Source organism: Stenomitos frigidus ULC18 (assembly GCF_003003795.1).
Taxonomy (GTDB): Bacteria; Cyanobacteriota; Cyanobacteriia; order Leptolyngbyales; family Leptolyngbyaceae; genus Stenomitos; species Stenomitos frigidus_A.
In genome coordinates, this window is sequence record NZ_PVWK01000051.1 from 1 (window position 1) to 41,726 (window position 41,726).

The following is a 41,726-nucleotide window of genomic DNA, read 5'->3' on the forward strand; positions in this document are numbered from 1 at the left end:
ACCCATGTAAACGGTGGATCTTAGCGCCTTTCCTCGCAGGGGCATGTCGCTTTACGTACCTTTGCGTCAAGGAACCCAGTTGTCTCAAGGCATCGTGACAACTCCGCTTGGGGCGGAAGCCATAGGAGGTTTCGATAAACACTGGCTCGTAGATTGCTTCCAGTATCTGACGTGTCATCGCCTGGATGATTTTGTCCTCCAGGCAACTGATCCCAAGGGGACGGCACGTGCCATCTTCTTTGGGTATCTCCACTCGTCGTACGGCTTTAGGGCGGTACGACATCTGAAGCAGTTTCCGGTGCAATGCCTGTAGGTTTTCCTCGAGGTTTTGACCGTATGCTGCTTTTGTCACTCCATCGACTCCGGGCGCTTTCCTGCCGTCCAGCATCTCGAAGCAGGCTCGCAGGTTTTCCACTGTATAGTGGTGCATCAGCGTTGTGAATGCCGATGCCGGTTGGCTGCTTGCCCGTCTCGCTATCCGCTCGATTCCAGTGACCGCCATTGTTCCACCTCTGAGTATGGTTGACGTTTCCATCGAGTGTTCGACCCAATGTGTCCCCCTTCGCTCCATGGGCGTTACCCCACTTCGTCACTACTATGAGGACATCCGACTTCCCATGGCTTATTGGGCTTCCTCCTGGTTGACCAGTTGTGCCGCCCTACCCCGCCAAGCGGGGAGTCCATGGGATCTCCCGAGTTCCCGGCTCTGCCATAGTGACGTGCCACGGTCTACAACCCCGGTGGATTCTCGGCAGTCGTGGCGATTGACTGCCTTGATATTGCCTTCCGCGCTGCACAAGGCGTCGGCATCCACAGTTTCACGTTCATATCGGGGCTGAATCCCTTCACGCTTTCGCATTGTGGCCCATCACCTCCTTGTGTACGCTTCGCCGTCCTCGTTGCCGAGACCGACGCAACACTCAGTACCTGGTGCTTTGCCAGAGCTTCCAGAATGGGGACTTGCACCCCATAGACAAAGCCGAGCTTTGCTCGGCGCACGTGCAGTGGAACGGAAAACTGGGTTAAGAGGACAATTGGCGCTGCGGTTGCGGCTTCGCTTGTGGCTTTTCAGGCTATGTCGGCTTTACCACTCCAGTTGGAGCTGTCAGAAGGTCATGGTTAACTGCCCCGCGCAGCAGAAGGCCGGGCTAGAAAGCCTGATTTCTCGGGGAGAGTGTGCCAGTCAGGTGACGAAGGCATCGGGGTCGGAGCGATCGTTCAAGGTTAAGGAAAGACTAAATCAGTCCAAACTGGGTCCACCTTCCTTTGGCGGCAGGCAAAGGGATAGTTAAGGTTGAACCTGTCTATGTTTAAGCCGCTTGACGCAAGACATATGAAAGATGAGCCTTGACTTAATGCCAAGAGATCTGCTGCAAAGTATGCGCTGATAACCAAAGAGCGAGAAAAAAAGAGACTCGTGGCAAGGTTTTGTGCATATTACTGAACGATGAGTACTTTAATGGCGCTTAGCTCAGTCACCGACAGCCGATCGACGCAAGCTAGTGACTTGCAGACGGAGTTGATCAGACGGTGCCACTGTTAAGCCGCGACGCAGCGGACGGACGGGCTTAGTATTGACCAGCCTCAACTCCAAGTTTGACAATAGCTGGAACAAAACCAGCTTCATCTCAAACAGCGCAAAGGCAGAACCAATGCAGCGACGATCGCCCCCGCCAAAGGGCAAATATTCATAAGGCGAAAACTGCCGTTCTAAAAAGCGCTCTGGCCGAAAGCGCTTGGGTTCAGGGTAGACGGCAGCACGGTGGTGCGCTAGATAAATCGAGGGCATGATCACCGTACCGGCTTCCAGGTCATAGCCAGCCAAGGTGATGGGTTGCTTCACCACTCGCGGGAATGCACTAATAGCGATTGGGTAAAGCCGCAGGGTCTCCTGACAAACAGCATTGAGATAGGGCAGTCGGGCAATGGTCATTGGGTCAGGATCAGCCGTAACCTTTAATGCGTTGATTTCGCTCAGGAGCTGCGTGTAAACGTCTGGTAAAAAGGTAATCCAATACAGCGACCAGGCTAGAGCAGAGGCCGTTGTTTCATGCCCTGCAAATAGTAGCGTCATCAACTCATCGCGCAGTTCGACATCGCTCAATGGTTGTCCTTCAGAATCACGTGCTGCCATCAGCAACGCTAAAATATCGGTTCGATTCGCGTCAGAGTGACGGTGGCGATCGGCAATTTCGGCATAGAGTAAGGCATCGACCTGCTGCCGGAGACGCAAAAAGCGCCCCCAGGGACTCCAGGCTCCCCAGTCCTTTTGGAGGAAGGGATAAAACAAAAGCATGGCACTGATGGGCGACCCAAAACCATCCAACATCTGACTAAGCGCCTGCCGTAGCTGCTCGTAGCGTGATCCAGCGTTGAGACCAAACACCGCCTTGAGGATTACCTGCAAGGAAATTGACTGCATGGCTGGACGCACCGCAAACGTTGTACCGGGCTTCCACTGGCTCATGGTTTGAGTCGTGATTGCCTGGATCACCTGGGCATACGAGCGCATCCGATCGCCGTGGAAAGGGGGCATTAGCAGCTGCCGCTGCCGCTGGTGCGCTTCACCTTCAAGCAAAACAAGACCTTGCTCACCGATAAGGGCTTGCAGAATTTGATTCGCCCTTCCAGCGCTCAGTTGCTCTGGTTTAGCCGTGAAAAGGGCTTCCAGTGCCTCAGGACTGCTGAAGTAGACCAAGGCAGCTTTAGCATCGGGCTGCGAGAGGCGATAATCATCCCCATAGACTTGAGTACGAGCTTCTAGTGTTTCTAGAGGGTGAAAAATAAAGCGCAGTCCCCAGAGACGGCGATGCCAAACCGAGGTTTTGGGAGGACCATTCAGCGAGTGAGTCGAAAAATCAGCCATGATTCGTTGCGTTGAGCGGATTAGAGTCAGCAGTAAGAAGTTTCTCCATGGTAGCCAGTGATTGATGGAGGTAACTCAGCGTTAGCTTTGCTAATGGCTTTCAACGTTTAGCTCTGCTTGAGATTGGACGATCGCTCAGGTTCTATGATTGAGTCTGACCTTGATTCCCACCGCCTACTGTGCAAGTCGATGCTCTCTTCTATCAGCTGTTCCAAAGTTTTCCAGCCATCTTCTTCGACTTACTGGGTCAGCCTAATGTCGATGTCAGCAACTATGAATTCACCTCTCCTGAGGTCAAACAGCCCACCTTCCGCTTTGACGGGGTACTCAAACCCAAGACAAATTCACCCACTGACATTTTGTATTTCATTGAGATCCAGTTTCAAAAACGCGCCAAGTTTTACACGCGCCTGTTTGCCGAAATCAATCTCTACTTCAACCAGTACGATCCACCCTACGAAGATTGGTACGCGGTGGTGATCTTCAAAAACCGCAATACTGAGGTTGCAGCACCTTTGCGCTACCAGGAGGTCATGGAGCGAAGAGTGCTTCGGGTTTATCTCGATGACATTGAAGCGTTGGCGCAGCAATCGGTTGGAGTAGGCTTGGTGCAGCTTCTTGCAATCACATCCAAGCGTAAATTAGGAGAGCGTGCCCAACGGCTAATTGCACGAGCCAGTCAGACTCTCTCAGGAGGGGATGCGTTATCGAGAGAAGAGGCAGTAGAATTGGTGCAGACGATCGTGCTATATCGATTCCCAAATTTGAGCCGAGAGGAGTTAGAAGCGATGTTGGGCTTAGCTGATCTCAAACACACCAAAGTTTATCAAGAACTGCAACAAGAAGTGCGCGCGGAAGCACTTCAAGAAGGTGAGCGCAAAGCAAAAGTTGAGTCTGTTTCTCGGATGCTCACTCGAGACTTTAATGTTCGAGAAATGGCTGAGCTTTTAGACTTAGAGCTGAGCGTCGTTACGGATGCGGCGATCTCGTCTTTGGTGCGGTCAGAGTTGAATGTTAAGCAAATTGCCCAACGTTTAGGACTTGAAACAAGCCAAGTCATGCCTAAAGCGATCCGAGCTCTATTAAGTGAGCATAAGAGTGAAGAACAGATTGCACGGCAGCTTGGAGTAACCTTAGCAGCCGTGCGACGGATGACTCAACCAAAAGCACAGAAGCTTGAAACGAATTAAAGCAAAGCGATCATAGAGCGGCAGTCTGACCTGAAAGCAGCAAGTTTTGTGTGAGATTGGTTGAGCAGATCGCTTGCTAATCCCATACACTTTGGATTGTTGCTGTTGGATTTAGAGCATTGGTGAAAGTCATCACGATTTATAACCAGTCTGGCGGCGTGATGAAGACTTCCCTGACGATGAATCTGGGGTATCAGCTTGCACAGCATAACCATTCTGTGCTGCTGATTGACATGGATCCCCAGGCTAGTTTGACTGTCTTTATGGGGTTGGAGCCAGCTGATTTAGAGCAAACCGTTGCAGACACTATTCTTGACAATTCACCTTTGGCAATCCATCAGGATTTGCATGGGATGGATCTGCTACCTGCCAATATTACCCTCAGTGCTGTTGAGATGCGTTTGGTTTCGGCAATGGCACGAGAATGGCGATTAAAACGAATTTTAGAGCCGATTCAGGCACAGTACGATTTCATTTTGATTGATGCACCACCTAGTTTGGGTGTTCTAAGCGTCCTAAGCTTAGTTGCTTCGACGCATGTCTTAATCCCAATTCAGACGCAGTACAAAAGCTATAAAGGCACGGAACTGTTGTTAGACAGCATTAAGCAGGTACAACAACAGGTTAACACCGAGCTGAAAATTGCAGGTATTGTTCCGACGATTTATGCTTCTGCCAATGCCCAGGACAAAGCAATCCTGGCAGCAATCCAGGAGCAAATGGCAGCGATCGCTACTATTTATCCGCCTGTTCCCCGCGCAACAGCTTTTGCGGATGCCTCAATGGAGCATTTGCCTTTGGCACTGTATAGCCCCAATCACAGTGCAGTCAAAATTCTGGAATCTATTGCGACTGGAGTAGAGAAGCTGTCATGACCAAGAATCGATCAACAGTACCTCAAATGCGAGGGGTTAGCGCTTTTCTAAGTACGTCTACTGAAGCACCTGCTTCAACAAATACTATCTCAATCTCTAAAATCCATCTTCCTTCTAGTCAGCCCCGGCGCTACTTCGATCCGGAAAAGTTGCAGCAGCTGACTGACTCCATCAAACAACACGGCATTTTAGAACCGCTATTGGTACGTCCACTCGAACAAGGGGGCTATGAACTCGTTGCGGGAGAACGACGGTATAGAGCGGCTAAAGCGAGTGGCTTAGACAATGTTCCTATCACCGTTCGAGAACTATCGGATCAAGAAGCTGTCCAGCTTGCCTTAGTTGAAAACTTGCAGCGTGAGGATCTCAATCCTGTTGAAGAAACCGAAGGAGTTCTGGAACTACTGACGCTGACAATGAGCTGTAGCCGAGAGCAGATTTCAGAAGCATTGACCCAGATGGCAACGGCTCAAAAGAAGGGGATCGAGCTGTCGGGAAACGTTTCCCGACAGGTAGAAGCGATCGCTAATATTCTGGAATCAACAATTAACCTAACCCCAGAGAGCTTCCGAACTTCCAGGTTACCTTTACTCAATTTACCCTTAGATATTCTTGACGCACTTCGCCAGGGTAAGTTGGAATATACCAAAGCAAGAGCGATTGCCAGAGTGAAGGATGAGCAGCAACGCCAGCAGCTATTAAAAGATGCGATTGAGCTGTCTCTATCTCTAACTCAAATTAAGCAACAAGCTAAAGGATTAACAGTAGGCTCAAAAACAGATCAAGCGACAATGAGTGATCGACTGGTATCAATTTCTCGTAAGTTGAAGGGATTGGATGATCCTAAAAAGCAAAAGCGGCTAGAGAAGCTATTGCAGGATTTAGAATCTCTATTTGAAAGTTAGAGTGCCAGAAGTGTGCCAGTTGAACCTGTAAAACAAACGGTCCCAATAGACACACCTGAGCAGGCGATCGCGCCTTGACGGCAGCATCGGCTTTCTGCTGTCTCGAAACCCATCTCAAAATCAAACTCTCACAGCAGTCTGTTATAGATGAGTTTTGAGACACTGGAGCAAAACTGCCGAAAATGCCTGTTATATATAGTCGGATCCGCATACCCCTCATACAGCAGTGCTTCCACTTTGAATACACGTCTTTAACGTAGAGGCTTGCAGTCTCCTTCAGCGTGGAGCGGCCTGTCCTTTACCTTTCCCCCCTGCTCCACGTTGTTGCGCCGGGTACGGTAAACGACAGGCTCTCAGCTAAAATTCCACGTCTGGAATTTCTGGTTGCTTTGTTGGGCGTCTGGCTTGAGCAAACCGACGCTGCTCCTGGTCTCGGTCCGTTGCTGTCAGTTGCAGGACCTTGTTAAACAGGTGTTGATTTTGTTTGGTGAGTGCGGCAAGTTCCGCTTCCAGCGACTCCAGTCCACACAATTGAGCTTGCAACTGCTGCTTTTGTTGCGCGAGCACCTGGTTCTCCTTGAGCGCTTGCTCCAACAGCGTTTGGAGTTGCTCTGTCTTCGCCAAGTGTGGGTGCGGCTCAGCGGCCAAGCGCTCTGCTGGCGTTCTAGAGGCTAAACCGTAAGCCACTTCTAGCTGCTGGTTCAGGCTCTCCTTTTCTTGCCGCAAGGCCTTCACCTGTTGCCGCAACGTGCGGATCAGGGCACTTTGAGAAGCCTCCGAAGCCGGTTGGCGAGCCGGTGGCTGGGCAGGACTTTGTTCACGCAGAGCAGTGATCCGTGCTTTCAAGTCCGGTTGCTTGTACAACCAGTTGCGTGTGACCCCTGCCAGTTGAGCGACTGAGGCAAAGGTAACCAGGTGTCCCTGTCGTAACAGTTGCTTGATGGCGGCCTCCGTTTTAGTCAAGGCTGCCAGTCGCTTTTTCTGGGCTGCTGCTGCTAAACCATCCGTATTGCGTTGCCAGTTCATTTTGACTCCTCCTGCAAGGAGGCGATGAGGCTGCGCAGGTTTGCGGCGATCTGTTGATTCATCTCCACCTGGCGCGCCCAACCCTTTGCTTGTGCCTGCTCAATCAGTTGCTCAGTCTGATGCAGGTGGGCTTGATGCTGGTCTAGAAACTCCGTCGTTGTCCGGAAATGGGCACAAGTTAAACAAGCGTTAGCATGCGGACAGGTGCCTGCCAGCGTGGGCAGGGCACAGGCACCATTGGGGAGTGCTTGCGCCAGGATATTGCGCTTGAACCATTGCAGATCGGTCGTCTCGAGTTCTGGGTGCTCTGGTGCAATCACCTTGCCCGCCATGTTGACCGTTTTGCGGTAGAACTGGGCGATTTCCTGTTTGAGCGTAGCATCATGGATATGAGCATAGACCGCCGTCATGGTGGGAGACCGATGTCCAAGATAGCGCTGGACAATATGCTGTGGCACACCGTTATTGATCTGAGTAGTGCCAACCGTGTGGCGAAACTGATGCGGTTGAAAATGCCATCGTTGACCGGCGGCATTACAAATGTTTTTCTCCGCTGCCAACAGATTGAGGGCACGAGCCACACTGGTTCGGAGCGGCGGTTTGGGATTGGGTCTGAATTGTCCGTCCAGCACTTTGTCCTTGCGCCCGGCCGCCCTCTGATTGGCGCAGAAGAGGTAGGCATAATCAGCGGGCAAATGCTGGCGGATATAGGCTTGCTGTGCTTGCACAACGGTTGCTAGTGGGCGAGAAATGGGTTTGTTTGCGGTGGTTTTCATTTTGAAGGAATAGGCTTTTAACCACCAATCCCCTTGGGTGTCTTGACTGATGCAGTCGAAGTCTAAATGACACACCTCTGAGATGCGTAACCCCGTTTCGAGCAGAACCAGTACCATCCGTTGCTGTGGCAGTGGCAGCAAGTCCAGATGCTGGTGCAACTGTGCCAAGACCTCGGTTGGAATATAGCGTGGCAACGTTTTTTTAGGCGAGGATAGTCTTCTCGAAAAATGAGGGGTTCTGGTGGTATCGCGAGCCAAGCATGACGAACACTCAGAGCCAAGAAACTGTTTAAGCTGCTAATGAGCGCAGACCGGAAGCTGGCGGACAAGGCACAACCACTCAAGTAACTCAGATATTCGATGATTAACGGTCGCTTGATGGCAGCAGGCTGCAGCAATGGATGAGAGTGAGCGAGAAAACCAGCAAACTTTTTGAGCGCAGAGAGCCTCGCTTTGGCTGAGCCAAAACTTAACGTGGCAGGGTATAGCCAATGAATTGTTTGGTGGCTTGTCGCAGCCAGGGTTGGGGAATGGTCGTGAAACTTAAGTGACAATCGCCAGCCGCTGGTTGAGCGGCGATGCCCCAATGACGCACATCCCACAGGTCTTCGTCGTAGTCTGGCTGGGGCTGCAAGCCAGCGGTCGCAAACACAAGGTTGGTAGCTTCCATTTAGGTCTCCTTCTGTTCCAAATACTGTTGATAGGCAGACTTGAGGTCGGCATCTTGCAGATGCACGTAAGTGTTGGCGGTTGTCTGGATATGAGCGTGGCCTAAGCGCTTCTGGATGTAGGACAACTCCCATCCTTGTCGCAGGAGCTCGGTGGCATGGGTATGCCGAAACAAGTGAGCATGGAAGTCCAGTCCTGTCACTTGACCCAATTGCCGCAGCAGCGCCACGACCGTTTGATAGCGCAGGGGCTGTCCAATCTGCCCAGACCACAGGTTGACAAACACGTAGTCTGAGTCAAGGTCTTCTGGGTATTCATGGATGAGATAGTCCGTGTACAAACGCATTAAGGGTTGAGAAACATGAACGGTGTAGGGCTCTTTCGCTTTGGCACGAGCACCATTGGCATTGTCGGCACGCGGCACCACCTGGAGCTCGTTGTCCCATGACCGCATATCAGCATGGTGTAGCCCTAGCACTTGACCAATGCGCATTCCCGTTTCATACAGCAGGCAGATGAGCAACTGATCACGAAGGTGGTGACAAGCCGCAACGATCTGCTGTGCTTGGGTGGCTGTGAGCACCGTTGGGCTTTGCTTGGGTGCTTTCAACTTCAGTAGTTTCGTCTTCTGTTCCTTGCCCGCCTGAAGGTGATGCAGCAACGCTTTGTACTTGCCACTGTGCCGAGCGCCATAGCGGTAAGCTTGTAAACTAGCGACGGTGCCAAGCCGTTCCTGGTACGCATAGAAGCTGTAAACCGCTGCCAGAATTGTATTAATCGTGCGCTCGGTGCGCCGAGCCGGTTGCTTTTGTAGCGCGATGACCTGAGAGGCAGGGCGTCGCAGCCAACGAATGAAGTCGGCCAAGTGCTCGATAGTGATTGCATCCCACTCGTGCTGGGTGTCGCGCAGAAATTCCCAGAATTGCTTGAGATGAGTAGCGTAGTTGTGAATGGTGTTGGGAGAGCATTCCAGTCCCTCTAAGTAGCGGAGGTAAGCCTGAATGGCGGGCACCGGCAGATGGTTGTCGTCAAGCACCAACCAACTTTGGGTTTGATCCGGGAGTCGGATCCGTTGAACTTTCATAAGGGAGTACCCTAAAGACTCTCCCTACGTTAAAGACAGACTCAATATAAAGTGTCTTCAATGAATGAAAAACCCTGGTTTTGTCTACTTTGGATACATTGAAGACGGCCAAAATCCGACTCTATATAATGCTTTGATTTTGGCAATAATTAAGGTGAGTTCCGCCGCTGCTAGGGCGCACAGGAGCAGGGTATTGCTGGAAATCTGGGTGTTACCCAGTGAGTCTGACACCATACATGGAGACTGAAGGCACCATGAGCGCGCAACAGTCAGAGATGAATGACTTCTGGACCAGACAAGCACAGGATCCGCGCTCGTCGGAGGCACTGCTGGCCACCCACCGCGTTGAGTTGGAGACGGACGACGAATGGGACGCACTCTGGATTCTACGCTACCGTGGTGGTCCCCAAGAGTTCGAGATGGCTCGCCAGCTCACTTGCAGCAGCGATTCTAAGGATCGCATGATCGGAGCGAACTTGCTGGGGCAATTAGGAAGGCCGCCGACCTTCGTTAAGGAAAGTGTCGCTATCCTCATGGGCTTGCTTGAAGACCCAGATCTCGATGTCATCGAAACGGCAATCACTAACCTCGGCCACCGCAATGATGCTCGCGCGGTCAAGGCCATGCTTCCGTTCGCGAAAAGCGCCAACGCGGCTATCCGCTACGCTCTCGCCATCGCGCTTGGGCGGATGGCCCGCGATGAGGCGACCGCGACTCTAGTTGCTGAAACCCTAACCGCTCTCACCTACGATGATGACGAAGACACGCGCAACTGGGCGATGTTTGGGTTAGGCCGCGAGAGTGATGTGGACAGCACGGCCATTCGTGCCGCGCTTGCTGCCGGAACTAAGGATCCAAACCATGAGATCCGCGGCGAAGCACTCGTTGGTCTGGCGCGTCGCCAAGACGATCGCACCCGCGACGCGCTGCTGCACGAATGGGCAGACGACGAAGTGAGTCTGTTGAGTCTAGAGGCTGCGGAGATACTCGCTGATCCTGCCCTGTTCGTTCGCTTGACGGAGTTACTCTCTGTGCTTGATTTGGATGATGACCAGCGCTTCAAGAACCAATTGCTGACCGCTATCGCTGCCTGTCGGAGCTGATTCAACCAACAACAGCAATCAAACCTATAGCCATAGACGGGAGTCCCGCGCGGTAGACACAGACAGGCACGGATCACGGCATCCTGTCGTTGCTGCGCCAAAAGGTGAGGCTAATCAAAAACGATGGTTGAACGACGGCTGCTTCACAACCGCCTCAATGCTAAATGCAAGGGGGCGTATGGTGCCCACAGGCCGAACAGCCCCTTACCGATTGACGTAATAGCCTGTGTAACAAGCCCCAAGCGGTTGAAAATTGAGGGAGGTATAAAGTGCGATCGCAGCAGTATTATCGTGATCGACCCACAGCTTGACAGCTGGAAATTCCTGCAACAGTTGTTGAGTCAAAAAAGCTAACAAGCGACGAGCAAAGCCTTGTCGCCGAAAGGGTGGAAAGGTGAAGGGGGCTACGACAATCCCGTGATGCGCTGTTTCAGCTCGTCTGACCACTGCCACAATTTGCCCACGCTCTTCCAGCACTGCTACTCGCTGTTGTTGTATCCATTGCTCCCAAGGGTAATCGAGACTGCCACTACCTCGCTCTGCCAAGTATGCAGCCGCGTAAGCTTGTAGGGTTGGTTTGTCTTGCGGCACTGCCCATCGGCCGGCGGCACCATCGGGAGGTTGAGTGCAAAACAGCACCTGCTGGTCGTACTCTCGTTGAAGTTGGTAGTGCTGCAGTAGACATGGACGGATCCAGGCTTTAGTTTGCTCAGATGTGCAGAGACGATGAGGGCACTCTCTCGCAAGCAGCAGCGAAAGTAGAGCCTCGGTAGCAGTAAGATTGGCGCTTGCGATCGACACATGAATATTTCCAGGTTTTGCCACCACAACGCCCTGCATATGAGCTTGGGTTAATTCACCTGCTGTCGTTTCACTATAAGCAATGGCAACCAGTCCACCCTGGGCGTGGGGCACGATCTGCTTTTGCAAAATTAGATGCAACGCAATTTCTAAGTCAGGATTTTGATGATGTTGGTTTGCTAACCATTCTGCGGCTACCTGAATTTGCCTCTGTGAAGGGGCGCTCAGGATGAGAATCGGAGAGAGTTCTACCTGATCATGAGCCATCGCTAATCGACCCTGAATAGGACTGATGCGGCATAACTACAGACTGCATGACTGCTTTTCCGACCTTTTAGTACCAGGGGCGATAAAGGTATTCACAGTTCCAGTTCATAGATCGCCGCAATCTCATTGGACTGAATCCCCAAATACGCCAGCGTCTGCTGCTGCGTCGCATGACCAAAGGCTTCCATCAACAGCGGAATGGCGGTACCGCGCTCTAGTCGTTGCCAGTAACCCCACGTCTTCCGCAGCGTATGACTGCCATAGTTGCCCTTCAGTCCCACATCCTGGCACCAGGTCTTCACCCGCGTACTCATCGTCTCTACCGTCAAACAGCCGCGTTGCCCTGTGAAGAGGTAATCGTCCGACTTCAAGTCCCCGCTCGCTAACCAGGCTTGGATTGACGCGACGGCGGTGGCATTCAGCGTCACGGGACGATACTTATGCGTTTTGCGCTGCTTCAGATCTAAAACATCTCCCGCTCGTAGCGCTTGCACCTGCCCTACCTTCAGCGACAGCAACTCATTGGCACGGTAGGCCGTGTTAATCCCCAGCGTGAACAGGCACAAATCACGGGGACGATCCGTCAGGATTTTCTTAATGCGACTAATCGCCTTTTTATCCCGAATCGGTTCCACTTTGATGGTCGATCCGGCAGTGGGATGATTGGGATTTTGCCCCTTCGGAAACGGCATCGCGATCACCCTTTCACTTAATTAACTTTCCAGCATTTTAGCCTGAATACTTAGTCAGTGAGCTGCACCACCTTTTGGGCACGTCTCCGCTACAGCATGATGCAATTCAAGCACAGCAGTCTTTCCAGCCCCTCCTTCCACCCACTAACTTCTGAGGAATAGTTAGTGGGTAGGAGCCATCTTGAAGTATCGAAATAAAGGCCTTTCAGATTACTATTTCAATCATGTGCTACTGAAAGCTATAGACAATGCTCTGCTGTAAACTGTCTAACTGATAGTCATTTGGCAGGGGTCAGGGTTGGTTACAAAAATATCTTTGCCCTAACGACATTAAATGCATGCAAGTATATGCAAGAGAGTGGATAACTCTCTGAGTGTTATTAGCTTGACAAGCGACTGGAAATAACTAGCGCTGCGTTAAGGCAGAGGCTAATTTATCGAGTGAATGAATGGAGCTTGATGCTGCACTGGAATTTACCGACTCGCAGGTGTTTGCACACACAGGCAAACACCTGACTGATTTGCAAACAGCCGTCTTCAGCGCTTCCTGGCCCCTGAAAAATCAAAGCTATGACCAGATTGCGGAAACCTATGGGTATTCGCCAAACTACATCAAGCAAGATACAGGGCCAAAATTATGGAAATTGCTGTCGGAGGTGTTAGGGGAAAAGGTCAGCAAAACGAATTTTAAGGCGGCGATCGAACGGCAATGGCAAGCCAGCGCAGTGAGTGTCGCCCAACCCGCGACGCTTGTTGCTCAGTCGGCGATCGCCTTGACTCCAGAAAAGGACATTGCCAGCCTGCGTCAAGATTGGGGGGAAGCGGTTGATGTTTCCATCTTCTATGGGCGTACTGAAGAATTCTCCCAACTTCAGCAGTGGATTGTTAACGACCACTGCCGTTTAGTTGCGGTTTTAGGCATGGGTGGCATTGGCAAAACGGCTCTGGCAGTGAAACTCGCCCAACAACTACAAGATCAGTTTGAGCGTATTATCTGGCGATCGCTGCGGGATGCGCCACCCATCAGCGTCATTCTGGCTGATTTACTACAATTTTTGAGCCAGACTGAGCAGACTGATCTGCCAGAAGATACTGCTGGTCGAGTCTTACGGCTGATTCAAGAGTTACGCACCACACGCTGTCTGGTCATCTTAGACAATGCCGAATCGATTTTACAAAGCGGCGACTGTGTCGGACAGTATCAGGCAGGCTACGAAGGCTATGGCGGGCTTTTCCATCATCTCGGTGCCGATCGACACCAGAGCTGTGTGATTGTGACGAGCCGGGAAAAACACAAAGAAGTGGCTCTTTTAGAAGGGGACGCGCTACCCGTTCGCTCCTTACAAATCAAAGGGTTAACCATTGAAGAAGGGCAAGCCATTTGTAAACTCAAAGGAACACTGTCGGGAACAGAGGCGGAATGGCAACGCTTAGTGGAACGGTATGATGGCAATCCCCTGGCCTTGAAGATTGTTTCAACGACGGTTCAAGAGTTATTTGATAGCGATATTGCTGAGTTCTTGCAGCAGGGGACGGTTGTTTTTGATGATTTGGGTGAGCTGCTCGATCAACAGTTCAATCGCCTCTCAGAGTTAGAGCAAACTATTTTATATTGGCTTGCGATTAAGCGAGAACCCACATCCTTGCAGGGTTTAGATGGTTATATTGTTGCGCCTGTGTCCAAACGAGAATTGCTGGAGGCAGTGAAGTCCTTAGGACGACGATCGTTGATTGAGAAATATGGATCGAGCTTTTCCTTACAACCCGTGGTGATGGAGTATGTTACCGATTGCTTGATTCAACAGATTACGACCGAGATTGCGACCGGTCAGTTGGCGCTGTTTCAAAGTCATGCCCTGATTGAAGCACAAGCCAAGGAATATCTTAGAGCGATTCAAACCAGCTTTATCCTGAAACCCATTGGCGATCGGCTGCTCTCTACCTTTAAGAAGAATGCTGCTGCCCAACTAAAACAGATTCTCACCGCACTGCGAGATGACTCGACGCTAGAGCCAGGTTACGCCGGGGGCAACGCCATCAATCTCCTTTGCTTTTTGGACGTTGATTTAGAAGGTGCAGATTTTTCCCATCTCACCATCTGGCAGGCCTACCTGCAGAACGTCAATTTGCATCAGGTCGATTTCACAGGCGCAGATTTAGCCAAATCAGTGTTTGCGCAACGGCTGACTAGCATTGGGTCTGTGGCCTTTAGCCCCGATGGCACGTTATTAGCAACCGGGGATGCAAGTGGCGAAATTCGGTTGTGGCAGGTCGCGGATGGCAGACAACTGCTGACCTGTAAAGGGCATTCGGGTTGGGTGCGCTCCGTCGCCTTTAGCCCCGATGGCATTACCCTCGCCAGTGCCAGCAGTGATCAGACCATTCGACTGTGGGATGTCGCCAGTGGCGACTGTCTTAAAGAACTGCGGGAACATTCGGGTTGGGTGCGCTCTGTCACCTTTAGCCCCGATGGCACCACCCTCGCCAGTGGCAGTGGGGACAATACCATTAAGCTTTGGCATACTCACACAGGCGCATGCCTGCAAACGCTGCAAGGTCACCAACATTGGGTATGGTCGGTGACGTTTAGCCCCGATGGTCGGCAGCTGGCCAGCGGCAGTGAAGACAAAACGATCAAGCTGTGGGATACCAGTACAGGCACATGCTTGCAGACGTTGGAGGGACATACGCTCTGGGTGCGATCGGTCGCCTTTAGCCCGGATGGTGCAACGCTTGCCAGTGGGGGTGGAGATAACACAGTCAAACTTTGGGGTCTAGAAACGGGTGAGTGTCTCAAAACACTTCAAGGCCATAGCCATCGCGTGCGATCTGTCGTCTTCAGCCCCGAAGGAACCATTTTAGCCAGTGGCAGCGGGGACTATACCGTCAAGCTATGGGATATCGCGACGGGACAATGTCTCAAAACTCTGTATGGACACAGCCATCGTTTAGAGTCAGTCGCCTTCAGTCCCGATGGGGTAACGCTTGCCAGTGTGGGAGAAGACCGCACCATGCGGCTGTGGGACACCAGTACCGGACAATGCCTGCGCACGTTGCAGGGGTATGCAACCTGGGTGCAATCGGTTGCCTTCAGTCCTGATGGCAACACCTTAGCCAGTGGCAGTGAAGATCATCAGGTGCGGTTGTGGGATGTGGAAACGGGAGACTGCCGCACCACGATGAAAGGGCATCAAGGCTGGGTGTGTTCCGTGGCTTTCAGTCCTGATGGCTCGACCCTTGCCAGTGGCAGCAGTGATTACCGCATCAAGCTATGGGATACCCAAACGGGACATTGCTCCAGCACGTTGCAGAGCCAGCGGTGGGTGCGGGCGATCGCGTTCAGCCCGTCAGGTGACACCCTTGTCAGCGGCAGCGGCGACCATTTGCTGAAGTTATGGGATGTGCAAACGGGAGCCTGCCTCAGAACGTTCTCTGGGCACACGAGTTGGGTTTGGTCGATCGCCTTTAGTGCCGATGGCCACACCTTAGCCAGCGCCAGCTACGACAAAACCATCAAGTTATGGCATGCCGAAACGGGAGACTGTCTGCAAACGCTCTCTGAGCATAAAAGCTGGATTCAAACGGTGGCCTTCAGCCCCGACGGTCAAACTTTGGCCAGTGGGAGTTGCGACAACACCATCAAGCTATGGAATGTGCAAACCGGGGCATGCCTTCACACCTTCTTAGGCCACCAAAGCTGGATTCAAACGGTAGCCTTCAGCCCCGACGGCCAAACTTTGGCCAGTGGGAGTTGTGACAACACCATCAAGCTATGGAATGTGCAAACCGGGGCATGCCAACAGTCGTTACAGGGACACATCAGTTGGATCTGGTCAGTCGCCTTTAGCCCCGATGGTCAACGGTTAGCCAGTGGGTCGCAAGATGAAACCATCAAACTGTGGGATCTCAAGACGGGTCATTGCCTCAAGACCCTGATTGCGAAAAGACCTTACGAAGGGATGAACATCACTGATGTCAAAGGGCTGACAGACGCGCAAAAAGCAACCTTAAAGGCTCTCGGTGCTGTTGAAATGGAGTTTTCTAATTGAGAAAAGCCCGTTAACAGCAGTCTTCATACCTTTTACGGTTGCTTCAGCTTGGGTTTACGCCAGAACCGGAGACCCAGCAAGCCAAGACAAACTAAGGACGCTAAGACATTGGATGGTTCAGGAACAGCAGCAGCGGCTTGATTTGAACCATACTCAACTAACAGCAGGGATGTGGGATTAGCAAAGAAATGCGAAAGGCTGCCCTGCACTGAAGCCGATGCAGAGGCCTGCTTACCATCTAAAGCACTATTGAGAGCGGTTTGCCTGGTACTGAACGTAATGCCAGCGCTTTGATCCACAGTGAGAGCATTACTGTTACCCGGCGTTCCTAAGCTACCCGCGATCGTTAAAAAGTCCAGGAGGGTCAGGTTGTTTGGATCAGCCGCATCAAATAACCCCAAGCCGATCGTACCGATCGCAGTAGCCGTCTCAATCCCCGGTTGATCGATCGCAGTCTGTAAGTTTAATGAATTAGTGAAATCAAACGAAAAGGTCTCTCCATGACCGATTTGAAAGGAGTAGCCCACCACTTGTGCAATACTCTGAGCGAAGCCAAAGTAGCTGTTGCCACTGCCACTCACAACGCTAGAAGACGAGCCACTCGCCCGTGAACTGGATTGATTTAAGGCATCGGTGAGAAATAGTGCATCGGCATCAGCATTGCTCTTAACCAACCCATCAGGAGCAATGACTTGCGTCTTGGCATCATGTAAAGCAGTAACATCCAGCGGCAACACACTAAAGTTGTTGACTTCAAAGGTGGCTTCAGAACTGGAGAATGTGGCTGCCCAACCGGGAACTCCTACCAGAACGCTCGTACCGATCGAGGTCACAAAAGCGGCAACAAGATGACTGACCCGTAAGCGATTATGCATAGACATATTAACTATCCTCAATTAACTTAAGCGTCTGACAGACAGGAAAAACACGTTACTGAGGCTGTGGTGTAGCCGCACTCGTTTGATTGAATTCCAACACAGCCGGTTTCTTTTTCACTTGAGCGTCCAAGGGGCGTACTTTCTCGACCAGCTTCACAAACTGGCTATAGTCAGGCACTTTGACATTGGGAATGTAACCCGCATCTTCGACAATGCTTCCAGTAGCCTCATTCATGGCTTTTTTAATCTGCTCTTGAGCATTGGCATCGACGGTTGGACTGACTAAAACAACACCCGCAGGCACTGGACGACTGGTATGCAACACGCGAAATTTTGTGGTGCCAAACTGGTTTCGATGCTGCTGAAACTCTTCTTCAGACAACGCTCCGGCGTCGATCGTGCCCTTGCTTAACCACTCCAAAATTGTTGCTGGAGTCGGTGAGAAGCGGATCTCTTTGAGCGTTAAACCATAGAGATCATAGAGGGGTAAATAATAGCCAGAGGCAGACCCTGGTTGCCCCAGCGCCACAACCTTATTCGCTAAGTCTGCGATAGTACTGACTGGACTGTCATCGCGGACAAGTAGTACTGAGCGTAGATTCTTCAAACCCTGGAGCGGGAAGATCGGCGTATATTGATTTTTACCGATCGCGATCGCTGCCAAACCGGGAGGCGCGAAAACAACAGACCAGGTTTTGTTATTAATCTGTTGCACTGCTTGCAATTCATTCAGTGCTGGTTCAAGTTCAATAATTTTATGAGTTTGCTTGCCTAAGTATTCTTTAAAGTTTTGATATTTGTCTAACGATTGTGCGCCTGTATCGTAACTGACCAGCCCAACAACCCATTTTTCGACCGGCTCAGAACTGTTTTGGCTACAGCTTGAAAAGGCTAAAGCTGGTAGCAGAAATAATTGAGTGAGCAGCAGATGACGCAACCGAAGGGGTAACCGCATACATTTAATCACAAAAAGCGAATGACGAAAATCGGAACACGGTTCAGTTAATGGACATGCTGCTGTATCAGGTGAACAGGCCCGACAGCAACGCTGGACTGGGTAAGAGAGCAGACACAAGCGTTGAGCTAACTCAAGGTCAGTTGAGCGCGGTTGCCACTGCGAGTGCTTGATACCTTAACTGGCAGTTTAAGGGCATTGACAACTGAAATGAACCTTGGTTGCAAAAATATATCATCCATATCGGCTGATCAGCGCTCTTTTCAGGCAAGAAAGTGTAGAACCTGAACTTTTCTGAACTATTCTCAATTCCTCTCACATCCTCCTTGTCTTGCCATTTATTTAACTCCTGGATTTACCTCAGTTTTCCTAGATTGTGGGCAGCCTGAAACGCTCATATAGTAGGGACATCAACTGAATCAAGCGGTTCACCAAACCACTCCAGATTCAACCTCTACTCAACCACAACCTCAGGAGAACCATCATGTCAGACAATCTTGCTCAAGTTCAAGACACCAACATCGAACTGTCGGATGACGAATTAGAAGGCGTTGCTGGTGGTGTTGCCCTTTCCATCGCTGATGCTACTGGCGTCGCCTTCGGTAAGAACTTCGCCGCTACCGTGAACAGCTCTGATACCCAAACCATCTCAGTACCCAACTTCAACCTTGCTACGGGTCAAGCACACTCTGCGTCGATCGCTGGCTAGACCGCCCCTCTTTCACTTTTCCCAGTCCCTACTTCATCTCAACCCACACACAACCCTTAGGAGAACTACCATGTCAGACAAACTTGCTCAAGCTCAAGACACCAGCATCGAACTGTCGGAACAGGATTTAGATAGCGTCGCTGGTGGCGTTGCTCTCTCTATCGCTGATGCTACTGGCGTCGCGTTCGGTAAGAACTTTGCGGCTACTGTGAACAGCTCTGACACACAAACCATCTCGGTGCCTAACTTTAACTTAGCTACGGGTCAAGCACACTCCGCTTCGATCGCTGGCTAAATCCTTGCAATGACAAACGTATACCTCGAAGTCACCCTTGTCATTTTGGCAAGGGTGTATTCCTTCACAACACCTCTGGGAGGTCTTTATGCTGACTTTTATCGCTTTTTTGAGCCTCTATGGCCTGACTCACACGCTCTTTCTCAAGGCACTCTTTCACACACCGAACGCTTAAATTGAATGACAACTCATGCTTGCATTATCAAAAACCCTCGCCCCTTGGTGAGGGTTTTGTTTTGGCATAGAAATCAAAGGCGCACCTTAACTTTCCTGAACTCCTCTTAGTTTTGCAAAGCCTTAAATCTGTTTTAACTCCTGGATTTACCTCAGTTTTCCTAGATTGTGGGCAGCCTGAAACGCTCCTATAGTAGGGACATCAACTGAATCAAGCGGTTCACCAAACCACTCCCGATTCAACCGCTACTTAACTACAACCTCAGGAGAAGCATCATGTCAGACAATCTTGTACAAGCTCAAGTCAGCAACATCGAACTGTCGGATGACGAATTAGAAGGTGTTGCTGGTGGTGTTGCCCTTTCCATCGCTGATGCCACTGGCGTTGCGTTTGGTAAGAACTTTGCCGCTACCGTCAACAGCTCCGATACACAAAGCATCTCGGTACCCAACTTCAACCTTGCTACCGGTCAAGCACACTCCGCTTCGATCTCTGGCTAGACCTCGCTTCTTGAACCGCTTCAATCCTTACTTCACCCCAATTCACAACATAACCAGGAGAACCATCATGTCAGACAAATTTGTTCAATCCCAAGACACCAGCATCGAATTGTCCGAGCACGAGCTAGACGGCGTTGCTGGTGGTGTTGCCCTTTCCATCGCTGATGCCACTGGCGTCGCCTTCGGTAAGAACTTCGCCGCTACCGTCAACAGCTCCGATACCCAAACCATCTCAGTACCCAACTTCAACCTTGCTACGGGTCAAGCACACTCTGCGTCGATCGCTGGCTAAGCCGACTCATCCATAAACAAGTGCTTCAAACGAATGCTTGCAGTATCAAAAACCCTCGCCCATTGGTGAGGGTTTTGCTTTGGTATAGGGGGCAAAGGCGCACCTTAACTTTTCTGAACTCCTCTTAGTTTTGCAAAGCCTTAAATCTGATTTAACTCCTGGATTTACCTCAGTTTTCCTAGATTGTGAGCAGCCTGAAACGCTCCTATAGTAAGGACATCAACTGAATCAAGCGGTTCACCCAACCACTGCCGATTCAACCTCTACTTAACTACAACCTCAGGAGAACCATCATGTCAGACAAGCTTCAAACTCAAGTAAGCAACATCGAACTGTCAGATGACGAATTAGAAGGCGTTGCCGGTGGCGTTGCCCTCTCCATCGCTGATGCAACCGGTACTGCGTTCGGTAAGAACTTTGCGGCTACCGTCAACAGCTCTGATACACAAACCATCTCGGTGCCTAACTTCAACCTCGCTACGGGTCAGGCTCATTCCGCTTCGATCGCTGGCTAGACCTTAGCACTCGTTTCACTACTCTCTCAAAGCTTTTTCCAAACACAATCCAAAACACAATCCAAAACACAATCAGGAGAACTACCATGTCAGACAAACTTGCTCAAACTCAAGACACCAGCATTGAACTTTCGGAACAGGATTTAGATAGCGTCGCTGGTGGCGTTGCTCTCTCTATCGCTGATGCCACTGGCGTTGCGTTTGGTAAGAACTTCGCGGCTACCGTCAACAGCTCTGATACACAAAGCATCTCGGTGCCTAACTTCAACCTTGCTACCGGTCAAGCTCACTCCGCATCGATCGCTGGCTAGAACCTACTTAAGCAAGCGGGTTTCTCTTCTGGAGTGACAGGAAGAAACTCGCTGACTACTTTCAGAGAACCGCAATCAAGAAACTTAATCCCTTACACAACTACAGGAGAATGATCATGTCAGACAACCTCGTTCAATCCCAAGATACCAGCATCGAGCTTTCCGAAGAAGATTTGGAAGCGGTCGCTGGAGGCGTTGCTGGAGTCACTATCGATATTGGTACAGTAGCTCAGGGCAGTGAACTGGCCTTCACAGATACAAAAGCCTTCACAGGTGCTTTCTCAAATGGCTTTGCGTCTGTTGGCGCTGGCATTGGTGCAGGTGTGGCAGTGAGCGTCAACAAGCCATCTCTCCCCTAGGTTCGAATTAGCCACGCTGTTCAAGCTACAGTCTCTGCTTGCCTTAAAGGGACATCGATTCACCAACTCAACTATCCAGGCTGGCGTGTGAGTACGTGTCCATTACTAATGAAGCATTGCTGGCGAGTCAACCACATCAATCGACTGAAGAGCCAGGTTAACGATCGCTAACCTGGCTCGACCCGTGGCACATTTCTGGCAAAGGGTTTGCTCCGCCCAACAAATTAGATGAGGCCAGATCTGGTACAATTTTCATCACGCGAATAAAATTGATCTACATCGCTTCATGTTTTGATCTAGTCCACGCCAATCAATCCCAATTGTCCGTTGATCGACTCACCCCGTGTACGCTACCCACCCACCACGCACCATGAAAAAAATCGCACCTCTTTTGCTTTTAGCTCTTGGTACGCTTTTAGCGGTGACACTGATTTTCTTGCCGCATCAAGCCAATGCCTCCGATCGCGCTTTGCGTGCCCAAGTCAACCTTCAGGGCGCACCTGACTCCGGCATCTCTGGACATGTGCTGTTCATCCAAACCCGCGAAGGCATTTTGCCCACCGTCCAGATCATCGCCGAAGTCACAGGTCTGCCGCCAAACACGCTACACGGCTTTCATATCCATGAGAATGGAACATGCGAGCCTAGCTTTGCAGCCGCAGGCGGGCACTACGATCCAGGTCCAAATGGCAACTCCGATCCCGATGCCAATCATCCCTTTCATATGGGTGATCTTCCAAACTTGCGAGCGAATGATCAGGGTATAGCGAAGGTCAAACATACCACAAGCCGTATCACGCTCTCTGCTGGTCCACTCAGCCTCTTTGACGACAATGGCAGTGCTATCATTGTCCATGCAAATGAAGACCGGGGGACAACGGGCGTCACTGGTGGTGCCGGAGGGTCACGGATTGCTTGCGGAGTCGTTGAAGCAAACGGGTGAAGGAGCACAGTTCTCTGATTTTCTGCCGCGATGGATGACTTTTTCCAATCCTTTAGCGTTAATCATCTGGCTAACCCATGAATCCAGGGAGGAATTTCAACAAATTCTTCCCTGGATTCATGGGATCTACAAAACTTAAGTCATCCATCGCGTCGTACGTTTATAGACCCGTGATGAGTACAGAGTAAGCGGCTTGAATTAGCTGGACTCCTGCGTCTGAGGCCAGTTCTTCCAGGGTTAACTGTGTGAGCGCGATCGTGACTAAGGCGTCTTGCCGAGGCTGATTAGGTTCACATCTGTACTGCACATCAAAGCGTTCTAAATTCCTTGCTGCCGCCTGCACCAGTGCCCCTAACACCTGAAAGGCACCCTCTGAAAGTGGCGGCTGTCCCCGATAGTTTTGCAACCGTCCGCCTTCCCGGTAAGGAGGAAAGGCTTCCAGACCGACAAACCGCAAGAACCAGTCAGCATGATAGCGTCCGGCTGCGGCGACGATGCCCCAATAGTCAGCAATGAGTTCATCCAACAGATGATTGCGCATAGAGCCCAGCACGCGGTAGGTAAAGTAATGGGTACACTCATGCTCTAGACGAACGATCGACGAGAGGCGTTGCCAGTCTGTCTCTGGCAACCCCATAGCAGACGCTGACACAGCACTATAGGGACCATCACTAAGAATGATGAATCGATCTTGATAGAGTGCTTTTTGCGGTGCCACACGCTGGAATTCTGCCACCCAATCACTCTCAGAACAAGCAGTCGGGTTGGTCGTTTCCCACTGTTGGCGATACTGACGAATCCGATCCCAGTTGTTGAAACCGGAAACGATACAGGCTCCCATCGAGTCAAGTACTGGCTTTGGTTCATTGCGTAGTGCCAGCGCCTGCACCAGGGCAACAAAATCCTCCCGCTGGCTGACCATCAGGACTGGGATTGCTCCTGCCAGGCTCTCATGAATCACCAGCTCTAGTTGGTCTGGTTGTTGCAAAACCAAACCTGTTGCTTCAATTAGTTCAGTCGGAGAAATACCTTTGCGTGTAGCAGCCCGATAGGCATCCGTTTGGCTGATGCCCGCCTGAATAGGAAACTGTAGCTGTACGAGTCGTTGTTTCAATGCCTCAAACGCGCCAATTTCTTGCGCGATCGCAGCATATTGCTGCCAGGTCGCCACATGCGATTCTGGCTCTAGTGGTAGCGTTAGAGCCTGTTCCAGATGCTGTTGAGCAAACGCATGATCGCTATAGACAAGCAGTTCTTCTACTTGTCCAACGACAGCCCCATAGGCTGCCAGTATCTCAGCCCTCCGTGCCCGTCTGGTGGTATCCAAGGGTGCTATCCCAATTAACGACCAGGCCACCGGAGTTTAGACAACACAGAAGGAGTTGCTTGCGGTTTCTTATCTTCTTGCAACACTTGATTCGCTACCTTTTGCAGTTCCTGAGTGAGTAAATGATCAGGGTGACGCAAGCAAAAAAGGTCACTACTGGCAAGCTTCATCATTTCATCGCAGTTAGGCAACACGCCCGCAACAGGCGAATTGTAGGTTTTTTCAACCAGTTGCCGCACCTCGTCAAAATTCAAACTTTGTAAAACTCTGTTCACCAACAGCAACATCTTCGGCACCTTCAATTTCCGGGCTAACTCTACAGTGACGGCAGTGCCTTGAAAATCCTGACGATCGGGCCGCAGAATGATAACGAGCGTGTTTGAAATGGTGATGGAAAGCAAGGTCTCTTCGTTAATCCCAGGATGAGTATCAATAAAGAGATAGTCTAAATTGAGACTGCGAATCAGTTGCCGAAACCCATCGTTCAGCAGACGCACGTTATAACCATCCTTCAAAACACGAGCAATTTCACCGACTTTAACGCTAGAAGGAATCAGAAAAATATTGCCCTTTGCCTGTTTAATGCTTTCAGGGCTGACATCGTAAGCACAGTCTTCGATCTTACAACGACCCCACAAATAATCATTTAAAGTGAGCTTAATCTTCTCAACATTCAGACCAAACAGAATATGAATACCGGGTGATTGAATATCGGTATCAACGATCCCCACTCGCTTTCCCATGCCAGCTACGATCGCTGCTAAGTTAGCTGTTGTGTTTGATTTACCAGTGCCGCCTCGAAAGGAGTGAATAGACACAATCTGGGACATGACGCACCTCAATGTAAAAAGTGATGGAGTTCTGCAAAAAAGAATTCAACCTGCCACATCCTGCATGGTCATAATCAATTCCATCAGAAGCAATGCTCTTGAGCGGAAACCTGTTTGGCTTATATCATTTTTGGCTTGATTTTACTAGTAGCACTGCGCAGGCAACCATTGCTGCAATCACTATAAGAAATATCAACCAGTATGACCATACAGGTAACCTAAGTAAAATTCAGGAATGGCATCGATCAGGATGTGTTTTGGTCAGGCGAAAGGATGCTTTGAATCCTCAGCAGGACTACACACGATCGCCGCTTCATTCCAGCAAACGATCGCGGTTCTGAGCATTACCTGAATTTTTCTGAATTTTTCTGAGTAATCGTCGTTTTTCTCCTTTGTCTTCACTCAACTCAACTCCTGGATTTAGCTCACAACTTCTAGATTGTGAGCAAGCTGATTCAGGCATACAGTGACGGCAGCAAGGGAATGAAGCCTTAAGCATATTGTTACCTTGAGACCTTAAGAACGGTTACTAAAGATAGCCTAAAAAAGACGGCCAGTCTCTTATTTACATTGCTTTAGTTGACCTAAACGAACCTTTTAAAAAGTAAAAATTCTAGCTTGGGAGGCACCTATGAACCGTCGAGTACATTGGAAAGAACTACTGCTACACCTCATTCTTTGGTTAGCGACTGAGCTCATTCTGAATTTGACTGAACTTAGTGATTTATCAAATTACAGCGAGTTTGTTTTACAGCAAAATAGGCTTGAACTCCGAAAAGCATAAATAGTGCATCAATAGGAGCTAAATAAGATTTGTTAATTTTTGCTTAGCAAGGTAAAAATGCTTGAGTCAGAAGCCAGAATGAATTGTCGGTGAGAGAGAAGCGCGATCAGGCAAACTTTTTTGCCAAGAACCTCAATTTTCCTGAATTTTTCTATATTTACATTATTTTGGGGATTCCCTATAGTACTGGATACAACCAATACTAATCGGTTGAGCATTCTAGTTTCTTCTCATTCATGCTTTGATGAGAGTTCATGCTTCATTACAAACGCTTCAAAACTGACGAAAAAAGGCTTTAATCACTATGGGCCAAATTTTCGTTCCTGATCGCACAAGCAGCATGGTTGTCCGATCGGTGCTGTTAGTAGTGAGGGCAGCGTGTGAAGAACGCAGCCATGTCATACTCCCTTTGCCTGTTGTAGAAGCGTGCCCTTGGCGCATTTTTGATCGTTCTTCATCACCCGTATGGGTGGCAGCGTTCAAAGAAGCAGAATTCGTTTCCTGATTGAGTCCCACCCGATTCCCGTTACCAAGACCAGGAGGAGCATCTATGTCTACCGATCGTGCCAGCGACAATCAAGCACACCCCAGCAGAACGCTAGAGAATGTCACCGCAGCCACCGGGGCAACCTCAACTGCTGAAACAGAAATATCGGATGAAACCTTAGAAGCCGTAGCTGGCGGTGGTGTCGCCAAGCCGCCGTTGCATCAGCCTCTGGTTGGTCATGGTTGAGCCATCGCTGCTGCTGTGACGCATTGTGTCAGCGTCTCATCATCGTTAACGGCTGCTCCATAGACAGCATTTTCCCAATGAATCGTCGCAGTCTTGTGCCTGCAGATTGCTGGTGAATTGTTTGATCTCTTTGCTTTAACGATCGCTTCACTGCTTTGACGCACTGTAAAACACCCCCTGCAGCCTGTGGCGCTTCTGAAGCTTGTCTGCACAAAATCCTTGCCTCGTCGGTCGTTCGCAGCAACTATGCATCCTCGTGTCGTGAGTAAACCATAAGGCGTTATTGGTTATGACAGAAGTTCTACTTCAAGAATTAAGTAACAGCGACATTAACTGGATGATCGCTACCGGCAAGCGTGAGGAAATTGCAGCAGGCGAGGTCTTGCTTCAGCAAAATGAAGCCGCTCATACCCTCTATCTCCTTCTAGAAGGAGCCTTAACCATTGGGATTCCCCAGGCGGAAAGCGATCCGTTAGCCCTTGCCTTCTCAGTGTTGGAAGGTCGGGAAACCACGGAACGAGAGATTGCTCGCATCGCCAGCGGTGAACTGGTGGGTGAAGAATGCTTTCTCGATTCCCGTGCGCCTTTTACCATTGTTCGGGCATTGGAAGATTCACTCGTTTTAGCGATTCCACAAAGTCAAATCGTCGCCAAACTGCAACAGGATGTGAGTTTTGCCGCTCATTTGTACCGCGCGATCGCCGTTTTGCTTTCTAACCGACTGCGGTCTGTCGTGAACCAGCTTGGCTATAGCCGCTTTGCCCAAAGCGCTCAAATTCGAGAAGTCCTCTTTGTGTTTGGCGAATTGAGCGATAGCGATATTGATTGGATTATTGCGGCTGGGCAGCGGGAAGAGATCCCGGCGGGCAAAATCCTGATCCACAAGGGTCGGCCGGTGGACGGGCTGTACATCTTGCTCAATGGCACCATGACGGTTTCGATCTCAGACAATGACAACAATCCCCTGGCGATCGTCTTTGCCTCCCTGGACAGCAGTGAAGACCCCGGTCGTGAAATTGCTCGCTTGCTGCGCGGCGATATTGCCGGTGAAATGCCCTTTGTGGACGATCGCCCACCTGAAACCACCATTAAAGCGCACGAAGATTCTCTGGTCTTGATGGTTCCCAAACAGCAGTTAGTGGTCAAGCTGCATCAAGATGAGGTATTTGCCTCTCACTTTTATCGAGTCATTTCAATCTTGCTCCTCAATCGCTTGCGTGATATCAGCAGCCGATTGGGCTATGGCCGACGCACTTACGACGAAGGTCAGGCGTTGGATAACAACATCGAATATGAAGAAGAATTAGATTTCAATGTGCTGGATCACGTCTCCTTAGCAGGCGCACGTTTTGATTGGTTGCTGAAGTGCCTCAACGTGAAAGGAGCGTGAGCGATGATTGCATCCTTTCAAGAAGCCATACGCTTTTGGCATGGATACGGAATGCCGTTAAGCCAATCAAACTATCTGTAACTAACGATTAATTTCAATTTGCACTGTACTGGGGTGATGCCAAATGTTAGACCAAAAGCGTGAACTCTTCAGGAAAGAACCCCTGGCGCGTTTATCGTCTCCAGAGCAGTTAGACCAATTGATGCAAGTGGTTGGGCCGAAATCCTGGCTGCCCTTAGCGGCTTTGGGTGGACTCACCTTTGTGGCGATCGTCTGGAGCATTGTCGGACGGCTACCCATTACTGTGACGGGGCAAGGCGTATTGATTCGGCCTCAAAAAGTGGTGTTGGTGCAAACACCCGGTGCCGGACAGATCTTGACCATCAATGTGAAAGCGGGAGATGCGGTGAAGCAGGGTGAGACGCTGGCCACCCTCGATCCCGATCCGGAGCTGAAGAAGCAACTACAGCAAGAACTCAGCAAACTTTCAGAGCTGCAAGATCAAGATCGACAAGCCAATGCCCTCCAGGGGCAGCGAATGGAGCGGGAAGGACAGTCCAGTACCCAACAGCGTCAGACCCTGCTCAAAAGCCTACAGAATGCGCAAAACCTGACTCCAGTGTTGCGAAACAAAGACCTGGAATCACTGCGCGCCGATCGCCAAAGCTTGCAGCAGCGGGTGCAAGCGCTGCAAACTCTACTGCCGGTACTACAGGATCGGGTCAAGAAACGGCAGCAAATCTTTGAGGAAGGTGCCCTGTCTAGCGAAGTGGTGCTACAGGCACAGCAGGAATACCTGAATAACCAGGCAACGCTGGCCGATGCCCAGTCTCAATTGAAGCGACTGGATACCAAAGAAGCAGAGGCAGAGCGTCAGTATCTCAGTAGCTTGACCAACATGTCTGGTATCAGCGCCCAATTACGGGCCTTAGATAGCCAGGAAACGGGTTTAGCGCAGCAAAACCTGGAGACGACGAGCAGTCGCCAGAATCGGCTGCAAGAAGTCAAACGCAGCATCGCTCGCCTGGAAGTAGAAATCAAGGAAAAGAGCAAAATTCTCAGCGGGTACACCGGCAGAGTCGAAGAAATTGCGGTGAAGCCGGGGCAAGTCATTGCAGCGGGCAGCACTATCGCCACGCTCAATGCCGAAACGCCCTCTGACAAGTTGGTCAGCGTGACCTACTTTACGGTGCAAGATGGCAAGCGCATTAAGGCTGGCATGCCCGTACAGGTCACCCCCAGCACCGTCAAACGTGAGCGCTTTGGTGGCGTTCTGGGCTCAGTGACTAGTGTGTCATCCCTACCTGCTACGCCTCAAGGTGCGTTGGTACTGATTGGCAATGAAGAAACGGTGAAAAACCTGATGTCGGGCGATCGCACGATCGAAGTGTTCACCCAGCTTCAAGAAGATCCCACCACGGAGAGCGGCTACAAATGGTCGTCTTCAAAGGGCCCAGCACAAAAGCTTTCGGCTGCCACCACCACCACTGTGCGGGTCAAAGTCGGGGAGCAAAGCCCGATTAGCTACATCATTCCCCTGCTGAAGTCAGTCACTGATAGTTGATTCGCCTTCGTGATCGCCCCATCCTCCTCGTAGATCCATCAGTCACATGGCAAGCATTCTGGGTTTCAAACTTTTCGAACCAAACGTCTCTGGCAGGGTCAAAACGCCGACCCTCCTGCAAATGGAGGCGGTGGAATGTGGTGCCGCTGCACTTGGAATCATCCTGGGCTACTACGGTCGGATTGTGCCACTGCCAGAACTACGGCAGGAGTGCGGTGTCTCACGCGATGGCAGTAAAGCCTCCAACGTGGTGAAAGCAGCTAGACACTATGGCTTACAAGCTAAAGGTCTCCAAAAGCCGCTGGACACGCTGAAGGATCTGCGTCCTCCCTACATTGTGTTCTGGAATTTCAATCACTTCCTCGTACTGGAAGGGTTTGGGCCCGAGCAGGTGTATCTCAATGATCCCGCCACAGGCCCCCGATCTGTTTCGTTAGAAGAATTTGACCAGGCGTATACCGGCGTGGTGCTGGTGATGGAACCGGGTCCTAATTTCAGCCAGGGTGGACGGAAAGCCAGCATCCTCGAAAGCTTGGGTCGTCGTCTCAATGGGGTGCAAGGGGCGCTGTTGTACTGTCTGTTAGCAGGGTTGCTGCTCACGATTCCTCGCTTAGCAATCCCGGCATTCACGCAGATCTTTGTCGATGAAGTGCTGGTGCAGGGTCGGCAGGAATGGTTGCGCTTGCTGATGGTGGGCATGTTGGTGACGGTGGTCCTGATTGGGCTGTTGGCTCGCCTGCGGCTCTATTACCTGCGGCGATTAATGCTAAAGCTGTCAATCGGCATGTCGGGTCAGTTTCTCTGGCATACGCTTCGTTTACCCGTTGGCTTTTATGCCCAGCGGTTTGCCGGGGAGATCAGCAGCCGCCTGGATATGAATGACAAAGTTGCGGGTATTTTGTCGGGTCGGCTGGCCACCACCGTCATTGATGCGGTCATGATTGTCTTCTATGCCCTTCTGATGTTCTTCTACGACTGGGTGTTGACGCTCATTGGCTTCTTCTTTGCCGGGATCAATGTTCTGGCGTTGCAGTTACTCTCTCGCTCTCGTGTGGATGCCAACATGCGTCTGGCACAGGAGTATGGCAAGGTGTCTGGGGTCACGATCGGCGGCATCCAAACGATGGAAACCGTCAAAGCCTCTGGCCTGGAATCCGATCTCTTTGCCAAGTTCGCTGGCTACTATGCCAAAGCCGTGAATTCACAACAGCAGCTTGCCCTGCAAAATCAGATCCTCTCGGTCTTGCCCACGCTGCTCGGCACGTTAATTACGGCCTCCATCCTGGTTGTAGGCGGGCTGCGGGTGATGAATGGCAACCTGACGATCGGCATGCTCATTGCCTTCCAACTGTTGATGGGTAGTTTTCTGGCTCCCGTCAATAGCCTGGTTAACTTTGGCAGTACGCTGCAAGAGCTTGAAGGCGATCTCAACCGCCTGGATGATGTTTTGCAAAACCCCGTCGATCCAGAAGCCGATCGCAAAGAGACCGCCTATCAGATTGATATAGACTCCTTTCGCCTACAGGGCACTGTCGAGTTAAGCAATGTCACCTTTGGCTATAGCCGACTGGATGGCCCGTTGATTGAAAATTTCAGCCTCACGGTGAAGCCCGGAGAGCGGGTAGCACTGGTTGGCGGCAGCGGTTCCGGCAAGTCTACCTTAGCCAAACTCGTGTGTGGGCTGTATGAACCCTGGGATGGTGAGATTCGGTTTGATGGCAAACCTCGATCACAGCTACCCCGATCGGTACTGGCAAATTCAGTCGCGATGGTAGAGCAGGATATCTTTTTGTTTGCTGGCACCGTGACCGAAAACCTCACGCTCTGGGACGACACCGTTCCGCGCAACGATATCATTCAGGCGTGCAAAGATGCTGCTATTAACGACCTTGTACTGCTGATGCCCGGTGGCTATGATGCCGAGTTGATCGAAGCGGGTGCCAATATTAGCGGTGGACAGCGCCAGCGGTTAGAAATTGCTCGCGCCCTGGTGAGAAATCCATCCATTCTGGTACTGGATGAAGCGACCAGCGCCCTGGATGCGGAAACGGAGGTAATCATCGATCGCAACCTCCGCAGACGGGGTTGTGCTTGCATTGTGGTGGCTCATCGCTTGAGCACGATTCGAGATTGTGATGAAATCATCGTGCTGGAACGGGGCAAGGTGGTGCAACGCGGCACCCACGAGTCGTTAAGTCAGGAAGGCGGTGCCTACGGTCGCCTCATTCACCGTGAAGGCGGGGCATTGCAGGAGGTGAGCCATGCTTAAGCAATTAGACGATACGGAGTTGCAGCCGCAGTTACGCACAATCCAGGGAAATCAAGCTGTACTGCTGGATGATCCGGAGTCTTTCTGGATCATCAAAGCAGGCTCCATGTCTGTTTTTACGGTGGCGCTTGCGGACGGCATGCCCAGCGGTGCCCGTCACCATCTTTTCAATGCCAGTGCAGGAGAAGCCCTGTTTAGCACAGCCGACGATCGCGGCATGGAATCTGGTCGCGGTCTTTTGGCGGTTGCTATTGAAGAAACCGAGCTACTCCAATGTTCCATCTGGCAGTTAGGCAATCCGGCAACAACGACTGATCTGGATGCGATTTCCCTGCTAGAAACCTGGATTAATCACGTGAGTGCGGCCCTTAAACTAATGGCAACGGACGCCGTCAGTGTGCCCGCGATCGGCCGCAAGTTTCTCTCCCTAACGCCCGGTCAAACCTTCGAACCGTTCAAAGGCACGGTTGCCTGGGTGCAGGTGCAGCAGGGTACGGCTCGCTGGATGGGGCTGGCTACGGCTCCTCTAACGTCTGCGTCAGCGATGATGCCGTTTAGTCAGGGTCTATGGTTGCAAGCAGAAACGACGATCGAAATTGCGCTGTTAGAAACCAATGAACTGGAGGATCTGGAAACGCTGCTGGCGGGGTTAACCCAATTGCATGGGCAGTTCCTTCACTGCCTTGATATCATTGAGCAACAGACCACAGCAGAAGCGTTTCGGCGGTTTCAAGAACGAGAAGTGCTGAATCGTCAGGTCACCGAGTCCACCTTAGACGCACTCGCCTCGGTTCTGCAGCCTCAGAGCCTACCAGCGCTCCCTACCGATGGCACGCCGCTCCTTGTGGCAGCCGGTGCGGTGGGTAGAGCCATGGCTGTCACGATTCAACCCCCAGCCCGCTCAGAAGCACTCAATCGGGTTAAAGATCCACTAGAGGCGATCGCCCGTGCCTCCCGCTTACGGATGCGGCGAGTGCTGCTGACCCATCGCTGGTGGCAACGCGATAACGGTCCCCTGCTGGCCTACACCGACCCAGACCGCGACCCAGTAGCGTTACTGCCAGCCGCAGCCGGTCGTTATGAATTATTTGATCCCGTCAGCCGACAGCGGGTTCTGGTGGATGAGCAGGTAGCGGCAACGCTGGCTCCCGAGGCTTTCATGTTCTATCGCCCGCTGGGTGACAGCGTGAAGCGTCCGCTGGATTTGCTGTTCTTTAGTCTCAAAGGTCATCAACTCGATCTCATCCTGCTGGTGGTGACGGGGCTAGCAGCGACCCTGCTCGGCATGTTGATTCCGCAAGCAACGGCCATTCTCATCGATAGCGCCATCCCTGATGGCGATCGCGGCCTGCTCTTGCAGTTGGGTCTCGCACTGTTTGCAGTGGCGATCGGTCAAACCGCCTTTGAAATGGCACGGGGCGTGGTCAGCTTGCGAGTTGAAACCGCTGCCGATGCGGTGCTGCAACCGGCAGTCTGGGATAACTTACTCAGCCTCAAACCGTCTTTTTTCCGCCAGTATTCCTCTGGGGATATTCAATCGCGGGTGCTGTCGGTCGGCAAAATTCGGCGGCAGGTTAGCGGGGCGACTCTTCGCACTGTCTTTAGCAGCGTCTTTGCGCTCCTCAACCTGGGGCTCATGTTTGTCTACAGTTGGCAACTCGCGCTCATTGCGTGCGTGCTGGCTTTTATTACAGTCTTTGTGACGATCGCCTCCAGTATGCTCAACCTGCGCCAGGTGCGGCCCCTGCAACAGTTGGATGGGTTACTGCTGGGGTTAACCGTGCAACTGATTAATGGGGTCGCCAAACTGCGGGTAGCTGCTGCTGAAGAGCGCGCCTTTGCCTACTGGGGCAAGAAGTATAGTCATCAGAAAAAACTGATGGCAAAATCCCAGCGGATTGATGATAGCGTCGCTGTGTTCAATGAAGTATTGCCCACGGTGAGCGCCGTACTTCTCTTCTGGTTTGCGATTCTCTTTATTCAGCAGTCGCGTGGCGATGCCACCACGGGTTTGAGTGCAGGTGTCTTTCTGGCCTTTAATGCGGCCTTTGGCATTTTTATTCAAGGGGCAAGAGATTTAAGCAATACCTTGATCAACACCCTGAACATCATTCCGCTGTGGGAGCGGGCACAATCCATCGTCAAGGCGGAACCGGAAGTAGATGCGAGCAAAACCGATCCAGGGCGACTGACGGGTCGATTGGCGCTAGAACATGTCACCTTCCGCTACCGCGAGGATGGCCCGTTGATTCTGGATGATGTCACCATTCGTGCTGAACCGGGAGAATTTGTAGCGGTTGTTGGTCCGTCAGGGAGCGGTAAATCCACAGTCTTCCGACTGCTGCTCGGGTTTGAAACACCTGCCTCAGGCACCGTCTACTATGACGGTCAAGATCTATCGGGCTTAGATGTCAACGCGGTGCGGCGGCAGTTAGGGGTGGTCTTGCAAAATGGCAGGATTAGTACCGGCTCTCTGTTTGAAATTATCACTGGCGGCGCACTGGTCACGATGGATGAGGCGTGGGAAGCAGCCAATAACGCTGGCTTTGCTGACGACATCAAGCAAATGCCGATGGGTATGCACACGGTCATTAGTGAAGGAGCCACTAACCTTTCCGGTGGGCAACGGCAACGGCTGTTAATTGCCCGAGCGTTGGTGCTCAAACCCAAAATTATTTTGATGGATGAAGCCACAAGCGCTCTCGATAACAATACACAGGCGGTGATTACCGAGAGCCTGTATCGCATGAATGCCACGCGGGTAGTGATTGCTCACCGCCTGAGTACGATTCGCGATGCCGATCGCATTTACGTTGTGGAAGCGGGGCGCGTGGTGCAGATGGGTCACTTTGATGAACTGGTGCAGCAGGAAGGGGGTCTGTTTGCACGACTCGCCGCACGGCAGTTGGAATGATTTTACAAACTTACGTTTGATGGAAAAGGGTGTGAACAATTATGGACTTCTTCACGGTCGGCTTATGCCTGGTTTGTTTTTTGATTTTGATCGCCTTCTGGCTGCCTGATGTGTTGAAAAGCTGAAGGCCAGAACGAAGTGCCCCGGCTGCTTTAAAACAGTCGAAGCACTGTACCTCGATGTGAACATTTACCGTCTTGATGGAATTAGCCATGCTCAAACCTCTCCGATCGGTTCTAAACAACTTTAAATTAGGTCAAAAACTGACCCTCCTTTTGCTAGTAGTGTTTGCTGTGGGAGTCGTGGCCAGTGGTGTCGCGCTATCGAGCATCCTGAACACCAGTGCTCAAAATGAAGTCACGTCAAAAGCACTCATGCTCATGACAACGATGATTTCAGTGCGAGATTACACCAACACGCAAGTGAAACCAGAGTTAAAAGATAAATTAGCAACGGAATTTTTACCTCAAACGGTGCCGTCCTACTCAGCACGGGAGGTCTTCGAAAAGGTGCGCACTGATCCGGAATACAAGGAATTTTTCTATAAAGAAGCCACGCTGAATCCCACCAATTTGAGAGACAAAGCCGATAGCTTTGAAGCGCCGCTGGTTGAGCAATTTCGCAAGGATGCCAATCTCAAAGAGCTGCGAGGCTTTCATGATTCTCCCAGTGGCAAACTCTTCTATATTGCGCGTCCACTTCCCATTTCTAAAGACAGTTGCTTGCAATGCCACAGTACGCCCGAGGCTGCGCCCAAGAGCATGATTGAGCGCTATGGCGCGACCAATGGCTTCGGTTGGAAACTCAAGGAAGTGGTGGGCGCACAAATTATCTCTGTTCCTGCTACCACCGTGCTACAAAATGCTCAAAAATCCTTTCTCTTGTTGATCGGCGTTTTCCTACTGATCTTTGCCGCGACAATTCTGGTCGTCAATTTCTGGTTAAAACGGTATGTGGTGCGCCCTCTCAATCGAATGGCGAAGGTCGCAGAAGCGGTAAGTATGGGCGATACAGCGGCAGAGTTTGAGCGCACATCCAATGATGAAGTGGGCAGTCTGGCAGAAACATTTTCGCGTATGAAAATGAGCCTGACGATGGCAATGCAGCGCCTGGAGCAGTATCGTAGTAGCCGTCGCAGCGTTGATCGTAGTGTCGATCGACCACCCAGTTCTCAGGAGCGGTAACGCCACTGATCGGCCTACTGCACTGCTAGCCCTATGGCAGCGCTAACAGCAGACGTTGCCGAAATTTAGTCGCCTGTTCAGGATTGGGAATCTCAGCAGCGACGGCTTCAATGAGTTCTTTAGACGTCACTTCTGGGTCATTAAACAGAATCTCTTCCAGAATGTACTTCGCCATTGGCCCAATATATTGAGTGAGTTCTTGCTGGCAAAGCTCGATAAATTCTGCACTCAAGTTGAAACCCGGTGCTGCGTCACTCACAGCGTTGGCCATGAATGGTTCCGCTGCTAGCGGCATCGCACTCTGGAACCCAGCTTCGGTCGATCGCTCCAACACCGACAGCACTTCTTGAGCCGACTGGTACCGATCCATTGGTTTCTCTGCCACCATTTTGCTCAGAATCGGGCTGAGCCTGGAAGTGCTGCTGACATAGGATTGCCAGCGCCACTCAAGGGAGCGTTGATCAATTAAATCCAGTGGTTCTCGCCCTGTTAAAAGCACAATCGCGGTGACCGCCAGTGCATAGAGGTCGCTACACGGATAACACTGCCCAACCCGAATCTGCTCCGGAGGAGAATACCCAAACTTACCAACAAACGACAGATGCTCTGACTCGTTGGCTGATTGGACACTATTGGCCCAGATCTGAGATACCTTCTGCTTCACCAGCCCAAAATCAATTAAAACTGGTTTCGCTTGTCCCCTGGGCAACATAATGTTGTCTGGAGAAATATCGCGATGCACGATATTGTTTTCATGCAGATGAGCGAGCACGGGCAGCAAGTCTTTTAACCACTGCGTAATCTCCGACTCCGAAAAGAGCTTGCCTTGCTTTTGCCGCTCTCTCAAGAGACGGAAATAGGTTTTACCGTCAATATATTCCTGCACAATAAATAGCTGTTCTGCTTCTTCGAACCAGGCCAGAAATTTGGGCACCTGAGGGTGGTTGATCTTGTACAAAACCCTGGCTTCTCGCTCAAAGAGCTTACGAGAGCGTTGAATGGCGGCCTGATCCGTATTGGTCGGCAAAAAGACCTTCAGGACGCACATTTCACCGCACCGCTCGACATTTGAAGCCAGGTAGGTACGCCCAAAGCCACCCCTCCCCAGAACCCCCTGAATTTGATAGCGGTTCTTGACGACAGTGCCAATTTCAATCTCTGCTTTTAACACGGTTGGGCGGTTGCTGATGATCCAGGATACAGGACAGTGATTTTAGCCTTCAGTTTACTACAGGCTTACGGAGTCGTTTATGAGTTTAGTGACAGTAGTAGACGCTGACGAAACTCTGCTGCTTGTTTGGTATTCGGAATTTCTGCCGCTAACGTCTCAATCAACTGATAAACAGAAAGATGGGGGTTTTGCTCCAACGTATCCTCCACAATGTATTTCGCCATCGGACCAATACAACGGGTTAGCTCTTGTTGACATTGGCTAGCAAAGGTTGGGGTGGGTTGAGACGACGACACTGCTTTGGTCTGACTCCCCGACTGATGGGACGTTGATTGCGGCGGCAGGTTGTCCATTTTTCTGCCTGACTGCATTGCTTGGGTGGGAGTCTCACTCTTAGACAAGGCTGCCAGTGACGTTGCAACACGTTTCTTAAACTCAGCCGCTTGCTGAAGGTCAGGAATTTCTGCCGCAAGCGCTTCAATCAGTTGCTCTTGAGACAAGCCAGGGTGATCATCCAGCGTGTCTTCTAGAATACACTTTGCCATCATGCCGATGTAACGACTGAGGGCTTGCTGACACAGGTCGAGAACCGTTGAGTCTAAGTGGGGTAAAGCGCCTTCAAACGCTGTATCAATTGGCAAGGGCTCAAAGTCCTGGCTTCCAATCGGTTCTGCTGATTCAAGGCTTAATCTAGGCATGAATTGAGTGTCCAATGACGTGGCAACACTCTTCTTAAACTCAGCGGATTGTTGAGGATCAGGAATTTCAGCCGCAAGCGCCTCAATCAATTGCTCCTGGGACAGACCAGGGGTATCTTCCAGGGTGTCTTCTACAATACACGTTGCTACCACGCCAATATACTGGCTGAGGGTTTGCTGGCACTGCTTGAGAAACGCTGGGTCTAGATCGGAAAACGCTTCAGCCTGGCTGCTAAATTGCAGTTGACCGAAAAGGGAACTTGTCGATCGGTCAGCGTCTGTATCGAGTAAGGCAGCCGCATAGTCTACCGAAGTATCGAGATCAGGGTCTGTATAACGTTCATTCCTCAGGGAATCGGCCTGCGCCTGCAATTGTTTAAAATAGTCTGTCTCTTCAATTTCAGCAAGTTGCTGATTTTTATCGGTTTCGTCAATCTCAATCTCAAGTGTTAGCGCTAAGCTCTCTCCAGAAAAAGTAGACGGTTGGGGCTGTAGAAGGGCAAGGACTTCTGAGGCCGATTGATACCGATCATCCGGCTTCTCGGCTAGCATCTTGTCTAGAATCGTTGACAGGCGATCGTCAACCTCAACATGAGACTGCCATTGCCATTCCAAGGAGCGATTAATTAAGCCTCCGGGTTCTTTACCCGTCAACAGCACGATCGCCGTTACTGCCAGTGAGTACAGGTCACTGCAGGGGTAACATTGCCCCATACGGATCTGTTCTGGCGGCGAATAGCCAAATTTACCCACGAAGGACGTTTCGGGCGGAGGACTGGAGCGATCGGATGTCATCTCCCAAATTTGCGAAACCCTCTGCTTGACTAGCCCAAAATCAATCAATATTGGCTGCCATTGACCATCGGGCAGCATGATGTTGTCGGGAGAGATATCGCGGTGAACAATATCGTTGCGATGTAAATAATCCAGCACAGACAACAGGCTCTGGAGCCATTGGCTCACTTCCGCTTGAGAAAAGGGTTGGTGCTGATGGGACAGTCGATCATGCAGCAACCGAAAGTACGTCTTGCCGCTAATATACTCTTGAACGATGAACAGACTTTCATCGTGCTCAAACAGTGCTAAAAACCTCGGAATTTGAGGATGATTGATTTTGTATAAGATCCTCGCTTCTCTCTCAAACAGCTCCCGTGCTTTTTGTACCGCATACTGTTTCGTATGAGTCGGCACAAATTCTTTCAAAACACACGGCTCATCAAAACGCTCGACATCAGACGCTAGGTACGTGCGCCCAAAACCACCCCGCCCAAGCACGTCCCGAATTTGATAGCGGTTATTGATTAAGGTTCCAATCCCTATCTTTGCGTCTGCCATGCCCAAGCAACTTGTTGCACCTGAAGATACGAGAATCCCTCGATGTCTGATAGATCTCTAGTAATAGCTGTCTTAACTCTAAACGATTAGTTGAGAAATAAAATAGGAATTATGGGTGGCTCACAACGATTCATATAGAAATCCTATTTGATTTTTGAAAAGCTCCGTACATTTGAAGCTTCGGAAAATTAAAGGTGGTATTTTTCAGAAACCACTCCAACAACCACTTGAGTTGAAGGAACGAATGGGCTAAACCACAAAAATGGCGAATCTAGGTCTTCGCTCAAAGTTACGCATCCTCAATGGGATTTTGTTGAGGACAATTGGGCGCAAAGCGAATGCAGTGAATCTGCCATTGCCGGCTCGGTTGTCCCTCATTAAATGGGCTGAGATAGGCATTGAGCCGAGATACGTGCGAAAGTTGATCATATGAGTGCTAAAGCCCTTCATAGAGAGGCTTTTAGAATCTAGCTCGAAACAGGGCTAATTTTGTTGGTCTCTTGCTAAGGTGAGCAGAAGTGCCACGTGGCATCAGGGTTTCAGCCTCTGAAAACGGGTAAAAACGCCGCTGTACTACCCACTTTTGAGCAAAATTAGTCCAAAACGGGTCCAGAGCCACTAGTACACCCCAAAAAACCGGTTGCTCTTGAACCACTCACTTCCCCGTTCACTCAGCGATCGCGGCCAGCACTCAGTCAATCATTGTGACCCACGATCCAGCATGATAAGAGTGCAGGTTCTTGGCAATAAAGCAGCAGCATGGCGAAACAGAAGACGAGCGAACCCCTGACAGGCGCAGCATTACTGCAGAAGGTAAAGACGTTAGCGGCTCTGAGCAAGACCCAGAAAGCGAAAGCCTGCGGTTATTACACGGTCACGAAGGGTGGCGGGGAACGCGTCAACCTGCTGCAGTTTCTGCAGGCTCTCATTGAAGCGGAAGGCATTGCACTGGACAAACCAGCTGCTGAACGTGGTCGAGATGGGCGCAGTGCGCGTTACCGGATCACGGTGCAAGCGAATGGTCAATTGTTGATCGGGACCGCGTATACCCAGCAAATGGGGCTCCAGCCGGGTGATACGTTTGAGTTGGTGCTGGGGCGCAAACACTTCCAACTCAAACCACTGGACTCTGTCGATGGCGGGGTCTGACACCGTTTCTGGCCAGGAAGGAGCACAGCGCTTAAAAACTTTCCTCGGAGATGTTTCAGACTGTGATCTGGCTGCTTTTAGTCAAGCTGAGGCGCAAAATTGCTGTCAGCGCGTTGGGGCAGAGCGTGATGGCTCCCTGCGACTGCGCTTCGCTTTAACGGCCAATCATGGCGGGGACGGCACACGGTCCCCAGTCTCCGCTTGCAGGCAAGGAGCGACCGCGATCGCGTCGCCAGCGATGGGACAGTCAGGGTACGCAAACCTCGCTCACCTTACCCCTGAACCGTTCTGGTCACGGGTGTCGCGAGCAATGATCTGACGGCTGCGGTTTCTGTTTGTGGCAACGGGAACTCTAGTTAAACAATTCCCAGGCAGTGCTTAAGACCGCATGAGCGATTTTCCTGACTTTACAGAGTACGGCTACCAGATCGATCGCGAACTGGGGCACAACCGCAGCAATGGACGTGTCACCTATCTGGCAATCAATCAGGGCACGCAAGCAGCCGTCGTCATCAAGCAATTTCAGTTTGCTCAAGCGGGGTCTACCTGGTCAGACTATCAGCAGTATGAGCAAGAAATGAAGCTGCTGCAACGCCTCAAGCATCCCAGTATTCCAAGTTTTCTCAGCGCTTTTGAAACACCAACGGGCTTCTGCTTGGTGCAGGCATACAAACCAGCACCCTCATTAGCACAACGCCGTATCTGGACAGTGCGTGAAGTCCGACAGATTGCCGAAGCCTTGCTGAACGTGCTGATCTACCTGCAACAGCAACAGCCACCGATCATTCATCGTGATATCAAGCCAGAAAATGTTCTGGTCGATCGACAAAACAGCTTTAACGTCTATCTGGTCGATTTTGGGTTTGCTCGCTTGGGTGGCGGCGAACTGGCAGTGAGCAGTATGGTCAAAGGCACGATGGGCTTTATGCCCCCAGAGCAACTCTTTAACCGTGAACTAACGGTTGCCTCGGATTTGTACAGTCTGGGTGTAACGCTACTCTGTCTGCTAACGGGCACCCGATCGAGCGATGTGGGGCGACTTATCAACGAAAATTACAGCATTGCGTTTGAGCAACTGCCCAAGCAAGGACGAGCGCTCAAACCTTGGTTGATGGCGATGACGGCACCCAAAGTAGTGCATCGCTATCCAGACGCGCGAGCGGCACTGCAAGCCTTACGCCAGGTTGATCTTGCCCCAATCTCTAACTTAGCCAAACTCTGGAAGGCGCTGTCTGGTGTACGCTTGAGCCTTGCAACCGTAAAACCATCGCGTGTCGCCATCCTTCTCATCACTGCGATCGCTCCTTCCCTGGTTGTTTGGCCATTATTAAGGGGAGATCAGAGTCTCTCTGCTCATCAAGCTCGTTACTATCGGCTCTTGAATCAGGCCAATCTGCTTTTGGAAGAAGGGATAACCAACAGTTCATTCTTGGAAAGTGCGTTACCTGTTTACGACAGTGCGATTCGCATGCACCCTAAGCAGGTCGAAGCCTGGTATGACAAGGGCTTGGTGCTAATGTACTTGCAACGTGATCAAGAAGCACTCCCGTGTTTTGAAACGGCTTTACAACCGGATATGGATCGGGACACATTTCTCATCGAGCAAGTCTGGTGGAAAAAAGCATTCACGCTTGCCAGACTGCATCAGAAAATAGAAGCAATTGCTGCCTACGATCGTGCGTTGCAAATAAACCCCAATCTGTCACGCGCCAGTCTTGAACGAGCGGCGCTCATACAAGGAGATCCAAGATATGCCCCCTAAAGGTGCTGCGTTAGCCGCTATAGGGTACCGTGAGGCGGGGTCGTGCCAAGAACCCCAAAGTGTGGATCGAAGTTGGGATAGACGGAGGGGGCGATCGCGTTGGTTAGTTGCCCCGCGACGCAGCCGTCCAAACAGCGATGGCCGTACTGGCACTTTGGCACCGGAGTTGTGCAAAGCTAAGCAAGGATTGCTTGGAAGGAATGTAATTCAGAGGCAAGAGCGATGTCTTGAAGAGGCAAGCAGAGAGCCTCGACCTGGGCTTTCGCCTTGACAAAGTTGGAGACAAGCACCGTTAAGTAAGTTAAGGAGATTTCTGGCAAAGAATTTACCCAAGCTTCTAGAATATTCTTATGTTCTTGCAAAAAGTAAGGCACAAGCGTT

39 protein-coding genes are annotated in these 41,726 nt (G+C 51.1%); 22 read left to right on the forward strand and 17 right to left on the reverse strand.

What is annotated here, in order from left to right:
• The 3 genes from C7B82_RS08670 to C7B82_RS08680 all read right to left on the reverse strand — a co-directional run.
• A partial coding sequence (locus C7B82_RS08670) for a reverse transcriptase domain-containing protein (RefSeq protein WP_245939802.1) occupies nt 1-502 on the reverse strand: 502 nt, incomplete at its 3' end.
• A 227-nt stretch (nt 503-729) separates the two neighbouring features.
• Nucleotides 730-999 carry a hypothetical protein gene (locus C7B82_RS32095; RefSeq protein WP_181357410.1) on the reverse strand — a complete coding sequence of 90 codons (270 nt, stop codon included), beginning with the start codon at nt 997-999 and terminating at the stop codon, nt 730-732.
• 472 nt (nt 1,000-1,471) lie between these two features.
• Nucleotides 1,472-2,866, reverse strand: a complete 1,395-nt coding sequence (locus tag C7B82_RS08680) for a cytochrome P450 (RefSeq protein WP_106255902.1) — start codon at nt 2,864-2,866, stop codon at nt 1,472-1,474.
• Between the two features lie 179 nt (nt 2,867-3,045).
• Here C7B82_RS08680 and C7B82_RS08685 point away from each other — a divergent pair, with 179 nt between their 5' ends.
• The 3 genes from C7B82_RS08685 to C7B82_RS08695 all read left to right on the forward strand — a co-directional run bounded on the left by C7B82_RS08685 (nt 3,046) and on the right by C7B82_RS08695 (nt 5,836).
• On the forward strand, nt 3,046-4,056 hold the full coding sequence (locus tag C7B82_RS08685; RefSeq protein WP_106255903.1) for an Rpn family recombination-promoting nuclease/putative transposase: 1,011 nt from the start codon (nt 3,046-3,048) through the stop codon (nt 4,054-4,056).
• Nucleotides 4,057-4,178: 122 nt separating this feature from the next.
• Entirely contained in the window at nt 4,179-4,931 is a 753-nt protein-coding gene (locus C7B82_RS08690) for a ParA family protein (RefSeq protein WP_281258944.1), read from the forward strand.
• Nucleotides 4,928-5,836 (forward strand): ParB/RepB/Spo0J family partition protein, encoded by a 909-nt coding sequence (locus C7B82_RS08695; protein WP_106255905.1) that lies wholly within the window; start codon nt 4,928-4,930, stop codon nt 5,834-5,836. The genes C7B82_RS08690 and C7B82_RS08695 overlap by 4 nt, the downstream gene beginning before the upstream one ends.
• Nucleotides 5,837-6,193: 357 nt before the next feature.
• Here C7B82_RS08695 and C7B82_RS08700 read toward each other — a convergent pair whose 3' ends face one another.
• The 4 genes from C7B82_RS08700 to C7B82_RS08715 form a co-directional block, all read right to left on the reverse strand.
• Nucleotides 6,194-6,862, reverse strand: a complete 669-nt coding sequence (locus C7B82_RS08700) for a DUF6262 family protein (RefSeq protein ID WP_106255906.1) — start codon at nt 6,860-6,862, stop codon at nt 6,194-6,196.
• Nucleotides 6,859-7,833, reverse strand: coding sequence for a tyrosine-type recombinase/integrase (locus C7B82_RS08705; protein ID WP_181357411.1), 975 nt, complete (start codon nt 7,831-7,833; stop codon nt 6,859-6,861). The genes C7B82_RS08700 and C7B82_RS08705 overlap by 4 nt, the downstream gene beginning before the upstream one ends.
• Nucleotides 7,834-8,107: 274 nt before the next feature.
• A complete protein-coding gene (locus C7B82_RS08710) occupies nt 8,108-8,308 on the reverse strand; it encodes a hypothetical protein (protein ID WP_106255908.1) in 201 nt (66 codons plus the stop codon).
• Complete coding sequence (locus C7B82_RS08715; RefSeq protein ID WP_106255909.1) at nt 8,309-9,391, reverse strand: tyrosine-type recombinase/integrase; 1,083 nt, start codon at nt 9,389-9,391, stop codon at nt 8,309-8,311.
• A gap of 236 nt (nt 9,392-9,627) precedes the next feature.
• On the opposite strand from C7B82_RS08715, the gene C7B82_RS08725 reads away from it, so the two are divergent.
• Entirely contained in the window at nt 9,628-10,494 is an 867-nt protein-coding gene (locus C7B82_RS08725; RefSeq protein ID WP_106255911.1) for a HEAT repeat domain-containing protein, read from the forward strand.
• Between the two features lie 204 nt (nt 10,495-10,698).
• On the opposite strand, the gene C7B82_RS08730 is transcribed toward C7B82_RS08725, so the two are convergent.
• Both C7B82_RS08730 and C7B82_RS08735 read right to left on the reverse strand, forming a co-directional pair.
• On the reverse strand, nt 10,699-11,562 hold the full coding sequence (locus tag C7B82_RS08730) for a GNAT family N-acetyltransferase (RefSeq protein WP_106255912.1): 864 nt from the start codon (nt 11,560-11,562) through the stop codon (nt 10,699-10,701).
• 92 nt (nt 11,563-11,654) lie between these two features.
• On the reverse strand, nt 11,655-12,254 hold the full coding sequence (locus C7B82_RS08735; RefSeq protein WP_106255913.1) for a tyrosine-type recombinase/integrase: 600 nt from the start codon (nt 12,252-12,254) through the stop codon (nt 11,655-11,657).
• A 449-nt stretch (nt 12,255-12,703) separates the two neighbouring features.
• Here C7B82_RS08735 and C7B82_RS08740 point away from each other — a divergent pair, with 449 nt between their 5' ends.
• Nucleotides 12,704-16,303 carry a helix-turn-helix domain-containing protein gene (locus C7B82_RS08740; protein WP_106255914.1) on the forward strand — a complete coding sequence of 1,200 codons (3,600 nt, stop codon included), beginning with the start codon at nt 12,704-12,706 and terminating at the stop codon, nt 16,301-16,303.
• 32 nt (nt 16,304-16,335) lie between these two features.
• On the opposite strand, the gene C7B82_RS08745 is transcribed toward C7B82_RS08740, so the two are convergent.
• Both C7B82_RS08745 and C7B82_RS08750 read right to left on the reverse strand, forming a co-directional pair.
• The gene (locus C7B82_RS08745; RefSeq protein WP_146141102.1) at nt 16,336-17,184 is read right to left on the reverse strand and encodes a hypothetical protein; all 849 of its coding nucleotides are present in this window, start codon (nt 17,182-17,184) and stop codon (nt 16,336-16,338) included.
• A 49-nt stretch (nt 17,185-17,233) separates the two neighbouring features.
• Nucleotides 17,234-18,136 carry a phosphate/phosphite/phosphonate ABC transporter substrate-binding protein gene (locus tag C7B82_RS08750; RefSeq protein WP_106255916.1) on the reverse strand — a complete coding sequence of 301 codons (903 nt, stop codon included), beginning with the start codon at nt 18,134-18,136 and terminating at the stop codon, nt 17,234-17,236.
• Between the two features lie 484 nt (nt 18,137-18,620).
• Here C7B82_RS08750 and C7B82_RS08755 point away from each other — a divergent pair, with 484 nt between their 5' ends.
• From C7B82_RS08755 to C7B82_RS08790, 8 genes are all read left to right on the forward strand, one after another.
• A complete protein-coding gene (locus C7B82_RS08755; RefSeq protein WP_106255917.1) occupies nt 18,621-18,845 on the forward strand; it encodes a CTB family bacteriocin in 225 nt (74 codons plus the stop codon).
• A gap of 70 nt (nt 18,846-18,915) precedes the next feature.
• Nucleotides 18,916-19,140, forward strand: coding sequence for a CTB family bacteriocin (locus C7B82_RS08760; protein ID WP_106255918.1), 225 nt, complete (start codon nt 18,916-18,918; stop codon nt 19,138-19,140).
• Between the two features lie 450 nt (nt 19,141-19,590).
• Nucleotides 19,591-19,815: a hypothetical protein gene (locus C7B82_RS08765; RefSeq protein WP_106255919.1), complete on the forward strand. Its 225-nt coding sequence runs from the start codon at nt 19,591-19,593 to the stop codon at nt 19,813-19,815.
• Between the two features lie 67 nt (nt 19,816-19,882).
• Nucleotides 19,883-20,107: a CTB family bacteriocin gene (locus C7B82_RS08770; protein WP_106255920.1), complete on the forward strand. Its 225-nt coding sequence runs from the start codon at nt 19,883-19,885 to the stop codon at nt 20,105-20,107.
• A gap of 293 nt (nt 20,108-20,400) precedes the next feature.
• Nucleotides 20,401-20,622, forward strand: coding sequence for a CTB family bacteriocin (locus tag C7B82_RS08775; RefSeq protein ID WP_106255921.1), 222 nt, complete (start codon nt 20,401-20,403; stop codon nt 20,620-20,622).
• A gap of 86 nt (nt 20,623-20,708) precedes the next feature.
• On the forward strand, nt 20,709-20,933 hold the full coding sequence (locus C7B82_RS08780; protein WP_106255922.1) for a CTB family bacteriocin: 225 nt from the start codon (nt 20,709-20,711) through the stop codon (nt 20,931-20,933).
• Between the two features lie 116 nt (nt 20,934-21,049).
• Nucleotides 21,050-21,292: a hypothetical protein gene (locus C7B82_RS08785; RefSeq protein WP_146141103.1), complete on the forward strand. Its 243-nt coding sequence runs from the start codon at nt 21,050-21,052 to the stop codon at nt 21,290-21,292.
• Nucleotides 21,293-21,662: 370 nt separating this feature from the next.
• Nucleotides 21,663-22,235 (forward strand): superoxide dismutase family protein, encoded by a 573-nt coding sequence (locus C7B82_RS08790; RefSeq protein ID WP_106255924.1) that lies wholly within the window; start codon nt 21,663-21,665, stop codon nt 22,233-22,235.
• Between the two features lie 160 nt (nt 22,236-22,395).
• On the opposite strand, the gene C7B82_RS08795 is transcribed toward C7B82_RS08790, so the two are convergent.
• Together C7B82_RS08795 and C7B82_RS08800 are read right to left on the reverse strand one after the other, a co-directional pair.
• On the reverse strand, nt 22,396-23,562 hold the full coding sequence (locus C7B82_RS08795) for a DUF7005 family protein (protein WP_106255938.1): 1,167 nt from the start codon (nt 23,560-23,562) through the stop codon (nt 22,396-22,398).
• Between the two features lie 14 nt (nt 23,563-23,576).
• Nucleotides 23,577-24,392 (reverse strand): MinD/ParA family ATP-binding protein, encoded by an 816-nt coding sequence (locus C7B82_RS08800; protein ID WP_106255925.1) that lies wholly within the window; start codon nt 24,390-24,392, stop codon nt 23,577-23,579.
• Nucleotides 24,393-25,726: 1,334 nt separating this feature from the next.
• Here C7B82_RS08800 and C7B82_RS08810 point away from each other — a divergent pair.
• From C7B82_RS08810 to C7B82_RS08840, 6 genes are all read left to right on the forward strand, one after another.
• Entirely contained in the window at nt 25,727-25,909 is a 183-nt protein-coding gene (locus C7B82_RS08810; RefSeq protein WP_106255927.1) for a hypothetical protein, read from the forward strand.
• A gap of 289 nt (nt 25,910-26,198) precedes the next feature.
• Complete coding sequence (locus tag C7B82_RS08815; protein WP_106255928.1) at nt 26,199-27,299, forward strand: cyclic nucleotide-binding domain-containing protein; 1,101 nt, start codon at nt 26,199-26,201, stop codon at nt 27,297-27,299.
• Nucleotides 27,300-27,423: 124 nt separating this feature from the next.
• Nucleotides 27,424-28,863, forward strand: a complete 1,440-nt coding sequence (locus C7B82_RS08820; protein ID WP_106255929.1) for an NHLP bacteriocin system secretion protein — start codon at nt 27,424-27,426, stop codon at nt 28,861-28,863.
• 46 nt (nt 28,864-28,909) lie between these two features.
• Nucleotides 28,910-31,132: an NHLP family bacteriocin export ABC transporter peptidase/permease/ATPase subunit gene (locus tag C7B82_RS08825; RefSeq protein WP_106255930.1), complete on the forward strand. Its 2,223-nt coding sequence runs from the start codon at nt 28,910-28,912 to the stop codon at nt 31,130-31,132.
• Nucleotides 31,125-34,046 carry an NHLP bacteriocin export ABC transporter permease/ATPase subunit gene (locus C7B82_RS08830; protein WP_106255931.1) on the forward strand — a complete coding sequence of 974 codons (2,922 nt, stop codon included), beginning with the start codon at nt 31,125-31,127 and terminating at the stop codon, nt 34,044-34,046. The genes C7B82_RS08825 and C7B82_RS08830 overlap by 8 nt, the downstream gene beginning before the upstream one ends.
• Nucleotides 34,047-34,258: 212 nt before the next feature.
• On the forward strand, nt 34,259-35,230 hold the full coding sequence (locus C7B82_RS08840) for a Tll0287-like domain-containing protein (RefSeq protein WP_106255939.1): 972 nt from the start codon (nt 34,259-34,261) through the stop codon (nt 35,228-35,230).
• Nucleotides 35,231-35,261: 31 nt separating this feature from the next.
• On the opposite strand, the gene C7B82_RS08845 is transcribed toward C7B82_RS08840, so the two are convergent.
• Nucleotides 35,262-36,401 (reverse strand): serine/threonine-protein kinase, encoded by a 1,140-nt coding sequence (locus C7B82_RS08845; RefSeq protein ID WP_219904160.1) that lies wholly within the window; start codon nt 36,399-36,401, stop codon nt 35,262-35,264.
• Nucleotides 36,402-36,478: 77 nt separating this feature from the next.
• Nucleotides 36,479-38,434, reverse strand: a complete 1,956-nt coding sequence (locus C7B82_RS33100) for a serine/threonine protein kinase (protein WP_219904162.1) — start codon at nt 38,432-38,434, stop codon at nt 36,479-36,481.
• 759 nt (nt 38,435-39,193) lie between these two features.
• On the opposite strand from C7B82_RS33100, the gene C7B82_RS08855 reads away from it, so the two are divergent.
• The 3 genes from C7B82_RS08855 (at nt 39,194) to C7B82_RS08865 (ending at nt 41,345) form a co-directional block, all read left to right on the forward strand.
• Complete coding sequence (locus C7B82_RS08855) at nt 39,194-39,583, forward strand: AbrB family transcriptional regulator (protein WP_106255934.1); 390 nt, start codon at nt 39,194-39,196, stop codon at nt 39,581-39,583.
• Between the two features lie 167 nt (nt 39,584-39,750).
• Nucleotides 39,751-39,897, forward strand: coding sequence for a hypothetical protein (locus C7B82_RS32105; RefSeq protein WP_181357412.1), 147 nt, complete (start codon nt 39,751-39,753; stop codon nt 39,895-39,897).
• A gap of 74 nt (nt 39,898-39,971) precedes the next feature.
• Nucleotides 39,972-41,345: a protein kinase domain-containing protein gene (locus C7B82_RS08865; RefSeq protein WP_106255936.1), complete on the forward strand. Its 1,374-nt coding sequence runs from the start codon at nt 39,972-39,974 to the stop codon at nt 41,343-41,345.
• Between the two features lie 17 nt (nt 41,346-41,362).
• On the opposite strand, the gene C7B82_RS32110 is transcribed toward C7B82_RS08865, so the two are convergent.
• Together C7B82_RS32110 and C7B82_RS33105 are read right to left on the reverse strand one after the other, a co-directional pair.
• Nucleotides 41,363-41,506, reverse strand: coding sequence for a hypothetical protein (locus C7B82_RS32110; protein ID WP_181357413.1), 144 nt, complete (start codon nt 41,504-41,506; stop codon nt 41,363-41,365).
• 15 nt (nt 41,507-41,521) lie between these two features.
• Nucleotides 41,522-41,726: hypothetical protein (locus tag C7B82_RS33105; protein WP_219904164.1), on the reverse strand; the 205-nt coding region annotated here is incomplete at its 5' end.

Excerpts from the sequence above, each read along its gene's own strand:
- C7B82_RS08680 (WP_106255902.1), bottom strand. The coding sequence starts at position 2,866 with ATGGCTGATTTTTCGACTCACTCGCTGAATGGTCCTCCCAAAACCTCG.
- C7B82_RS08695 (WP_106255905.1), top strand. The coding sequence starts at position 4,928 with ATGACCAAGAATCGATCAACAGTACCTCAAATGCGAGGGGTTAGCGCT.
- C7B82_RS08700 (WP_106255906.1), bottom strand. The coding sequence starts at position 6,862 with ATGAACTGGCAACGCAATACGGATGGTTTAGCAGCAGCAGCCCAGAAA.
- C7B82_RS08710 (WP_106255908.1), bottom strand. The coding sequence starts at position 8,308 with ATGGAAGCTACCAACCTTGTGTTTGCGACCGCTGGCTTGCAGCCCCAG.
- C7B82_RS08715 (WP_106255909.1), bottom strand. The coding sequence starts at position 9,391 with ATGAAAGTTCAACGGATCCGACTCCCGGATCAAACCCAAAGTTGGTTG.
- C7B82_RS08725 (WP_106255911.1), top strand. The coding sequence starts at position 9,628 with ATGGAGACTGAAGGCACCATGAGCGCGCAACAGTCAGAGATGAATGAC.
- C7B82_RS08730 (WP_106255912.1), bottom strand. The coding sequence starts at position 11,562 with ATGGCTCATGATCAGGTAGAACTCTCTCCGATTCTCATCCTGAGCGCC.
- C7B82_RS08735 (WP_106255913.1), bottom strand. The coding sequence starts at position 12,254 with ATGCCGTTTCCGAAGGGGCAAAATCCCAATCATCCCACTGCCGGATCG.
- C7B82_RS08740 (WP_106255914.1), top strand. The coding sequence starts at position 12,704 with ATGGAGCTTGATGCTGCACTGGAATTTACCGACTCGCAGGTGTTTGCA.
- C7B82_RS08745 (WP_146141102.1), bottom strand. The coding sequence starts at position 17,184 with ATGTCTATGCATAATCGCTTACGGGTCAGTCATCTTGTTGCCGCTTTT.
- C7B82_RS08750 (WP_106255916.1), bottom strand. The coding sequence starts at position 18,136 with ATGCGGTTACCCCTTCGGTTGCGTCATCTGCTGCTCACTCAATTATTT.
- C7B82_RS08755 (WP_106255917.1), top strand. The coding sequence starts at position 18,621 with ATGTCAGACAATCTTGCTCAAGTTCAAGACACCAACATCGAACTGTCG.
- C7B82_RS08760 (WP_106255918.1), top strand. The coding sequence starts at position 18,916 with ATGTCAGACAAACTTGCTCAAGCTCAAGACACCAGCATCGAACTGTCG.
- C7B82_RS08765 (WP_106255919.1), top strand. The coding sequence starts at position 19,591 with ATGTCAGACAATCTTGTACAAGCTCAAGTCAGCAACATCGAACTGTCG.
- C7B82_RS08770 (WP_106255920.1), top strand. The coding sequence starts at position 19,883 with ATGTCAGACAAATTTGTTCAATCCCAAGACACCAGCATCGAATTGTCC.
- C7B82_RS08775 (WP_106255921.1), top strand. The coding sequence starts at position 20,401 with ATGTCAGACAAGCTTCAAACTCAAGTAAGCAACATCGAACTGTCAGAT.
- C7B82_RS08780 (WP_106255922.1), top strand. The coding sequence starts at position 20,709 with ATGTCAGACAAACTTGCTCAAACTCAAGACACCAGCATTGAACTTTCG.
- C7B82_RS08785 (WP_146141103.1), top strand. The coding sequence starts at position 21,050 with ATGTCAGACAACCTCGTTCAATCCCAAGATACCAGCATCGAGCTTTCC.
- C7B82_RS08790 (WP_106255924.1), top strand. The coding sequence starts at position 21,663 with ATGAAAAAAATCGCACCTCTTTTGCTTTTAGCTCTTGGTACGCTTTTA.
- C7B82_RS08800 (WP_106255925.1), bottom strand. The coding sequence starts at position 24,392 with ATGTCCCAGATTGTGTCTATTCACTCCTTTCGAGGCGGCACTGGTAAA.
- C7B82_RS08810 (WP_106255927.1), top strand. The coding sequence starts at position 25,727 with ATGTCTACCGATCGTGCCAGCGACAATCAAGCACACCCCAGCAGAACG.
- C7B82_RS08815 (WP_106255928.1), top strand. The coding sequence starts at position 26,199 with ATGACAGAAGTTCTACTTCAAGAATTAAGTAACAGCGACATTAACTGG.
- C7B82_RS08820 (WP_106255929.1), top strand. The coding sequence starts at position 27,424 with ATGTTAGACCAAAAGCGTGAACTCTTCAGGAAAGAACCCCTGGCGCGT.
- C7B82_RS08825 (WP_106255930.1), top strand. The coding sequence starts at position 28,910 with ATGGCAAGCATTCTGGGTTTCAAACTTTTCGAACCAAACGTCTCTGGC.
- C7B82_RS08830 (WP_106255931.1), top strand. The coding sequence starts at position 31,125 with ATGCTTAAGCAATTAGACGATACGGAGTTGCAGCCGCAGTTACGCACA.
- C7B82_RS08840 (WP_106255939.1), top strand. The coding sequence starts at position 34,259 with ATGCTCAAACCTCTCCGATCGGTTCTAAACAACTTTAAATTAGGTCAA.
- C7B82_RS33100 (WP_219904162.1), bottom strand. The coding sequence starts at position 38,434 with ATGGCAGACGCAAAGATAGGGATTGGAACCTTAATCAATAACCGCTAT.
- C7B82_RS08855 (WP_106255934.1), top strand. The coding sequence starts at position 39,194 with ATGGCGAAACAGAAGACGAGCGAACCCCTGACAGGCGCAGCATTACTG.
- C7B82_RS32105 (WP_181357412.1), top strand. The coding sequence starts at position 39,751 with ATGGCGGGGACGGCACACGGTCCCCAGTCTCCGCTTGCAGGCAAGGAG.
- C7B82_RS08865 (WP_106255936.1), top strand. The coding sequence starts at position 39,972 with ATGAGCGATTTTCCTGACTTTACAGAGTACGGCTACCAGATCGATCGC.